The organism is Bradyrhizobium sp. AT1 (assembly GCF_001590795.1).
Lineage (GTDB): Bacteria > Pseudomonadota > Alphaproteobacteria > Rhizobiales > Xanthobacteraceae > Bradyrhizobium.
The window spans coordinates 818,063-863,075 of record NZ_JXDL01000001.1 but is presented as its reverse complement, the minus strand read 5'-3'; the positions used below and the strand labels follow the sequence as shown (position 1 = coordinate 863,075).

Below are 45,013 nucleotides of genomic sequence, written 5' to 3'. Positions count from 1 at the left end.
AGGTTATTCAGGCTGTTCGGAACCTTGTCGTCGATCTGAGGCAGGAAGCGGGTCAGGCAGCGGAACGCGGCCTGGATGTGGCCGCCGGGGCAGCCGAAGCGGTCGTACAGATCGAGGTGACGGAAGGCGGTATCGAGGTCGTCCCTGTACATCAACTGAACCGCGCGACGGCCCAGCCAGACGCATTCGGGGTTGCCGCCCGGACCATTGATGGCACGGGCAGCTTCGGCGAACTCGTCGGTCCGCTTCTGGTTCTGGTTCTGGCTCTGGTTCGCGTCCTTGGCGGCGTCGGTTGCCTGGGCCGCCGGCTGCTTGCCCTGGTCGGGGGCAGGCGTGCCGCTCTGGGCGGACACGCCGCCGAAGCTGGCTATAAGGACAAGGCAGGAGACGGCCAAGGTGGCGGCGAACTGCCGCAGGACCGCATTTCGTGACTCGAACACCCGTTGCCGCATGAATTCCCCAATGTATCCGCTGCCCGTCCGCGTCAGGATCCCGCGGACGCGCTGGTGATGGCGTCCAAATGGGTCTCCAATGCGGCGGAAAAGTCTTTCGGAGTCCATGGCCTGTATTTGGAATTTTGTCCAGCAAAGTCACGACGCTAGGTCACGGTCGAACGGCCGCAGCCCCATTCCCTCAAGACAGGAACGGATCCGTGGGAACGGATCGGCATCGGGACACCCGCTTTGACACCCCCTTGGCAGATGGCGTGCAAGCAGGTAATCGACGGACCCTTCGCGGAGGACGGAACCGATTTCTCTTCGTACGCCACTGGCGCTTCTGCTCGTTTCACTGGGTGCGATTGCTGCCGTGTGGTGGTGGTTGGCGACGCCGATCACGCTCGCGCGCGCCCCGATCGATCCCGCCGAGAAGGTCCAATGCGTCTCCTACGCGCCGTTCCGCGGCGAGCAGACGCCGCTGGAATCGTGGACCCATATCGAGGCCGAGCAGATCGAGCAGGATTTGCGCCAGCTCAAGGAGATCACCGACTGCGTCCGCACCTATTCCATGGAGAACGGGCTCGACCAGGTGCCGGCGATCGCAGCCAAGGTCGGCGGGTTGAAAGTGCTGCAGGGCATCTGGCTCTCCAGCAATCGCACCAAGAATTATGAGCAGGCCGCGCTCGCCATCCGCCTCACCAAGCAATTCCCCGAAATCATCACCACGCTCATCGTCGGCAACGAGGTGCTGCTGCGCGGAGAGATGACGACGGCGGACCTCGTCTCCATCATCCGTCTGGTGAAGACGCAGGTCAGCGTGCCCGTCACCTATGCCGATGTCTGGGAGTTCTGGCTGAAGAACCGCGAGGTCTATGACGCCGTCGACTTCGTCACCATCCACATCCTGCCCTATTGGGAGGATATCCCCGTCAAGGCGAAGTTCGCCTCCGCCCATGTCGAGGCGATCCGCGAGCGCATGGCGGTGGCGTTTCCCGGCAAGGAGATCCTGATCGGCGAGACCGGCTGGCCGAGCGAGGGACGCATGCGCGACGGCGCGTTGCCCTCGCGCACCAACCAGGCGCGCGTGGTCTCGGAAATCCTGGGGCTTGCGAAGGCGAACAAATTTCGCGTCAATTTGATCGAGGCCTACGACCAGCCGTGGAAGCGCAGGCTGGAAGGCACCGTCGGCGGCTATTGGGGCCTGTTCGATTCGGTGCGCCGGGGCCTGAAATATCCGCCGGGCCAGCCGATCAGCAATTTCCCGTACTGGAAATGGTACATGGGCGCGGGCATGGGCCTGTCCGTGCTGGTGTTCGCGGTGGCGCTGATCACGCTGCGCCGGCGGCCTTGGACGCCGCGTTTCTCGGCCTGGCTCGGTGTCGCCATCTCGGCGACGACGGCGGGAAGCCTGCTCGGGATCGGCGCCGACAAGATGTATTACGAGAGCTACGGCATCGGCGGCTGGCTGCTCTGGGGCGCGCTGCTGCTCGCCGGCATCCTGTCGCCGATCTTCTGCGCCCAGGCGATGGTGATCGGCCGCAGCCTTCCGACCTTCCTCGATCTGCTAGGTCCGCGCGAGGGCCGCAAATGGTCCAAGCTCACCGCAGTGCTCGGCCTGACGCTCGCGGTGACCGCGGTGATCGCGGCCGCGACCGCCCTCGGCTTCGTGTTCGACCCGCGCTACAAGGATTTTCCCTACGCCTCGCTGACGATGGCGGTGGTGCCTTTCGCTCTTCTGATGCTGAACCGGCCGCAGATCGGCCAGCGTCCGATCGCGGAAGCGGTGTTCGCGGGCGTGCTGGCGCTGTCGGCGGTCTTCGTGCTCTTCAACGAAGGCCGCGACAATTGGCAGTCGCTGTGGACCTGCGCGATCTATCTGTTGTTCGCGCTCACGCTGTGGCGGGCGCGGGCCGAGCAAACCCAAGAATGAACAGGCCGATCGCAAGGCCCGACAGCACGACATTGTAGAGCACGATGCCAAGCCCGGCGGCGATGATGCCGACGGTGAGCAGCACGATCGACGGCCGCATCAGGTTCAGCGTCGCAACCACCAGCGCAACGATGCCGAAAACCGAATTCTTGAACAGCACGGTCGAGACCGACCGCGCCTTGCAGGCCAGCGTCTGGAGCCCGGCGTCACAGGCGAGGGCGACCTGCGAGAACTCGATCGCGAGATAGCGCACGTAGAGCGCACAGCCGACGGTGACGAAACCGACGACGAGCAGGAACTGCACCTGATAGGGCGTGAGGCGGAAGGGCTTCTTTGTCATGGGGGCAATATGGTCGGGATGGCGGAACGGGGCAACAGGGCAGGTGCAAGTTTCTGGTCGACCCGAACCGTCAAGCCTCGGAGCGTTCTTGCGTGTGCCGGCTCTGTGCCGCGAGCCGACGTTCATATTTGTCGGCCAATGCGAGCAAGCGCTGCTTGACATAGGGGTCGGCACGGTCGGCCAGTTCGCGGATCAACACGAGTTGCTCGCGCAGAAAGGTCGCCTCCATCATCTCCGCTCCGAATCAAATTCGGCGCGGATACTGCCGTCCTAGGCGAACCCCGCTCGTATCATTTGGTACGTGCCGAGACGCTGCTGGTCATTTCAATCCGAGCCGGCGCTCGACCCAGCCGAGAACGAACAGCACGAGCAACGTGACCGCGATGGCAGCACCGACCAGCAGCCAAGCGCCCAGCGCGCAGGCAATTCCGAGCCCTGCCGCAATCCAGACCGTCGCCGCGGTCGTGAGGCCGTGAACGGTCTTCGCCTTGGCGTCGTGCAGGATGACGCCAGCGCCAATGAAACCGACGCCCGTCAGCACGCCGGCGACGACGCCCTGGATCACTCGCGAGATCGCATCGGGGTGGTCGCGCAGGTTCTGGAACTCGATCACGGAAATGGACACCAGCGCAGAGCCGAGAGCCACCAGGGAAAGGGTCCGCATTCCCACCGGCTTGTCGTTCATGTCGCGATCGATGCCGATCAGCAGGCCCGTTCCGGCCGCGACGAGCAGCCTCAGCACATCATCCAGTTCGTTCATCGAATTCCGCAGGTTCTGACAGGTGAAGCGACGCCAATAGCTCGCCGTCAATGAACGCGAACGGGCTGCGAAAGGGCAGCTCAGGTCCCAGCGTCCGATCGCCGCATGCAGGCGGCTCGCGTCGAGGATGAGCGCCCTACCGCCTGAAGAAGGACGTCAGTGTCGATGCGGCCGAGGCCGTCTCCGGCTTGGCCGGTGCCGGCTGCGCAGCGGGCGCAGGCGCGGGCTCCTCGCGCTTCGACGAGCGCTTTGAGGAATAGCTGCGGCGGCGCTTGTCCGGCTTCTCGGGCTTTGTGACGGGCGCGGTTTCGGCTTGCGGAGCCGCATCCTGGTTCTTCTCGGAATTCTTCTCCTGAACCCTGTCTTGAGACTTCTCTTGTGCCTTGTCCGACGTCTTTTCCGAACCGCGCATCGACAGCCGCTGGCCGTCGAACACGGTGGTCTCGCAGTGACGATCGTTCTCGGCGAGGCTGGCGCAGAATTTCGCGGCGGCGGCAGCATTGACGAGCGGACCGGCACCGAGGCGGAGCTGCATGCCGAGCCCGGTGGTGCCTTCCTTGATCATGATGATCGGCCGCAATGACGCGACTTCCGGATTGGATTTGGTCACGCCGCGCCAGAGTGCGCGCAGGCCGTCGACCGAATTGGCGCCGCCGAGGTCGATGGCGAAACGCGTCTGCTGAACCGCGATCGCGGGGGAGTCGTTCTCGGTTGCTTCCACCGGCTTGGCGGCTGCCGCGACGATTTCGGTCGGGGCGGGCGCCGGCTCGGTCTTCTTCTCGGCGGCCTTCTCGTTCGTCTCGGGCTGCGTCAATTTCGATGCGGCCGGATCGGGCGGTGCCATGATCGACTTGGACGGCACCAGCGGCACGGTCGGCAACGCCGAGTTCATGGCCGTGGACTGTTGCACGAGGGAGGCGGCGGCAGCGGTCTGCGACGGCGGGCTCGGCGGCTCCTTGGCTGCTTCCTTGACGGCTTCCTTGACAGCTTCCTTGGGCGTATCTTTCGCAGCCTCGGTGCGTGGCTTGTCGCCGGCGGAAGCGGGCGTCGAGGCGACTGGCGCGACACTGGGGGCGGCGGGCGCGGCATCCTGCGCCTTGCCGGCCTGCGGCGGCGAAGCGGTCTGCTTGGCGATGGCGCCGGTGACGGAATCGAGCCCTTGCTCCAGCACGGTGACGCGCGAATAGAGCCGGTCGCGATCGTTGTTCAGCGTCTCGATCGCCGCGGTGAGGCGGCGGGCCTCGTTCTGGCTCTCCCTGGTCAGCATCTGCAGCCGGTCGGCCTGGCGCGCGAGATCCGCGGAGGCCATCTGATCGCGCCGCCAGCCGAGCCCGGCCTGGTTGGCGAGTACAGCGATGGTGACGGCGCCCACGGCCGCGACGCCCCACGAGCCCAGCCGCCACATCATGCGGCGGTCGAACGCGCTTTCCTCGGCCACAAGTCCGGAGAACAGCCCGCCGGTCTCCTTGGTGCCGAAGGCATCCGCCAGTGGGTCGGAATCCTTTGCCATGAACGTTAAGTGCCCAGCCCCGAAGCTTCCCCGAATCAATCAGGGAACATTAACAGGAAAACCCCGTCGCACTTGAATTCCGGGCGTTTGCGGGGGTAGCAAGGCGAGAGCTTTTCAGGGTGACCCGCCGCCCGTCGCGCCAATTGATTCGGCCGTATCTGACAGGATTTCGATGACCGCCCGTTCCAGCCTCACGATCGTGCTCGCCGCCGGCGAAGGCACGCGCATGCGATCGAGCCTGCCGAAGGTGCTGCATCCGGTCGCTCAGCAAACGCTGCTCGCCCACGTGCTCGCCGCGGCACCCCAGGGAACCGGCACCTCGCTCGCTGTGGTGATCGGCCCCGACCACCAGGCGGTTGCGGACGAGGCGAGGCGCATCAGGCCCGACGCGCTCACCTTCGTGCAGGCCGAGCGGCTCGGCACCGCGCATGCGGTGCTGGCGGCACGCGAGGCGATCGGGCGGGGCGTCGATGATCTTCTCGTCGCCTTCGGCGACACGCCGCTGATCTCGGCCGAGACCTTTGCGCGGCTGCGCGCGCCGCTCGCAAAAGGCGCCGCCATCGCCGCGCTCGGATTTCGCGCCGCCGATCCCACCGGCTATGGCCGCTTCATCGTCGAGGGCGAACGCCTGGTCGCGATCCGCGAGCAGGCCGATGCCAGTGCTGAGGAGCGCAAGATTGATCTGTGCAATGCCGGCGTGATGGCGATCGACGGCCGCCGGGCGCTTCAGATCCTCGGGCAAATCGGCAACGCCAATTCCAAGGGCGAATATTATCTGACGGACGCGGTCGAAATCGTCCGCAAGCAGGGATGGGAGTCCGTGGTGATCGAGACCAGCGAAGACGAGGTGCGCGGCATCAACACCAAGGCGCAGCTCGCCGAGGCCGAAGCCGTGATGCAGACGCGCCTGCGCAAGGCGGCGATGGAGGCCGGCGTCACGCTGATCGCGCCGGAGACGGTTTATCTCGCCGCCGACACGGTGTTCGGCAAGGACGTTACCATCGAGCCGTTCGTGGTGATCGGCCCTGGCGTGTCGATCGCCGACGGCACCGTGATCCATTCCTTCTCGCATATCGTCGAGACCACGCTCGGCAAGAACGTCTCGATCGGTCCTTATGCGCGCCTTCGGCCCGGCACCTCGCTCGGCGACGGCGCGCGGATCGGCAATTTCGTGGAGACCAAGGCGGCGACGCTGGAAGCGGGCGTCAAGGTCAACCATCTCTCCTACATCGGCGATGCCACCGTCGGCGCCAACTCCAACATCGGTGCGGGCACCATCACCTGCAATTACGACGGTTTCAAAAAGCACAAGACGGTGATCGGGCAGGGCGCCTTCGTCGGCACCAATTCCTCGCTGGTGGCGCCGGTCAGAATCGGCAACGGAGCCTATATCGGCTCGGGCTCGGTGATCACGCGCGACGTGCCTGATGACGCCATGGCGCTGGAGCGCAACCAGCAGACCATCCGCGAAGGCGGCGCGGCGCGCTATCGCGAGATGAAGACGGGCGGCAAGAAGCCGGAGAAGTAGGCGGCCGCGTGCGCCCTGGTTCTCGGGTGGTGAGGCGTCCGCTATTCGTCGTCGGCGAATTCGGAGAAGATCGCGCGGGTCAGGCGCCAGCCGCGTGGCTTGGCGCGCTTGGCCGGCGAGCCTTCCGGATGCTTCAGGAAGACCGGCTTGCTTTCCTTGCCGCGCTGGGGCGGCGGCCAATGCGCAAGGTGCGTGCCCGTGGTCTCGCTGGCGCGCACGGACATCGATGACAGACCTTTGCGGTCGGACGAGCCTTTCATGGCTTTGCTCTCCTGCACCGGAATCGTTGGTCAAACATGTTGACAACAAGTTAATGCGCGCGGTTTAACGCCGGCCAATTCGACGCAGGCGAAGCTCAGATTGCGGTCCATGCTGTCTCAATCCGCAATAATTATTGAGTATATGGTTCCCTAGGAATTTCGCTAAAAACCGGGCGCGTCGTTTAGGCGATTTTTCGACGATTTGGGGGATAGTGATCCGCATGTGCGGGATTGTCGGCATTCTCGGGCGCGAGCCGGTTGCAGAGCAGCTGGTGGATTCGCTCAAACGTCTTGAATATCGCGGTTACGACTCGGCGGGCGTCGCCACGCTGGAAGGCAAGCACCTCGAGCGCCGGCGCGCCGAGGGCAAGCTGAAAAATCTGGAGAAGCGGCTGCAAGCCGAGCCGCTCCAGGGCACGACCGGCATCGGACACACCCGTTGGGCCACCCACGGCAAGCCGACCGTCAACAACGCCCATCCGCACGCGACCGAGCGCGTCGCCGTGGTCCACAACGGCATCATCGAGAATTTCCGCGAGCTGCGCGAGGAGCTCGAGAAGAAGGGCACGGTGTTCCACACCGAGACCGACACCGAGATCGTGCTGCATCTCGTCGACGATCTGCTCACGCGTGGCAACAAGCCGGTCGAAGCCGTCAAGCTGGCGCTGCGGCGCTTGCGCGGCGCCTTCGCGCTCGGCTTCATCTTCGCCGGCGACGACGACCTCATGATCGGCGCCCGCAACGGGCCGCCGCTGGCGATCGGCTATGGCGACGGCGAGATGTATCTCGGCTCCGACGCCATCGCGCTCGGCCCGTTCACCGACACAATCAGCTATCTCGAGGACGGCGACTGGGTGGTGCTGACCCGCAAGAGCGCCACGATCTTCGACAAGGACGGCAACGCCGTTCAGCGCGAGAAGATCAAGCACGCCGCCTCGACCTCGCTGGTCGACAAGGCCAACTATCGCCACTTCATGGCCAAGGAAATCCACGAGCAGCCGGAAGTGGTCGGCCACACGCTGGCGCGCTACGTCGACATGGCGACGGAGCGGGTCTCGCTGCCGGTCAAGCTGCCGTTCGACTTCAAGAACATCCAGCGCATCAACATCACGGCGTGCGGCACCGCGAGCTATGCCGGCTTCGTCGCAAAATACTGGTTCGAGCGCTTTGCGCGCCTGCCGGTCGAGGTCGATGTCGCCTCCGAATTCCGCTACCGCGAAGCGCCTTTGCGCAAGGGCGATCTCGCCATCTTCATCTCGCAATCGGGCGAGACCGCCGACACGCTGGCGGCACTGCGCTATGCGAAGGCCGAGGGCGTGCACACCGTCGCCGTCGTCAACGTGCCGACCTCGACGATCGCCCGCGAGAGCGAGACCGTGCTGCAGACGCTGGCCGGCCCCGAGATCGGCGTCGCATCGACCAAGGCCTTCACCTGCCAGCTCATGGTGCTGGCCAATCTTGCGATCGCGGCCGGCAAGGCGCGCGGCGAACTCTCCGACGAAGACGAGACCAAGCTGGTCCACGGTCTCGTCGAGGTCCCGCGCCTGATGGCGGACGCGCTCACCACCGAGCTCCAGATCGAGAAGCTCGCACACCGGATCGCCAAGTCGCGCGACGTGCTCTATCTCGGCCGCGGCACCAGCTTCCCGCTCGCGCTGGAAGGCGCGCTGAAGCTGAAGGAGATCTCCTACATCCACGCCGAGGGCTATGCCGCCGGTGAGCTCAAGCATGGGCCGATCGCGCTGATCGACGAGACCATGCCCGTGGTCGTCATCGCGCCCTATGACCGGGTGTTCGAAAAGACGGTCTCCAACATGCAGGAGGTCGCCGCCCGCGGCGGCAAAATCATCCTGATGACGGACGCCAAGGGCGCGGAAGAGGCGACCGTCGAGTCCCTCGTCACCATCGTCATGCCCGACATGGCGGCGGCTTTCACGCCGATGGTCTATGCCGTCCCCGTGCAGCTGCTCGCCTATCACACGGCTGTCGTGATGGGCACCGATGTCGACCAGCCGCGCAACCTCGCCAAATCGGTGACTGTGGAATAGGCAGAAGGGATATCAACCGGTCGCGGTCTTCCAAAACCTGCTAGAAGACCCTAGCTTGTGTGCTGCGACCGACTTGGAACCCGAATGAACCCCCGCGACGACGCGCCTGCGCCTCTTGATCCCCTGCCGGAACCGCATACCGGCCTGATGGGCCGCTTCCGCAATTACTTTCTGACCGGCCTCGTCGTCACAGGGCCGATCGCCATCACGCTGTATCTGGTCTGGTGGTTCGTCACCTGGGTCGACGGCGTGGTGCGGCCGTTCGTGCCGCTGGCCTACCGGCCGGAAACCTATCTGCCCTACGTCATTCCCGGCTGGGGACTGGTTGTCGCATTCTTCACGCTGACGCTGGTCGGTTTCCTCGCGGCCAATCTGATCGGCCGGACGCTGGTCGATGTCGGCGAAACCTTCCTTGGCCGGATCCCGGCCGTGCGCGCGATCTATCGCGGCCTCAAGCAGGTGTTCGAGACGCTGTTCTCGGGCAAGGGCTCGAGCTTCAGGAAAGTCGGCCTGGTCGAGTTTCCTTCGCCGGGCATGTGGTCGATCGTGCTGATCTCACAATCGCCGAATGAAGAGGTCGCGCGCAGCCTGCCGGGGCAGGAGGAGCATGTCTCCGTGTTCCTGCCGTGCTCGCCGAACCCGACCACCGGATTCTTCTTCTACGTGCCCAAGAGCAAGATCGTCGAGGTCGATATGAGCACCGAAGACGCCGCAACGCTGATCATGTCGGCCGGCGTCGTGCAGCCGGGCTCGGCGCCCGACCCGAAAAAGGCCGCGGCGCTCGCGGGCATGGCGAACGCCGCGCGCATCGCCAACGCGTCGGTACTCAAGCCCGAGCCTGCGAAGGTGGAGTAGGGCCATTCCATCGCGGGATGGCCGCCGGTCACGCGCGCGCAGGCATCCTCTGCTAGTCTCCTGTCGGGCCGAGCGCCTCGCTCGGCGTTCGACCTGGAGTGCATGATGTCCAAAACCATTGCGATTCTCGCGCCCGGCGCCATGGGCAGCGCCGTCGCCCGCCGGCTCAGCGAGCATGGCGCGCGGGTGTTGACGTCTTTGGACGGTCGGAGCGAGGCGACGCGCAAGCGTGCAGCAGACGCCGGCATGGTTGGCGCCGACGACGATGCGATTGCGGACGCCGACATCGTTCTTTCGATCGTGCCGCCTGGCGAAGCCGTCGCGCTGGCTGAACGGCTGGCCGCGCTGATCGTCAGGCGCGAGAAAAAGCCAATCGTGGTCGATTGCAACGCCGTCAACGTCGACACCGTGTTGCGGATCGAGGAGATCATCGGCTCCGCACAGGCCCCGTTCGTGGATGGCGGGATCATCGGCTTTCCGCCGCAGTCGGGCGGCAAAAGTCCGGCGTTCTATATGTCCGGCGAATACGCCAAGGACGTTGCGGTGCTGAAGGATTTCGGCCTCGACGTGCGCATTGTCGAGGGGCCGGTCGGCGCCGCCTCCGCGCTGAAAATGTCCTACGCCGGCATCGTCAAGGGCCTCGCCGGCATTGGCTCGGCCATGGTGATCGCGGCCACGAAAGCGGGCGCGGCCGATGCGCTGCGCGACGAGCTGGCGCTCAGCCAGCCCGCCATTCTGGCCCGGCTCGAAGTCGCGCTGCCGGACATGATTCCGAAGGCCTATCGCTGGGTCGCGGAGATGCGGGAGATTTCCGGATTTCTCGGTCCCGATCACCCCGCCAGCCAGATCTATGAGGGATTTGCGCGGTGGTTTGAGCATCTGGCTGAGGACGCGAACGGTGAGGCGGTGGACGCCGAGCTGCTGAAGGCGTTTGCGGCGGGGATCGCGCGGACAAAATCCTGACGCGCCCACGCTCGTCCCCGCAAGGTTGCTGTTGAGGCGCGCGGGTCTCTATCCACACCGTCATTGCGCGCGAGGAGACGCTGCGGAGCCCGTCTGCTATTGTGTTTGCAGTTCATCTGATGACCGGAGTTCGAATGAGAGTGCTGGTGATCGGCGCGGGCGCGCTCGGCGGCTATTACGGAGCTTGCCTGGTCCGGGCAGGCCGCGACGTGACCTTTCTGGTGCGCGAGAATCGGGCCGAGCTATTGCGCAGGAACGGCCTGCAGGTCGTGAGTCCGCACGGCGATTTTGCGGTGCAGCCGAAGCTCCTGCTGGCAAGCGATCTCAAGGAGCCGTTCGATGTCGTGCTCGTCGGCGTGAAAGCCTACTCGCTCGATGACGCGATGAGCCAGTTTGCGCCCGCTATCGGCACGAGCTCGATGATTCTTCCGATCCTCAACGGGCTGAAACACGTCGATGCTCTCACTGCAAGGTTCGGTGCCTCTCGCGTCCTCGGCGGTCTTGCGAACGTCAGTGCCGGACTGGATGCGGAGGGCCGGGTGGTTCAGTTCATGGCCAACCAGACCATCGTCTTCGGCGAGATCGAAGGGGCACTGAGCGAGCGCGCGCTCGCGCTGGAGACGCTGCTCGATGTTCCCGGCATCGACGTGCGCGCCAGCGAAGCGATCATGCAGGACATGTGGGAGAAGTTCGTCCAGCTCTCGACGCTCGCCGGCATCACCTGCCTGATGCGTGCCAGCATCGGCGACATCCTGGCCGTGCCGAACGGCGAGCAGTCCATTTTCCGCCTGTTCGCGGAGTGCTGCGCGGTTGCGACGGCCTCGGGATACGAACCGCGCGCCCCTTTCATCGAGTTCGACCGGAAACTATTCACCACGCTGGACTCGCCGCTCAAGGCCTCGATGCTGCGCGACATCGAGCGCGGCTCGATCACCGAGTCCGAGCATATCCTCGGCGACATGGCGAACCGCGCCCGTACGCTGGGTATCGAGACGCCGTTGCTGGACCTGGCCCGCGCGCATGTGGCGGCTTACGAGGTCGGACGAAGCAGAGCAAAGGGTTAACCCGCCCCGATCAGCGGGATCGCCTCGTCCCGTTCATACAGATAGAGCAGGCACCGCAACGCCTCGCCGCGCTCGCCCTTCAGTTTCGGATCGTCTTTCAGGATGCGCAGCGCTTCGTCTCTCGCCTGGGCGATGAGCTGGCCGTGCACCTCCGGGCGCGCGATGCGATAGCCCGGCAGGCCGCTCTGGCGGACGCCCAGCACGTCGCCTTCGCCGCGCAGCTTCAGGTCTTCCTCGGCGATGCGGAAGCCGTCGGTGGTTTCGCGGATCACCTTGAGGCGCGCCTTCGACATCTCGCCGAGCGGCTCCGAATAAAGCAGGATGCAGGTCGAGGCCTCCGAGCCGCGCCCGATGCGGCCGCGCAGCTGATGCAGCTGGGCGAGGCCAAAACGCTCGGCGTTCTCGATCACCATGATGGTCGCCGCGGGCACGTCGACGCCGACCTCGACCACGGTGGTGGCAACCAGAAGGCCGATCTCGTGGGCGGCGAACTGGCCCATCACCCGGTCTTTGTCGGCGCCCTTCATCTGGCCGTGGACGAGGCCGACACGTTGGCCGAAGCGCTTTTGCAGGCTCTCGAAACGTTTGGTCGCGTTGGTGAGGTGCTCGGTGCCCTCGGCCTCGGATTCCTCCACCAACGGGCAGATCCAGTAGACCAGCTTGCCGGCGTCGAGCGCGCGGCCGACGCCGTCCATGACCTCGCCGAGCCGGCTCATGGCGACGGCACGGGTGTCGATGGGCTGCCGGCCGGCAGGCTTCTCGCGCAGCTCGGAGATGTCCATGTCGCCGAAATAGGTCAGCACCAGCGTGCGCGGAATCGGTGTGGCGCTGAGCACCAGCACGTCGACGGCTTCCCCCTTCGACGTTAGAGCCAGGCGCTCGCGGACGCCAAAACGGTGCTGCTCATCGACGATGGCGAGCGCGAGGTCGTGGAAGATCACGTCGTCCTGGATCAGGGCATGGGTGCCGACGAGCAGGTCGATCTCGCCTGCTTCGAGCTGCGTGATGATCTCGCGCCGCTCCTTGCCTTTCTCGCGGCCGGTGAGGATCGCGACGCGCATGCCGGCCCGCTCGGCGAGCGGGGCGATGGTCTTGATGTGCTGGCGCGCCAGGATTTCGGTCGGCGCCATCAGCGCGGTCTGTTTGCCGACCTCGGCGACGGCGGCGGCGGCGAGCAGCGCGACCACGGTCTTGCCGGAGCCGACGTCGCCCTGGAGCAGGCGCAGCATGCGCACCGGCTGTTGCAAATCCTCGGCGATGGCGGCGGCGGCGCTGCGCTGTGACGGCGTCAGCGCGTAGGGCAGGGCGTCGATGATCTTGTTGCGCAGGTGTCCGTCGCCGGCATTGCGCACGCCGGCGGGGCGGCGCAGTTGCGCGCGGATCAAAGCGAGCGCGAGCTGGCCGGCCAGGAGCTCGTCGAAGGCGAGGCGCGACCAGAACGGCTGATCCGGCAGGATGTCCGTCAGCTCGACCGGCTGGTGCACCCGATTGAGCGCTTCGGCGATCGGCGGAAAGTTACAGCGTCGCATCACCTCCGGGCTGATCCACTCCGGCAGCGCCGGCAGCTTCTGCAACGCCTGCGCGATCGCGCGGCGCAGCGAGCCGAGCGCGAGGCCTTCCGTCAGCGGATAGACCGGATCGATGCCGGAGAGCTTCGAGATCGCTTCCTCGTCCAGCACGCGGTCGGGATGCACGATCTGCGGGATGCCGTCATACATCTGCAACGTGCCGGAGACGTAGCGCTTCTCGCCGACCGGCAGCAGCTTTTCGACATAGCCCGGCTTGGCGCGGAAGAAGGTCAGCACGACGTCGCCGGTGTCGTCGCTGGCGTAGACCAGATATGGGGCGCGAGCGTTGCGTGGCGGGGGCGGGCGGTGGCGGTCGACCGTGACCTCCAGCGTCACCATGGTTCCCTGCACGGCGTCACGGATTTTCGGCCGCGCCCGGCGGTCGATCACCTGGCTCGGCAGATGCAGCAGCAAGTCCACCAGCCGCGGCGTCTCGCTCCGGCTGAGCAGGTATTGCAGCAGCTTGTCCTGCTTCGGACCGACGCCGGGCAGGCTGGTCACGGCAGCAAACAGCGGATTGAGCAGGCTGGGGCGCATTCGGGCAACATTCGTCATGCGCGGGCTCGACCCGCGCATCCATCTTTTCAAGAGGATGGATTGCCGGGTCAAGCCCGGCAATGACGCGCATAAACATTTGCAACAACAAAGGGCTGACAGGGCCACCCCGAATGGCTATATCAACCCCGCCCGGCACGTCCGGGCTTTCTGCGTTTGACTGGATTTGAGACATGACGGGAACGACACGATCGAGCAGCGGGCTGGGCGATCGCCGCAAGCGGCTTCTGTTCCGCTGCTGGCACCGCGGCACGCGCGAGATGGATCTGATCCTCGGCCGCTTCGCGGACGCCGAGATCGGCAATTTGTCCGACGCCGAGCTCGATGAGCTCGAGGCGCTGCTCGAGGTCAACGATCCCGATCTCTATGCCGCCATCACCGGCGACAAGGTGCTGCCGGCTGACGTCACCGGCGCGCTGTTTGCCCGCATCAAGGCCCATCCGGTCGCGGACGGCGGCGTATGAAAGCGGCCATGAAATCTCCGGCCGAGCTGCTTGCGCCCGGCCGGGCGCTGACGCTTGCCAATGTCGCGGAAGGCGCCGAGGGGCTCGTCGTCTCGGACCTCGCGCGCGCCATCGCGGCGCGGCCGAAGAAGCCGGCGGTCAGCCTGGCGGTTGTCTGCCGCGACGGGCCGCGGATGCAGCAGCTCGAACGCGCGCTGCAGTTCTTCGCGCCCGACCTGCCGGTGCTGACCTTTCCGGCCTGGGACTGCCAGCCCTATGACCGCGTCTCGCCGCATGGCGGGATCCTGGCGCAGCGTTTGACCACGCTGGCGCGGCTCGCGTCCCTGACAGGCAGCGACAAGCCGCTGATCGTGCTGACGACGGTGAACGCCGCCGTGCAGCGCGTGCCGGCGCGCGAGCTGGTCGCGGCGCAGGCGCTGTCGGTTGCGCCCGGCAATGTGGTGCCGATGGACACCATCGTGGCCTGGCTCGAGCACAACGGCTACAACCGCTCCTCCACCGTGCGGGAGCCTGGCGAATATGCCGTGCGCGGCGGTATCCTCGACCTGTTTCCGGCCGGCCTCGACCAGCCGGTCCGCTTCGACTTCTTCGGCGACAGCCTGGAATCGATCCGCAGCTTCGATGCCGAGACCCAGCGCACGCAGCTCGACATGCGCTCGCTCGATCTGGTGCCCGTCTCCGAGTTCCAGCTCGTCACCGATACGATCCGCCGTTTCCGCATGGGCTATGTCGCCGAGTTCGGCGCGCCCGAGCGCGACGATGCGCTGTACGAGGCGGTCAGTGAGGGCCGCCGCCATCCCGGCATGGAGCATTGGCTGCCGCTGTTCCAGGACCGCATGGACACGCTGTTCGACTATCTGCAAGGCGCTCCGATCGCGATCGAGCCGCAGGGCGAGGATGCCGTCCGCGAACGCTTCAAGCAGATCCAGGACTATTACGAGGCCCGCCGCGAGGCGATGGAACATCCAGCGGGCGGCGCCATCTACAAGCCGCTGCCGCCGGATCGGCTTTATCTCACCGCCGAGGAGTGGACCAGGCGCGGGAGCGACATGCCGCTGGTGCGGCTGACGCAGTTCTCGGTTCCTGCAGACGGGACGAGTGTCGTCGACGCCGGCGCGCGCAAGGGCCGCGACTTCGCGCCGGAGCGTAACGACAGCACCGTCAACGTATTTGAATCCGTTGTCAACCACGTCATCGCCTTGCAGGCCCAGCGCAAGAAGGTGGTGATCGCGCTGTGGAGCGAAGGCTCGCGCGATCGCATGACCTCAATGCTGCGCGACCACAAGCTGACGCATACCACCAGCGTCAATGCCTGGCGGACGGTGCAAGCCACGCCACGCAACGAGACCATGCTCGCCGTGCTCGGCCTGGAGGCCGGTTTCGAGACCGACGAGATCGCACTGATCAGCGAGCAGGATATTCTGGGTGACCGCCTGGTGCGGACGCGCAAGGCCAGCCGCAAGCTCGACAATTTCATCTCGGAGATCACAAGCCTCACCGCGGGCGATATCGTCGTCCACGCCGATCATGGCATCGGTCGCTTCGTCGGCCTCCAGACCCTCGACGTCGCCGGCGCGCCGCACGACTGCCTCGAGCTGCATTATGCTGCAGACGCAAAATTGTTTCTGCCGGTCGAAAACATCGAATTGCTGTCGCGCTATGGCTCCGACCAGACGACGGTCGAGCTTGATCGTTTGGGTGGGAGCGGCTGGCAGACTCGCAAGGCGAAGCTCAAGAACCGCATCCGCGAGATCGCGGGCGAGTTGATCAAGATCGCGGCCGCGCGCCATCTGCATGAGGCGCCCAAGCTCCCGGTGCAGCCCGGCCTCTACGACGAGTTCTGCGCACGCTTCCCCTATGACGAGACCGAGGACCAGCTCGGCGCCATCGAATCCACGCTGAAGGACCTCGAACTCGGCCGCCCGATGGACCGGCTGATCTGCGGCGACGTCGGTTTTGGCAAGACCGAAGTGGCCCTGCGCGCAGCGTTTGCCGTGGCGCTCGAGGGCAAGCAGGTCGCGGTCGTGGTGCCGACCACGCTGCTCGCGCGCCAGCACGCAAAGACCTTCACTGAGCGCTTCAAGGGCTTTCCTGTGAACGTGGCGCAGGCTTCGCGCCTGATCGCGACCAAGGAGCTCAACCTCGTCAAGAAGGGCATCGCCGACGGCTCTGTCGACATCGTCGTCGGCACCCATGCGCTGCTTGGCAAGGCCATCAAATTCCGCGACCTCGGCCTCGTCATCGTCGACGAGGAGCAGCATTTTGGCGTGACTCACAAGGAGCGGCTGAAGGCGCTGCGCTCCGAGGTGCACGTGCTGACGCTGTCGGCAACCCCGATCCCGCGCACGCTGCAGCTGGCGCTCACCGGCGTGCGCGAGCTCTCGATCATCGCTTCGCCGCCCGTGGACCGCCTTGCGGTGCGCACCTTCGTCGCTCCGCACGACCCGCTGATGATCCGCGAGGCGTTGTTGCGCGAACGCTATCGCGGCGGTCAGGCATTCTATGTGGTGCCGCGCATCGACGACCTCGCCGAGGTCAAGGACTTCCTCGACAAGAACGTGCCTGAGATGAAGGTCGCGGTCGCGCACGGCCAGATGCCGCCCGCCGTGATCGAGGACATCATGACCGCGTTCTACGACGGCAAGTTCGACATCCTCTTGTCGACCACGATCGTCGAGTCCGGCCTCGACATCCCCAACGCCAACACGCTGATCGTGCATCGCGCCGACATGTTCGGCCTTGCGCAACTCTATCAGCTGCGCGGCCGCGTCGGCCGATCCAAGCTGCGGGCCTATGCGCTGTTCACGCTGCCGGCGCAGCAGAAGATCACGGCGCAAGCCGAGCGCCGGCTCACCGTGCTGCAATCGCTGGAGACGCTGGGCGCCGGCTTCCAGCTCGCCTCGCACGACCTCGACATCCGCGGCGCCGGCAATCTGCTCGGCGAGGAGCAGTCCGGCCATATCAAGGAGGTCGGCTTCGAGCTGTACCAATCGATGCTGGAGGAGGCGATCGTCAACCTCAAGGCCGGCGTGTCCGAGCCCGCCGCCGACCGCTGGTCGCCGTCGATCACCATCGGCATGCCCGTGCTTATTCCGGAGGATTACGTCGGCGATCTCTCGGTGCGGCTGTCGCTGTACCGGCGCCTTGCCGATCTCGACACCGAGGAGGAGATCGAGAACTTTGGCGCCGAGATGCGCGACCGCTTCGGCGTGCTGCCGGATGAGGTGCGCTATCTGTTCAAGGTCGCCGCGATCAAGGCGTTCTGCCGCCGGGCCAATGTCGGGAAGATCGACGCCGGCCCGAAGGGCGCCGTCATCGCCTTCCGCGACAATTCCTTCGCCCATCCCGATCGCCTGGTGAGCTTCATCCGCAGCTACGGCCAGGCTGCCAAGGTGCGGCCCGATATGAAAGTGGTGTTCCTGCAGGATTGGGAGACGCCGGAAGAGCGGCTCGCCGGCACCACGGAGATCATGCGGCAACTGGCACAACTGGCGGAGAGCAAGAAGGCGGCGTGAGGCTCTTTGTGTCCCGGACAAGCGCAGCGAAGCGGAGCGCAGAGCCGGGACCCAGTTCTTTCTTCGCCGCTTTTTTTGCCGCGACGGTGGGCCCCGGTTCTGCAGCGCACCGCGAAGGGCGCTGCGCGGCGCCCGGGGCACGAGACCTACGACGCCGCCCGCGACGCATCCGCCGACAGCCGCGCCAGCAGCGACCGTGCCGTGTCCGACGGCGACAGCGAGTCCACGCTGACGACGGGCTCGCTGCGCATCTCGTGCTTGCCGTTCGAGGTGTGCCGCATCACCGACGAGAGGCGGCGGGCGATCATATGCGCCGTGCGGAAATCGGTCTCCGCGAACACGACGATCACCGAGCCGTCCTTCTGCGCGACGCCGAAATCCATCTGCCGCATCAGGCGGCTCAAAATACGCGCGGCGTCCAACTGGGCGCGGAAATTGCCGGGCTCGAAAGCGAAGCGTGCGACCGACAGACCGCCGCCGCGGGCCAGCGTCTGCTCGACCGCCTTGGCGAAATCGCGGGCGAAGGCTTCCACCGTGAGCAGGCCGCTGCGCGGATCGAGCCAGCCGCCGGCATCGATCGAGCGCAGCGTGCGGCTCAATTGGGCTTCCATCGCGTGTTGGCGGATCAGCGGCAGCGCGTTGGCGGCGACCTTGGCCGGCTCGCCCGGGATCAGCTCGAGATTGGGCAGGTCGTAAGTCTGCGTCAGCTGGTGCGCGGTGACGACCACGGGCAGGCTGCGGAAGCGGGTGTCCTCGGCGAGCACCGTCAGAAAGGCGTCGGTGACGCGCGCGGTAAAACCTTCGGCGAGCACGACACCGTCGAGGTCGCGGGTGTTGAGATGTTTTGCAGCGGCCTCGATCGAGAGCGCGCCGACCACGCCGACGCGTTCACCGAGCGCGACGGAGAGCGCGGGATAGGCCGCGCCGCGTCCGATCAGGAGAACGGTCGCGTCGCGCGCGGGATCGCCTTGCGGCAGTGTGACCTTCACTTCAGGCAGCCGGCGCAGCACCGTGGCATGGAGCGTGCGCACCCGCAGCGCGGCGCGAAGCCGTGCGATCAGGCGGTCGGGATTGCCGCCGCGCGAGGCGAAGGGCAGGGCATTGTGGGGCAGCGCGCCCGCCGCATCCACGGCCACGAAGGGAAGGTAGGGCGATTGGTCGGCGATCTTCCTCGATAGCGCGGCCAAATGCGGCTCGTGTCCGCCATGCATCACAGCGAGAATCGCGGCGGGCTGCACCTCTTCAACCGCGCGCGCCGCGCTGGCCCAGTCGGTATCGACCACGGGAAAGAGCCGGGCCTCGTCCAGCGCCCCGACGAAGGGCGGCCGATCGGCATTGGACACAAAGAGGATCGGGCCCGCCTGGGACATTCGACAAACTCTGATCACGCGACAATTGCCGCGCAATCTAGTTTGGCCGCATTAATGCGGCGTCAACGGAGGTTGCGAAACTGCGCCTAGACCGGGCCGGAGCGATCGCGAAAAGCTTCGACCATCAGAGGGTTAAGGCCGAGTTCGCTGAGTGCCTCGCGGGCACGGGCATTGTCCTGGGCGCGTCCGGCCAGCCGGTGGCCGGACAACCGGTCGGGCAGCGCGGTGAGCAGCGCGCCCTGGCCGAGCCGGCGGGCCCATTCCTGCAAATCGTTGGAGAGGAAGCGGTAGCCGCCGACGGCCATGATGCCGGAGGGCGGCGCGGTGATGCAGATCGCCCCGCTCGTCCGGTCGAGCCGTGCGGCATAGCCGGTGTCGACATAGTCGCGCGGCGGCTGCGCCGTCAGAGTGTCGCCGACCGGCTGCGGCGGGGCATAGGCCGCGATCGGCACCATGGCGCCGCGCAGGCCGAGCGTGCCCTTCGGCGTCAGCAGGATCTCGCCGGCAATGGACGAGCCTGCCTGCTCGCGCGGGGCGCCGTGCGGCCCGGGCATCACCGCGACCGGCATGCCGTCCTCGCCGCGGCGGGCGCCGAACAGGCCGGCCTCGCCGAACAAATAGACGTCGGTCAATGGCGCATGCGGTGCGATCCAGGCCTCGCTCGCCGCCACCTGCTCGGGCGCGCGCCACAGGCCGACGACGTTGCGCAAGGACGGCATCCGCGCCGCCAGGTCGGAATCGCCAAGGCGCAAGGCGAGCTGCGCCGGAGCGATCAGCACCTCGCATTCGTGCTCGTTGATCTGCTGCTCCAGCACCTCGTTCTCGAACGGATGATGCAGCGCCAGCGCGCCGCCGGAGAGCAGCCACACCGCGAGCGAGGAAGCGAGGCCGGCGAACGACATCGGCGCAAACGCCGCCATCAAGGTCGCGCCCTGCCTGATGTCGGCTTCCAGCGACATCGCAAGCCCGCCGGCGATCAGGCTGAAATGCGGCCGCGGCACCGGGCGAAAGCCTTCCGCCGTGACGTCGAAGGAGATCATCGCCGCCTTGCGGCCGTCCTGGATCACGGCGCGCGTGGTGCCGGGCGGGCGGGCTAGCACGTCGTCGAGCGAGGCCATGCCTTCAGGCAGGTCGGTGCCGAAGCCGCAGACGTGACGGATGGAGAAGGCCTCGGCGGCCGCATGCATCGCGAGGTCGGCATAGCTGACGCCGTCGACCGTGCTCATGGTGACGATGGCGCGCGCCGCCGTGCGATTGAGCGCGGCGGTCAGTTCCGCATGCCGCCACAGTAGCGGCAGCACCGCGACGACGAGGCCGGCGCGGTGGGCGGCGAGCACGGTCAGCACGAACTCGACCGTGGCAGGCAATTGGATCGCGATGACGGAATTGGCCGGCAGGCCCGATTCGACGAAATAGGCCGACAGTGCTTCGATGGCCGTGTCAGCCTCGGCATAGCTCATCCGTCGCGGCTGGTGTCCGGTGACGCGGGCCTTGTTGAGGGGGTCGAGCAGCGCGGGCGCGTGCGGTTGCCGCATCAGCGTGCGCTGAAACAACGTGTCGAGCGTCGGCGATATGGCTGGCTGGTTCACGGTCATTTCGCTCGAGTAGCTGGAGGCTGCCCCTTCGACCACCAAGTCTCCGGCAAATAGCCCGAGAGCGAGGTGGCCTTGGGCCGTTCTATCCGATTCCAGCGCGCGATCCATTGCTCCGATACGTTAAACAGGGGGATTGTGTAGACGCCCGCGATCAAGGCGCGATCAAGGGCCCGTACCGCGGAGACGAAGTCCGTATGTTCACGGGCCTCGAGCAGGGCGGCGATCATGGCATCGACCGCGGGATCCCTGGCGCCCATGTAGTTGCGGGTCCCTTGATTGTCCGCGGCCGCGCTGCCCCAGTAGAAAGATTGCTCGTTGCCGGGCGATAGCGACTGATCCCAGCGGTTCTGGATCATGTCGAACTCGAACGCGAGTCGGCGCTGGTCGAACTGTACGGGATCGACCGACCGCACGTTCGGCTCGATGCCGGCGCGCTTGAGGTCGCGCTGGAACGCGAGCGCGATGCGCTCCTGGTCACGGGTCGTGACCAGGATCTCGAAGGTGAGGGGGGCTTTGGTCGCACGGTTGCGCAGCACGGTGCCGTCGAGTTCGTAGCCGGCTTCCGACAACAGTTTCAGCGCCGCGCGCAGCGTGGTGCGGTCGCGGCCTGAGCCGTCGGTGACCGGCAGGCGGTAGCTGCCGTCCATGATGTCGGGCGGAATTTGAGCGGCGAACGGCTTGAGCAGCTCACGCTCGCGCGGATCCGCAGCCCGGCCATAGGCCGACAGGTCGGAGCCGGCGAAATAACCGGCCACGCGCGAATAGAGCCCGAAGAAATAGTTGCGGTTGACCAGCTCGAAATCGAACAGCAGCGTCAGCGCCTGGCGCACGCGGATGTCGGCGAAGATCGGCCGGCGCGTGTTGAACACCAGGAATTCGGAGGGCTGCGGCACGCCCGGCTTGAAGGCGTCGCGGATCACCTCGCCGCTTTTCGCGGCCGGAAAATCGTAGCCGTCGTGCCAGCGTAGCGGCTCGTGCTCGACACGGAAATCGTAGAGGCCGCGCTTGAAGGCTTCGAACTGGCCGTTGGCCTCGCGAAAATAGTCGAGCCTGATCTCGTCGAAATTGTAGAGCCCGCGGTTGATGGGCAGGTCGCGGCCCCAATAGTCGGGATTGCGGGTGAGCGTCACGCTGGCTCCGGGCTTCACCGCCGTGACGCGATAGGGACCCGAGCCAACCGGGCTCGTCAGCGTCGTCTCCTCGAAGGTCGCGACGTCGACGGCATGCTTCGGCAGGATCGGCATCAGCCCGAGGATCAGCGGCAGCTCGCGGTCATTGGCGCCTGCGAGGTCGAAACGGACGGTGAGGGGATCGATCGCCTCGGCCCTGGCGACTTTGGCGTAGTACTGCCGGTGGTTCGGGCGGCCGTGGTCGCGCAGCAACTGCCAGGAGAACAGCACGTCCTCGGCAAGCACGGGCTTGCCGTCGGAAAAGCGGGCGCGGGGATCGAGACGGAACGTGACGAAGCTGCGTTCGTCGTCGGTCTCAATGCTCCTGGCGAGCAGGCCATAGAGCGTGAACGGCTCGTCATTGCCGCGCGCGAGCAGGCTCTCGACCACGTAGCCGCGCATCTGCTGTACGGCCAGTCCCCTCACGATGAAGGGGTTGAGGCTGTCGAAGGTTCCGAGAATGCCCCAGGTCAACCGACCGCCCTTGGGGGCATCGGGATTGGCATAGGGCATGTGGGTGAAATCGGCCGGCATCGCCGGCTTGCCGTGCATGGCGATGGCATGAGCCTCCTCGGCCCGTGCGTCGCCGGCGGACAGCGCAACCGCGAGCACGGAGGCGAGGACGCAAAGGCGGAGACCGGGGCCCTCGAAAAGGCGCTGGAACATGAACATCGGCACACGTTGATTCGAGGACCGGCTGGTCCTGAATCCTATCACAGGGAATTTCACCGGGGGCAGCTGGGGATGTGGCCAAAGGCGCTTGTCGGCATTGATCTTTTCGTCGGCCACGTTAAGAAGGCACCCAATCGCGCAAGAGCGTCGAGCCCGTCACTTATCCGCCTCAATTGACGGGGAGAGAGCCGCGCCCAACGCGGCCAGGTTCGTCGCTTCGGAGCGGTTCGGGCACTTCCCGTTCAGAAAGGGTTTTCCGCAATGAATTTCCGTTACTTGGCCGCGTCCGTACGGCCGCGCGGGCGACTTCTCGCCATGTTGACGGCGACGGCGTTGGCCGTTCCGTTTGCCGCCGAGGCCCAGACGCCGGCTCCGGCGCCGGGCGCTCCGAAGGCGGCTCCGGCCCCGAAAGCTGCTCCCAAGGCCGCCCCGAAGGCTCCTGCGCCCGCCGCATCTCCGCAGGCCCAACCGGCTCCCGCCCAGGGCGCTCCGGCGCAGCAGCAGGGCGCGGCCCAGCCGGCTGACCAGCAGATCCAGCTGATCTACGCCCCCTGGACCAAGTTCTGCCTCAAGGGCCAGGACGCCAACGCCAAGCAGGTCTGCTTCACCGGCAAGGACGGCCGCATCGAGTCGGGCCAGCCCGTCATCGCCGCCGTCATCATCGAACCGGAAGGCGAGCCCAAGAAGATCCTGCGCGTGACGCTGCCGCTCGGCATGCAGCTCGTGCACGGCACCCGCCTCATCGTCGACAGCAATGCGCCGCTGCAGAGCCCCTACGTGATCTGCTTCCAGAACGGCTGCATGTCGGACTACGAGGCGACGCCCGAGCTCATCAACAGCATGAAGAAGGGCCAGAATCTCGTCGTTCAGGCGATCAATGCCAACGGCGCGCCGCTGACCCTGCCGCTGCCGCTCGCCGGCGAATTCCAGAAGGCCTATGACGGTCCGCCGACCGATCCGAAGGTGTTCGAGGAAACCCAGAAGAAGCTCCAGGAAGAGCTTCAGAAGAAGGCCGACGAGCAGCGCAAGAAGCTCGAGCAGCAGGGCGCACCGCCCGCTGGTCAGAAGTAATCGGGGCGAGATCCCGGACATGAAAAAGGCGCTCGTCTCGAGCGCCTTTTTTGCTGGCCGGGTCTCGGCTTTGCCGGCCGGGTCTCGGGCGAAGCTCAGTTCAGGGACGGATTGCGCGGGCGGTAGCCGCCATCCTTGTTCTTGATGAAGATCTCGGCCACCTGGGAATGCCGGATCGGCTCACCCGACTCGTCCGGCAACAGGTTCTGCTCGGACACGTAGGCGACGTATTCGGACTCAGCGTTCTCCGCGAGCAGGTGGTAGAACGGCTGGTCCTTGTGGGGCCGCACCTCCTCGGGGATCGACAGCCACCACTCCTCGGTGTTGTTGAATTCCGGATCGATGTCGAAGATCACGCCCCGGAACGAGAAGATCCGGTGGCGCACGACCTGTCCGATCTGGAATTTGGCGGTCCGCGCTTTAATCATTCCCCGTCGATAGACCAGGATTGTGGCCGATGCTAGTGGCCTCATCTGGATTTAACGTTCACGTCAGGGGCAGATAGCCCTCAAGTCCTCAGAAAACACTTCATCAATGGTCGATATCCTCAATCTGGCGCTACCTTATTTCGGCTTGATCTTCGTCGGATTCGCGTGCGGCAAGGCCAAGTCCCTGCCGGAATCAGGCCTCGCCTGGATGAACTTCTTCCTGCTCTACGTGTCGCTGCCGGCGCTGCTGTTTGCGATCATGTCGAAGACGCCGTTCTCGGAATTGAACAACCCGCCGTTCCTGGTGGCGACCACGCTGTCGACGGTTGCAGCGTTCACCCTGGCGCTGGTGGTCGGCAAGGTTCTGGGACGGCTGACGCTGCGTGAGGCGACGCTTGCAGGTCTCTCGGGCGGCTACGGCAACATCGGCTATATGGGGCCGGGGCTGGCGCTTGCGGTGCTGGGATCGAAGGCGTCGGCGCCGACCGCGCTGATCTTCTGCTGCGACAGCATCTTCCTGTTCACGATCGTGCCGCTGTTGATCGAGCTGTCCGACCGCGATCATCCCTCCATCGTGCATGCCTTCGGCGTCGTGCTGAAGCAGATCGTGCTCAACCCGCTGATCATGTCGGCGTGTTTCGGCGCGGCCTTCGCATCGCTGCACATCGAGATGCCCGTCGCGCTCGATCGCACGATTACCTTCCTGCAAAACGCCGCCGCTCCGACCGCGCTGTTCGTGCTCGGCGTGACCGTGGCGCTGCGCCCGTTCGATCGCGTGCCCTGGGAGGTGCCGGGCGTGATCGCGATCAAGCTGCTGTTTCACCCCCTCGCGGCGTTCGGTCTGATGCTCGCGTTCGGGCCGTTCGCACAGCCCTGGGCCGCGACCGCCGTGCTGATGGCTTCGCTGCCGCCGGCGCTGAATGTGTTCGTGATCGCCCGGCAGAACGACGCCTGGATCGAATCTGCCTCCGTCGCCGTCTTGCTCGGGACGTTTGCGTCCGTGGTCACGCTCACCAGCGTGATGTGGCTGCTCCAGACCGGACGGCTGGCGTTTCCGTGAGAGGGCAGAACTGCTGATGATGCGAACGGTGCGCTCCCTCTCCCGCTTGCGGGGGAGGGTTGGGGAGGGGGCTCTCTCGGCGTTGGGATTGTCCGAGGTTTGGCGAGAAAGTCCCTAAAAGGAGAGAGCCCCCACCCGGCGCTGCGCGCCGACCTCCCCCGCAAGCGGGAGAGGTTTGCACCGAGCCCAGCAGCCAATTCCTTCAACCTAACCCCAGCTACCGGCGCCAGGTCGGCGTCAGGCCCTCGCGCATCGCAAAGCGGCGGAGCGGGCCGATGGCGCCGAGCAGGTGCATGCCCACGGCGCGGACCGGCTGCAGCGGCAGGAAATCATTGAGCAGGGAGCGGTTGGCCATGTCGATCGCAAATGTCCGGCTCAGAATGTCCGGACGCCGCGCCCGGTCGTAGCGCCTGAGCACCTCGTCCGCCCCGGGATCCTGGCCCGCCGCGATGGCCTCGCCGGCGAGCCGTGCGATGTCGGCGGCATCGCGCAGGCCAAGGTTGAGGCCCTGGGCGCCGATCGGCGGAACCACATGGGCGGCTTCGCCGACCAGCGCGATGCGATTGCTGCCGAAGGATTTTGGACGTTCGATCGCCAGCGGGAACAGGTTGCGGCCGGGCTCCGCCGTCATCCGTCCGAGGATCGAGTGCGACTGCTTCTCGATCGCGGCAGACAGCTCCTCGTCGCTGAGGTCGCGCAGGCGTTCGGCGTCCGCGGGGGCCGAGACCCAGACGACGCTGGAGCGGTCGCCGGGCAGGGGCACGAACACGCAAGGGCCGTGCGGCGTGTGGAACTCGGTCGAGACATTGCGATGCGGCCGCGCATGGCCGACGTTGAAAGTCAGCGCGGTCTGATTCAGCTCGCGTCGCGTCACCGCAATGCCGGCGGCCTCGCGGCACAGCGAATGCCGGCCGTCCGCGCCGACCACGAGCCGGGCGATGAGAAACTGTCCGGAAGCCGTGCGGATCGCGACGTCGTCGGCCTCGATGACGATGCTCTCGGCCTCGTCGTCGAAACGGACGAGATTGGATAGCTCCGCCGCACGTTGTTCCAGCGCCAGCATCAGCGAGCGGTTGTCGATGTTGTAGCCGAAGGCGTCGCGGGCGATTTCGTGACAGGAGAACCGGACCTCCGGCGCGCGGAACAGCCGGCCGGTGTCGTCGACGAGGCGCATGACCTCGAGCGCAGCTGCCTCGTCCTTGCAGCGTGGCCAGACGTCGAGCGTCTCCAGCAGATCGACGGAGGCCCCTAACAGCGCGGTGGTGCGATTGTCGGCATAGGGCACGCGCCGCGCCACCAGCGCGGTCCGCGCACCCGCCTGCGCCAGTGCGATGGCCGCCGCAAGCCCGGCCGGTCCACCGCCGATCACGGCGACGTCATGGAGTGTCGATGCGTCTGTCATGGAACGACACATGACACGCCCGGCGGCAAATTCAAGCCCGCTGATTTGGCCTGATTTTTCGACGGATTGTGCGACGGCGCGCCGCAATGGCGGATGTGCAAACCGGCCCCATTCTGATAGCAGGAGCCATGGACAGCCAAGAGGATTCCCTGAAGCCCACGCCCGCGATCCGCGCCGCGGCCTTCTCGGTGCATATCTTCACCGCATTCGGTGCGGCGATCGCGCTATTGGCGATGCTGGAGGCCGTGCGCGAGCATTGGGCGGCGATGTTTCAATGGCTGGGCGTCGCCCTCATCATCGACGCAATCGACGGTCCGATCGCGCGCCGGCTCAACGTCAAGAACGTGCAGCCGAACTGGTCGGGCGACGTGCTCGATCTCGTGGTCGACTTCGTCACCTACGTCTTCGTGCCGGCCTATGCGATCGTGGCGAGCGGCTTGCTGCTGCCGGTCGCGGCACCCTTGCTCGGCATCGCCATCATCGTCACCAGCGCGCTCTATTTCGCCGATCTGCGCATGAAGGCGGACGACAATCATTTCCGAGGCTTTCCGGCGCTATGGAATGCGGCGGCGTTCTATCTGTTCCTGCTGCACTGGCCGCCGCTGTGGTCGACGCTGCTCGTGACCGCGCTCGTCGTGCTGACCTTCGTGCCGTTCCACGTGCTGCATCCGGTCCGTGTCGTGCGGCTGCGCTGGCTGACGATGTCGCTGATCGCGATCTGGGCGGTGCTCGGCCTCTACGTGCTGGAGATGGATTTCCGCGTCGGCGCCGGCGTCACCATCGTGCTCTGCGCCATCGCGCTCTGGATCAGCTTCAGCGACGCCTTGATCCGCCTGGCGAGATCCTTCGCGTGATGCACCTGTTGACCAGCCCCGAAGCCTGGGCGGCGCTGCTGACCTTGACGGCGCTCGAGATCGTGCTCGGTATCGACAACGTCATCTTCATCTCGGTTCTCGTGTCGCGCCTTCCCGAGAAGCAGGCGCAACGCGCCAGGCAGATCGGACTCGCGCTGGCGCTGATCTTCCGCCTCATTCTGCTCAGCCTGCTGGTCTGGCTGATCGGCCTCACCGCGCCGGTGTTCTCGGTTGCGGGTCAGGACCTTTCATGGCGCGACCTCATCCTGATCGGCGGCGGCCTGTTCCTGATCGCCAAGGCGACGCATGAGATCCACGGCGAGGTCGAATCCGATCACGGCCGAAGCGATGAAAAATCAACGGGCAACGCCTTCGTCTGGGTGATCGTCCAGATCATCGTCGTCGATCTGGTATTTTCCCTGGATTCGATCATCACCGCGATCGGCATGGCGGAGGACATCAAGATCATGATCGCGGCGGTCGTGATCGCTTGCGGGGTCATGTACGTCTCGGCCGGGCCGGTCTCGCGGTTCGTCGCGGAACATCCGACCACGAAGATGCTGGCGCTTGCCTTCCTGGTGCTGATCGGCGTCGCGCTGGTCGCGGATGGATTCCAGTTCCACATCCCCCGTGGCTATATCTACTTCGCGATTGCGTTCTCGGCGGCGGTCGAGTTTTTCAACGTGCTCGCCAGGCGCAATCGCGGCAAAGCCCGCAGGCCAGGTGGTTGATCCCTTCAGCGGCGTCGAGTTGACAAGGCGGGCGTGATCGCTTTCGCTGCGGTTTGAGAAGAGGAGCCGAATGATGACCAAAGCCGTCCGTGTGCACAAGGTCGGAGGCCCCGAAGCCCTGGTCTATGAGAGCGTCGACGTGCCGGCGCCCGGGCCCGGCGAGGTGCGCATCCGCCAGCATGCGGTCGGCCTGAACTTCATCGACGTCTATTACCGAACGGGCCTCTACAAGGCGCCGGGACTGCCTTTCATCGCCGGCAACGAGGCCTCCGGCGAGGTGGTCGCGGTCGGGCCCGGCGTGACGCATTTCCATCCCGGCGACCGCGTCGCCTATTACCACAATCTCGGCGCCTATACCGGCGAGCGCAACATCCCCTGGGAGAAGCTGGTCAAGCTGCCCGACCACATCACCCACGAGCAGGGTGCCGTGCTAATGCTGAAGGGGCTGACCGTCTGGTATCTGCTGCACAAGACCTTCAAGGTCGAGCCGCATCACCGCGTGCTGATCCACGCTGCTGCCGGCGGCATCGGCTTGCTCGCCTGCCAATGGGCGAGGGCGCTCGGGGCCCACGTCATCGGCACGGTCGGCTCGCGCGAGAAGGCCGAGCTCGCCGAGGCCAATGGCTGCGACCACGTCATCCTCTACAACGAGGAGGATTTCGTCGCGCGCGTCAAGCAGATCAGCCGCAACGAGGGCTGCGACGTCGTCTATGACGGCGTCGGCAAGGCGACTTTCCCGGGCTCGCTGTCGTGCCTGAAGCCGCGCGGCATGTTCGTCTCCTTCGGTAACGCTTCAGGTCCGGTGCCGCCGTTCTCGATCGCCGAGCTCAACAATCACGGCTCACTGTTTGCGACGCGGCCGAAGCTCAACGACTATGTCGGCACGCGCAAGGAGCTGCTCGAAGGCGCCGACACGCTGTTCGCCGCCGTCATCAACGGCAAGCTGCACGTCCCGATCAACCACGCCTACGCGCTCAAGGACGCAGCGAAAGCTCATACTGATCTCGAGAGCCGCAAGACGACGGGGGCTTCGATCTTGAAGCCGTAGTGTCGGGCCCCGGCTCAGCAGCGTACCGCCGAAGAGGGCGCTGCGCTGCGTCCGGGGCGCGGGACCGGTTCTTACGCCACGCGCCGTGCCGCGCCGGCCTTGGTCAAAATCCCGTCGAGACAATCGATCATCTCGGCGATCTCTGCCTTCGCCACGTTCAGCGCCGGCATGAAGCGCAGGGTGTCGACTTGCGGGGCGTTGAGCAGCACGCCCTGCTCGAATGCCTGCGCGACGATGCCGGGCGCCATCGGCAGCTTGAGGTCGAGCGCGAGCAACAGGCCGCGCCCCCGCACGCCGCCGAGCCCATGCCGGGCCGAGACCTTCTGCAACTCGCTTTCGAGCAGGAGGCCGGTCTCTGCGACCTGCTTCAGGAAGTCCGGCTTGGCGACCTCCTCGAGCACCGCCAGCCCCGCCGCGCACATGATCGGGTTGCCGTTGAACGTGCCGCCCTGGTCGCCGTGCTCGAAGCAGGAGGCGCGTTCGGTCGCGAGCAGGGCGGCGAGCGGCACCCCGCCGCCGATGCCTTTGCCGAGCGTCATGATGTCGGGCGCGATGCCGGTGTGCTCGTAGTGGAAGAGCTTTCCGGTGCGGCCCATGCCGGTCTGGATCTCGTCGAAGATCAGCAAGAGGCCGTGCGCCTCAGTGAGTGCGCGCAGCTCCTGCAGGAACTGATCGCTCGCAGGCCACACGCCGGACTCGCCTTGGATCGGTTCGAGCATCACGGCAACCGTGTTGTCGTTGATCAGATTCTTCATCGAGGCGATGTCGTTGAGCTTCGCCTTCTTGAAGCCCGCGACCTTCGGCTCGAACAGCGGCTCGAACGCCTTCTTGCCCGAGGCCGACATCGTCGCCAGCGTCCGGCCGTGGAAGCCGCCTTCGAAACTGATGATCTCGAACGCGCCGCCCTTGTGCAGGCTGCCATATTTGCGCGCGAGCTTGATCGCGCCCTCGTTGGCTTCCGCGCCGGAATTGGCGAAGAACACCTGGTCGAAAGCGCTGTTGTCGACCAGCGTCTGCGCGAGCTTGAGGCTCGGCTCGTTGTAGAAGGCCGGGCTCGGCGTCAGCAGCCGCTTGGCCTGCGCGGCGAGCGCGTCGGCAACTGCCGGCGGCGAGTGGCCGAGGCAGTTAACGGCCCAGCCCTGCACGAAGTCGAGGTAGCGCTTACGACCGTCGTCCCAGAGGTAGGAGCCGGCACCGCGGACGAACACGGTCTTGGGCCGTGCGGTGATGTCCATCAGCGCGTCATACGGATGGGTGGCGGTGGTCATGTCGAACTCCTCTGGAGGCGGGTGGAAAACGGGCGCAGAAAGCAGAAAGGCCGCACCTTGCGGGTGCGGCCTTCTCGAAAACCTCGGCTGAATTTTAGTGGTTCAGCGGCGTCGTCGGACATGGCGCACCCTCTCGTCGTCGCGGGAGCGACGGCGGAGCATTTCGGTGCGCTGGTTGGTCCGGGCGTTGATCATGGGGCGCGGCAATACATGCGAAGGGCAGGACTTGTCAAGCGGTCGTTTTGCAAGACACAGCCCTGGCGTGCATCGGTCAGGTCAGGTGCGGCGCTTCCTCGACCTCGTCGGCACCCCAATCGGCGTCCGCAATCGAGCTGTCGATCAGCTCGCCACGCAGCAGCTTGAGCGGCGATTTCCAGTACAGGGCGATGTTGTGAAAGGGATCGGTCAGCACCTTGAACGCCCAGACGAGGCCGGTCGTGAGGTCGCGCGTGGCGAAGAGCTGGAGCATGCGGGCAAGGCCGCCGCCGATGCCGATCGCGAGCCAGAGCGTGCCGACATGGCGGACGAAGTCGAAGCGATCGGTGGGCGGATCGAACAGGCCGAACAGCGTCGGATACACGTACAGCGCGACTGGTGCGCTGCCCCAGACCAGCAGCAGGATGATCTTGCGGGTCTGGTTGTAGCCGACCTTCACCGCCTCCTTGTAATCGTTGCTGACGTCGTTGACGGCGTCATAGCCGTTCGGCTCGAAGAAGAAGTGCCCGGTTTGTCGCGTCAACATCGCCAGCCAGCCGACGATGCCCGCGATCGCTGCGTCCGTGAACAGCAGCGCGTAGCAGCCGAGGAAGATGATGGCGCTGATCAGGTGCAGCGTCTGGTTGATGGTGCTCTGGTGGTAGAAGCGGTAATCGTCGAAGCGCTGCGTGCGCAGCATGTCCGAGAGACGGCTCATCAAAATCCTCGCTCGCGTTGAAAACGTGGGGGAGAGTTAGGACGAGTCCGTGACCTCTGAGTGAATGCACTATAGTGTCACACGGCGCACGCAGCCCGTTCCGATACCGGCCGGGTCGTTGCCTTTTCATCGCTCGCCCGGCAGAACCATTGCGCCGCTGGCGCGTTTGTGATCGAGGTGCGCGAATTGGTTCGAACCGGACGCAACTCCGCTCAGACCAAGATGGGCGGGACCAACCAGATTGTCTTCAGCCTTGTCCGATACGCCTTACCCGATCGACCTCGACAGCATTCGCGGCGCGTTTCCGCCGGGGATCGAGGCGCCCCCGCTGCTGGTCGACTTTGCCGACTGGCTCAACGGGCGCCCGTGGGGCAGCGTCGGCTGCTTTTCTCTGCAGGGGCAATTCTCCGATCGTGCGCCGATCATCGACGGCAGTTCCTTGCGGGACAGGTTTTCGCTGTTCATGCGTCTGCCGGATGGTTCGGCCGTCGGCGGCTGGTATGGCGCGGGTCTCGACCGCGACAATCCCCCGATTGTCGGGCTGGGGTCGGAGGGCGATTACGAATTGCTGGCGCCAAGCCTCGACGGTCTGCTCGCCAAACTGACCTCGCAACAATTCGACGATGCCTGGAGCGATCTCAAGCCGCATGACGAGGTCGAGCCCCAGACAGTCGAGCTCGCGCAGTGGCTCGCCGGGCGGCCGCATGGCGAGGCGACCACGCCTGAGGAGATTTCGTCGGAGCTGCCCGACTTCCGCGGCTTCGTGGAAAAATGGAGCCGGGATCGCGAAGACTATTGGGCCAATCACCGGCTGATGGCTGAGCTCGGCTGGCGGCTGGCCGCCCATTTGCCGAAGGGCAAGAACCCCTGGGACAAGACCCGTTTCTCGGTCGCGATCGTCGGCAAGCAGTACCAGGCGCGCGTGCTGTCGCGCGGGCCGCAACCGTTCGAGGAAGCGGCCTCGATCGAATCCCTGCTGCGCGATCTGCGCGAGGAGATGCGCCGTGCGCAGCCCGAGCTTGGGCTGTGGTACGCGATGAATTTCGGGCTCTATGCCGATGGCCGCGTCATGCCGAATTTCGACTATGATTTGCGTCCGACCATCGAGGGTGAGCCGGCGCTGCTGACCGAGGCCAAGGCCGATCTCGCCCGTGCACCGCGCCCTGAGCGCTGGGTGCCGAAATGGCTAGTGTGAAGATCTAGCCCGAGCAGTGGCCTGCTCCCCCTCCGCAAGCGGGAGAAGTTGCAGCGAGCTCGCGGCGAGACCGATCGCAACAACGAAGTGCCCGTCAAAACCCAGCGACGCTGCCGTGCAGATCGTATTGGTCGGCGCGCTCGATCTTGGCGGTGACGATCTCGCCGACCCGCAACGAGCGGCGGCTGGTAAGGTAGACCGCGCCGTCGATCTCCGGCGCGTCGGCCTTGGAGCGGCCCTTGGCGACGGTCGGGCCGACCTCGTCGATGATGATCTGCTGGCGCGTGCCGACCTTGCGCTTCAGCCGGCGTGCCGAGATCTTCTGCTGGCGGGCCATCAGCGCGTTGTAGCGCTCCTGCTTGACCTCTTCCGGCACCGGGTTCTCGATCGCGTTCGAGGTTGCGCCGGCCACCGGCTCGTATTTGAAGCAGCCGAGGCGGTCGATCTCGGCTTCGTCCAGCCAGTCGAGCAGATAGGCGAAGTCGGCATCGGTCTCGCCGGGGAAGCCGACGATGAAGGTCGAGCGCAAGGCGAGATCAGGACATTCCTCGCGCCAGCGCTTGATCCGCGCCAGCGTCTTGTCCTGCGCGGCGGGGCGCTTCATCGCCTTCAGCACCTCGGGGCTCGCGTGCTGGAACGGGATGTCGAGATAGGGCAGCACCTTGCCCTCGTTCATCAGCGCGATGACCTCGTCGACATGCGGGTAGGGGTAGACATATTGCAGCCGCACCCAGGCTCCGAGTTCGCCCAGCTCACGGGCGAGGTCGAGGAATCTGGCGCGGACCTGGCGGTCCTTCCACGGGCTCTCGGCGTATTTGAGATCGACGCCGTAGGCCGAAGTGTCCTGCGAGATGACCAGCAGTTCCTTGACGCCGGCGCCGACCAGGCGCTCGGCCTCGCGCAGCACGTCATTGGCCGGACGCGAGACCAGATCGCCGCGCAGCTTCGGAATGATGCAGAAGGTGCAGCGGTTGTTGCAGCCCTCGGAGATCTTCAAGTACGCGTAGTGCCGCGGCGTCAGCTTGATGCCTTGCGGCGGCACCAGGTCCACGTGCGGGTTGTGGGCGGGCGGCAGCGCGCGGTGGACGGCGTCGAGCACGCTCTCATATTGCTGCGGGCCGGTGATGGAGAGCACGCCGGGATAGGCCTGCTCGATCTGCTCGGGCTCGGCGCCCATGCAGCCGGTCACGATCACCTTGCCGTTCTCGGCCATGGCCTCGCCGATCGCCGACAGCGATTCCTGTTTGGCGCTGTCGAGGAAGCCGCAGGTGTTGACGATGACGATGTCCGCGCCGTCATGCTTGCGGGCGAGCTCGTAGCCCTCGGCGCGGAGGCGCGTGATGATGCGCTCGGAATCCACCAATGCCTTGGGACACCCGAGCGACACGAAGCTGACCTTGGGCGCAGCCGTCTGATCCATATCCAAATCTGCCTGATTGACCGGCCTGAGCTAGTCCCAATTGCCCACAATTACAACCCTTTGCAGGGCGTTCCGGCGTGCTATGGATGAAACACCTGCCGTGAGTGAGCAATGAGCGCCGACCAGTCGCCCAAAATCGTGATTGTCGACGAAAGCCCGATCCGGGCTGCGATCCTGCAGGAGGGATTGCGGGAGGCCGGATTCACGCAGGTCGTCCATATCAGCGAGATGCACAGCCTGCTTGCCCGTATTTATGCGGTGGACCCCGACATCATCCTGATCGATCTGGAGAACCCCAGTCGCGACGTGCTGGAGGCGATGTTCCAGGTCAGCCGCGCCGTGAAACGGCCGATCGCGATGTTCGTCGACCAGAGCGATTCCGCCTCGATCCAGGCCTCGGTCGAGGCGGGGGTGTCCGCCTACATCGTCGACGGGCTGAAGAAGGAGCGCATCAAGCCGATCCTCGACCTCTGCGTGTCCCGCTTCAACGCCTTCGCCAAGCTCCAGGAGGAGCTGGAGCGCACCAAGTCGCAGCTCGAGGACCGCAAGGTCATCGAGCGCGCCAAGGGCATCCTGATGAAGGTGAAGGGCCTCACCGAGGACGAGGCCTATGTGCTGCTGCGCTCCACCGCGATGCGCGAGAAGAAGAAAATCGGTGAGATCGCGCAGTCGATCATCACCGCCTCGGAGATGCTGAAATGACTGCTCCCCTCCGCATCGGATTCATTCCGCTGGTCGATGCCGCAGCGCTCATCGTCGCCGTCGACAAGGGGTTCACCGCCGCCGAGGGGCTCGAGGTCGAGCTGGTGCGCGAGGTCTCCTGGTCCAACGTCCGCGACAAGCTCAATATCGGTCTGTTCGACGCTGCGCATCTCTTGGCGCCCGTGGCGATCGCGTCCTCGCTCGGGCTCGGCCACGTCAAGGTGCCGATCGCCGCGCCCTTCAACCTCGGCATCAACGGCAATGCCATCACGGTCTCGCCCGCGCTCCACGCCGCGCTGATGGAGGAGATCGACGGCGACCGCTTCGATCCCTTGGCCACGGCGAAAGCGCTGGCGAAGGTCGTGGCCAAGCGCCGCAAGGAGGGGGCCGAGCCGCTGACCTTCGGCATGACCTTTCCGTTCTCGACCCACAATTACCAGTTGCGGTTCTGGATGGCCGCGGCCGGCGTCGATCCCGACGAGGACGTGCGTCTCGTGGTGCTGCCGCCGCCCTATATGGTCGACAGCCTCAAGAGCGGCCATGTCGATGCGTTCTGCGTCGGTGCGCCCTGGAACTCGATTGCCGTCGATCTCGGCATCGGGCATATCCTGCATTTCGTCTCCGACATCCTCGACCGCGCGGCGGAGAAGGTGTTGGCGGTCCGTCAGGTCTGGGCCGACAAGAATCCGGATGTGGTCGCGAGCCTGGTGCGCGCGGCGGTGAAGGGGGCCGAGTTCATCGAGAGTCCTGCGAACCTCGATGAGACGACGCAGATCCTGGCGCAGCCCGAGCGGATCGGCGTCGATGCCGAGGTCATCCAGCGCACCCTGACCGGACGCCTGAAGATTTCCCCTGACGGCACCTTCCGCGAAAGCCGCCGCTATCTCCTCGTGGGCCGGGAAGAGGCAGGGCGCCCCGATCCAGTCCAGGCCGCCTGGCTCTATGCGCAGATGGTGCGATGGGGGCAGACCGCGCTCACGCCCGAGGGCGTGAGAACTGCGATGGCCGTGTTCAGGCCTGACCTGTACGATGCGGCGCTCGGCCGCCGGCCACCCGAGCACGCCCCCGCAGCGTTCGGAGCTTTCGCCGGCCCGGTGTTTGATCCCGACAACATCCGCGGGCACCTAGAGGCCTTCGAGGTTGGGCGCTGGAGGGTCTGATTCGGGTCTGCATCCTTTTTGATCACGCAGAATCGTCGCCCAAATATTGATCAAAGTGCACGAATTTCGTGAGATTACGCAGCCCGGGATATCCCGGGTTCACGCCTAACCATCAGAAAATACAACGCTTTCTATTTCTCGCAAGCTGGCACGCAACTTGAATGTTGCAGTGCGGCCAGCTTGTCACAGATGCCTGCTGAGCCGAGTCCCGCAGCAACGAAGCTGATCGGACCGTGGGGTAGACAAGCCGGCTCTTGGAGCCAGCCTCGTCCTCGCGGGTCGTGCCATGTCCGCCGATGCCACCCTGGTGGCCGCAGGAGCTTCGTTACCGACCATGAAAATCGATACGCTCGCAGTCGACTTTACCGACGAGCAGAAACGCTATCTCGAAGGCTTCACGACCGGTCTGCAGATCAGCCGCGTCGGTCGCGGTCTGGGGGGCGGCGCCGGCAAGGCGAACGCCGAACCCACTGGTCCCGATGCCGTGCACATCAAGGCGCAGGACAAGGTGATCGCGTCGGGCAAGAAGCTCGCCGACCAGGAGAAGTTCAAGCGCGACGAGCATCCCTTCGATGCTTATCCGCGGCTGCGCCAGCAGGCAGCTGACAACACCCCGCCGAGCCCGGCGGACAATTTCCGCTGGCGTTATTACGGCATCTTCTACGTCGCGCCGACGCAGGACTCCTATATGAGCCGCCTGCGCATTCCGAACGGCATCATGAAGCACTGGCAGATGTCGGGCCTTGCCGATCTGGCCGACGAGCTCTGCGGTCCCTACAGCCACGTTACAACGCGCGCCAACTTGCAACTGCGCGAGATCCCGCCGAAGCACGCGATCAAGCTGCTCGAGGGCATTCAGGAACTCGGCCTGTGCTCGCGCGGCTCCGGCGCCGACAACATTCGCAACGTGACGGGAACGCCGACGGCCGGCATCGATCCGCAGGAAATCATCGACACGCGGCCCTATGCGCGCGAGTGGCACTACCACATCCTCAACGACCGCTCACTCTATGGCTTGCCGCGCAAGTTCAACGTCGCCTTCGACGGCGCCGGCAGGATTGCGGTGCTGGAGGAGACCAACGACATCGCCTTCACTGCCTATGAGGTGAAGGACGGCTTCGGCGTCGAGCCGGGCGTCTGGTTTCGCCTCGGTCTCGGCGGCATCACCGGCCACAAGGACTTTGCGAAATATTCCGGCATCATCGTCAAGCCGGAGCAGGCGACGGCCGTTGCCGACGCCATCGTGCGCGTGTTCATCGACCATGGCGACCGCACCAACCGCAACAAGGCGCGGCTGAAATATGTGCTGGATGCTATGGGCCATGACGGCTTCCTTGGGCTGGTCGAGGAGCGGCTGAAGAGCCCGTTCACGCGCGTGCCGGAAGAGGCGTTCGCTCCGCGCCCCGTCGCGGACCGCATGGCCCATGTCGGCGTGCACAAGCAGAAGCAGGACGGCCTCAACTGGATCGGCGTCTCGCTGACGCTCGGCAAGCTCAGCTCCGACCAGATGCGGGGCCTTGCCAAGATTTCGCGCGATCTCGGCGACGGCGAGATCCGGCTGACGGTCTGGCAGAACCTGCTGATCTCAGGCGTGCGCGACGAGAATGTCGATCTCGCCATTGCCGCCATCAAGCAGATCGGGCTCGCGGTCGAAGCCTCGCACATCCGTGCCGGCCTGATCGCCTGCACCGGCAATGCCGGCTGCCGCTTCGCCGCCGCCAACACCAAGCGCAATGCCGAGGAGATCGGCGACTGGTGCGAGCCGCGCGTCGCCATGGACAAGCCGGTCAACATTCACGTCACCGGCTGCCACCATTCCTGCGCGCAGCACTACATCAGCGACATCGGCCTGATCGGTGCGCGCGTGCCCGTGAACGAGGAGGACACGGTGGAGGGCTATCACCTCTTCACCGGCGGCGGGTTCGGCCCCGATGCCGACGTCGGGCAGGAGGTCTATCACGACCTCAAGGCCGAGGACGCGCCGAAGACGGTGGAGGGGCTGCTCAAGGCCTATCTCGCCCATCGCGCGTCTGCCGACGAAACCTTCCTCTCCTTTGCGCGCCGCCATGACGGCGAAACGCTGCGCAAGCTTGCCGATGCACAGGTGTCCGCATGAACCAGATCACCCCTCCGCCGAAGCTCGACATCATTCCCGCCAGCGCACCGTTCTCGGAGGCGCAACGTTCCTGGCTCAACGGCTTCTTCGCCGGGCTGCTGTCGCCTGACGTCGCAACGCCGCTGTCGGCGGAGCAGGGCGCTGCGGTCATGCAGGCCGGGGACGGCGACGACGGCGAAGCGCCGTGGCACGACCAGACCATGCCGATTGCGGACCGCATGAAGCTTGCGGAAGGGCGCCCCGTCCGCCGCAAGATGATGGCGGCGATGGCGCAGCAGGATTGCGGCCAGTGCGGCTACAATTGCCACGACTATTCGGAAGCGATCGCGAGCAAGAGCGAAGCGCGGCTCAATCTCTGCGTCCCCGGCGGCAAGGAAACCGCGCGGATGCTGAAGTCGCTCTACGAGGAGCTCGACAAGGCCCCGGCGGCCAAGGCGGCAGACAAGCCGGACGCTCCGGCGCCGGCCGTGACGGTGACGATCGCAGAGCCGGGCCGCTCGCGCGACAATCCTGTTGCCGCGACCTTCCTGTCGCGCCGCCTGCTCAACAAGGGCAAGTCGGAGAAGGAAACCTATCACGTCGAGTTCGATCTCTCCGAAAGCAAGCTGGATTACGTCGTCGGCGACAGTTTTGGTGTGTTCGCGCGCAACGATGTCGGGCTCGTCGACCAGATCATCGCGCTGCTCGGCGCCTCCCACACCACTAAGGTCAACGGCAAGACGCTGCGCGAGGTGCTGATCGACGACGTCTCGCTGTCGCCGGCACCCGACACGCTGTTCGAGCTGATCTCCTTCATCACCGGCGGCGCGGCGCGCGAGAAGGCGCGCGCGCTGGCGCAGGGGGAGGATCCCGATGGCGATGCCGCAACCCTCGACGTGATGGCGGCGCTGCAGAAATTCTCCGGCACGCGCCCGCATCCGGAGGCCTTCGTCGAGGCGCTCGAGCCGCTGCAGCCGCGGCTCTATTCGATCTCGTCCTCGCACAATGCAACGCCCGGAAAGCTGTCGCTGACGGTCGATTCCGTTCGCTACATCATCGGCAAGCGCAAGCGCATCGGCGTCGCCTCGACCTTCCTGGGTGAGCGCATCAACGAAGGCGACAAGCTCAAGGTCTATGTACAGAAGGCGCATAATTTCGGTCTGCCGCAGGACGCGAAGACACCCATCATCATGATCGGCCCCGGCACCGGGATTGCGCCATTCCGCGCCTTCCTGCTCGACCGCAAGGCGACAGGCGCGCCCGGCAAGAACTGGCTGTTCTTCGGCCATCAGCGCAGCGACTGCGACTTCTTCTACCAGGAGGAGCTCAACGCAATGAAGACCTCGGGACTTCTCACGCGCCTGTCGCTGGCCTGGTCGCGCGACGGCGAGAAGAAGTTCTACGTGCAGGACCGCATGCGCGAGGTCGGCCGCGAGGTCTGGACCTGGCTCGCCGAAGGCGCGCATCTCTACATCTGCGGCGATGCCAAGCGCATGGCCAAGGACGTCGAGCGTGCGCTGGTCGACATCGTCGCCCAGTTCGGCGCGCGTTCGACGGACGAAGCCGTCAGCTTCGTTGCCGAGCTCAAGAAGACCGGGCGTTTCCAGGCGGACGTGTACTGAGTGCTGTCACCGACGCGTCATCCGGGCCGGTTCCAACTGGCTCGGATTTGAACGAATAAGAATCTCGGAACCCGCCTCTGGAAAGAATTTACGTCTGCGATGCCGCCGCTTCGCAGCACGCGCATCGCTATTTGCACCACCGTCTTGCCTCCCGCACCGGTTGATCCCTCATAATCCCCCGAATGGGGCGTTGGAGATCGACTATGCGCGAACTATCGGCGGAAGCTAGACTGCACTTCTACGCGCGCTCGCTCTCGCGGCAGACCAGGGCGAACGCCCATCATCTGGCGCTTTACAGCGCGTTTGCGGTGATCGCGGCCATTGTGCTCGGCTCGTTGTCGGTGCATCCGTTTTGAAGGTCTCGTCGCCGTGATCGCGGGCACGGCGCCGTGCGCCTTTGCCGCCCGACACCTGATGTGTTTTACGCCCCGCGCTTGAACGGCGCGACCTCGATCCCCGCAACCTTCAGCGCCTGACGCAAGCCGCGCGCGATGTCGACCGCGCCGGGCGTGTCGCCGTGGATGCACACCGTGTCCGTGCGCATCTTGATGACCTTCCCGGTCACCGAGACCACCGCGCCGTCTTGCACCATGCGAACCACGCGGTCGGCGATTGCCTTGGCATCGTGCAGCACCGCGCCGGGCTTCTTGCGCGAGACGAGATTGCCGTCGTCCTCATAGGCGCGATCGGCGAACACCTCGTGCACCATCGGCAGGTTCGCGTCTTCACCCGCCTTCACCAGCTTCGAATTGGCGAGCACGACGAAGATCAGGCTGGGGTCGACCGCCTTGATGCCGGCCGCGATCGCCTTCGCCGTCATGTCGTCCTCGCAGGCGACGTTGGAGAGCGCGCCATGCGCCTTCACATGCGTGACCTTGTGGCCGGCCGCGGTGGCGATCGCCTGCAGCGCGCCGATCTGGTAGGCGACGAGGTTCTCGATCTCGGAGGCCTTGAGGCCCGCGATCGGATGCCGGCCGAAGCCGTGCAGGTCGCGATATCCAGGGTGGGCGCCGACCGAGACGCCGCGCGCCTTCGCCAGCTCCACCGTCCGGCGCATGATGTCGGGGTCGCCGGCATGGAAGCCGCAGGCGACGTTGACCGAGCTTGCGAGCTCAATCATCGCGGCGTCGTTGCCCATCTCCCACGCGCCAAAACCTTCGCCAAGGTCGCAATTGAGGTCGACTGTCTTCATGGGTGCTCTCCGCCTTCCGGTCTTGTTGTTGCGCTTAAGGCTCCGCGGTGACCTGCCAGGTGCCGGCATCGACGGCGTTCACCGCGTGGCCCGCAACGTTGGCATCGCTGAGCGCCTCGATGTTGAGTGCGACGGTGTCGGCAGAACGCAGGCGATCGGGCAGGGCCCGGATCGCTTGCGCAAATTTGCGCGCCTCGTCCTGCGCCTCGGCCATGCTGACGGCCTTGAAGCGGAACGCCGTTCCCGCCGAGGTCTGGGCGAGGCGGCCGACATCGGCCGTGATCACGGTCGCGATCTTGGGATAGCCGCCGGAGGTGCCGCGGTCCATCATCAGCGCGATCGGCGCGCCGTTGCCGGGCACCTGGATGCTGCCGTTGACGGTGCCGTCGGAGACGATGTTATGGCCGTGCAGATGCTTGATCGCGGGGCCCTCGAGCCGATAGCCCATGCGATCGGACGTCGCCGAGATCTTCCAGTCGCTGTTCAGGAACAGCGCCTTGTTGGCGTCGTCGAACTCGTCGTCCTGCGGACCCAGCACGACGCGGATCGGACCGCTCACTGGCTTCGGCAGATCGATCCGCAGCTCGCTCGCGCCGCTCGCGGCATCGACGCTCAATTCGTCGCCGGCCTGGAGCGGCCGCGGGTAGGGGCTGCCGAGGCCGGCGCGGGCATTCACCGCGAGGCTGCCGAACACCAGTTCGCCCTTGATGGCGCCTTCGATCGCCAGATAGGTGAAGGCGCCGCCGCGGGCAAAGCCCAGCGTCAGCGTCTCGCCGTCCTTCAGCGTCACCGATGTGTCCATGGCGAGGGGGCTTCCGGCGACGTCCGCATTGCGCGGCGCGCCTGAGATCGCGACGCGCACGGCGCCGTCACGCGCGGTGAAGGCGGCGCCGAAAGGCCCGATCTCGACGGCGGCCGCGAAAGGGTCGTTGCCGACCAGCGTATTCGCCGCGGCCAGCGACAGCCGGTCCATCGCCCCGCTCACCGTCAGGCCATAGCGCTGTGCGCCAAGGCGCCCGCCGTCCTGGACGGAGCTTGCGGGGCCGATGCTGGCGACGACCAGGCGGCTCATGCGACCACCTGCTCGGCGACGAGCTCGCCGGCTTCCGCGGCGCGGTCCAATTCGTCGAACGTCTTGTGGTCGATGGCGAAGAACGTCACGCGATCACCGGGTTCGGTGAGGAAGGTCGGATTGCGGTGGAGCTGATAGGTTCTGACCGGCGTGCGGCCGAGCAGGTGCCAGCCGCTGGGGGCGGCCAGGCACTGGATGCCGGCCTGGATGCCGCCGATCGAGATCGTGCCGGCAGGCGTCAGCAGCCGCGGGTTTTGCCGCCGCGACATATGCAGGGACTTGTCGAGGCCGCTGAGATAGGACCAGCCCGGCGTGAAGCCGATCATGGCGACCTTGTAGTCGCCGCCAACGTGACGGGCGACGATGTCGTCGGGCGTGGTGTTCAGCGTCTTGGCGACGTCCTTGAGATCGATGCCGTGCTCGCCGCCATAGGCGACGGGAATGCGCCAGCGGCGCGCCTTGGTCGCCGGCGGTAGCGGCCGGGTGGCGATCGGAAGGATCTTTTCGCCGAGCGCATCGAAACCGATCTTGCCGGGGTCGTAATGCACCAGCAGCGAGCGATAGGTCGGCACGGTCTCGGTGATGCCGTCGATGGGGCTGGCCGCGAGCGCCTTGTCCAGCGCCAGCACGCGCTGGTTGGCGTCATCGTCGATGGTGCGGCTGAACTCGACCGTGACGGCACTGTCGCCACTGGGCAGAAGGCGGGGCGGGGGAAGCGTCGCGGCCATGAGCTGTCGAAGAGCTGTCGAAATCGGGCTTCGGAGGATGCGGCCCCCAGCGTGAGAGTTCCGCTTCGTCCTGCTTCGCGTAAATGCGCCCGCAAGTCCAATAAATTAATGCAGGGGGACGCGATAAGACCTTGTTATCGCGTCGCATAACGGCTCAGCCGCCCTGCGTTATTGGCGGTCTCTTGGCCCTTGACGCAACGCTTGCGGCTCGCAAGATGCGCGCGTTCTTTCCCGCACCCCGGAGCTCGTTGCCGTCCATGTCGCTGTCCCCCGAAGCCCGCAAGACCCTCGCCGGCATCACCACCGCCACCATCACCACGGTCCTGCTGAAAAAGGGCCTGCGCAATGTGTGGATGCGGGGCGCGCGGCCGCTGCGTCCGGGCCTGCCGCGCCTGGTGGGACCGGCCTTCACGCTGCGCTTCGTGCCGGCACGCGAGGATCTGGCGACGCCGGAATCCTGGTCGTCGCCGATCTCGACCCGCACCGCGATCGAGGCGATGCCGGAGGGCTGCATCGCCGTGGTCGACGCCATGGGCATCACCGATGCCGGCATCTTCGGCGACATTCTCTGCGCCCGCATGATTAAGCGCGGCGTCACCGCGCTGGTCACCGACGGCGTCGTGCGCGACGTCGAAGGCGTGCTCGGCACCAATCTGCCGGTGTGGTGCGACGGCTATGCCGCGCCGCCGTCTGTTGCGGGCCTGACCTTCGTCGGCTGGGGCGAACCGATCGGTTGCGGCGGCGTTGCCGTTTTCCCGAATGACATCGTGGTCGCCGACCAGGACGGCTGCGTGCTGATCCCGCAGGCGATGCTCGATCACGTGCTCAACGAGGGCGTCGAGCAGGAGCGCATGGAAGCCTGGATCGTCAACGAGGTGAACAACGGCGCGGTGCTGCCGGGCCTCTATCCCATGAACGCCGAGACCAAGGCGCGCTACGCCGCCAGCAAGAAGTAACAGAAGAGAGGACCCCATGGAGATCACTGTCGCAGGCACGCGGCCGACACGCCGCGCGCCCAAGGAAAACTTCACCGGCACCGTATGGCAGGACCCCGTGATCATGGCGCCCGCGCCGGCGCGGCTGAACTGCTCGCGCGTGGCGTTCGAGCCGGGCGCCCGCACCAACTGGCATCACCATCCGCTCGGGCAGACGCTCTACGTCATCTCCGGCGTCGGACGCGTGCAGACCAAGGGCGGCCCCGTCAGGGAAATTCGTCCCGGCGACACCGTGTGGATTCCGCCGGGTGAATTGCACTGGCATGGCGCATCGCCGACCAACGGCATGTGCCACATCGCCATGCAGGAAGCGCTCGACGGCGTCTACTCGACCTGGCTGGAGCCGGTGACGGACGCGGAGTACGGTGCGCCGCTGGGCTAGCTTCTCGTGTCCCGGACAAGACGCATCGCCTGAAGGCGATGCGTCGCCGATCCGGGACCCAGAATCTTTTCCGTGATCAAAATGCTGGGTCCCGGCTCTGCAGCAACGCTTCGCGTCGCTGCTTGTCCGGGACACCACACCTACATCTTCTCCGCCGTCCACGTCCCAGTGCACAGCGCGCCTCGCCAGGTGCCGGAGCCGGAGCTTCCGCTGAGCCGTCCGAAGCCGACGGCGCGCTTGATGCCGGTGCTGAGGGTGACGTTGATGCTGCCGGCGTCCGCCACGCGGCCTGACGCCGACACTGCGGTGCTGCTCGAGGCGATCTGCCCGTTGTTGATGCCGATCGCGACGGTCGCGCCGTTGCCGCAGGTCTCGCTCGATGAGGCGATGCGGACATTCCATGTACCGTCGAAAGTGCTGGTCGCGGCACCAGCCTGCGTGAGCGGGAAGGCGATGGCGACGATGGTGACGAAGAGACCTTTGCGGAAGCCGTTCATGACACGCCCCTGTGGGTGACCATGCGGGGACCATGGCACGGGGCGCGGAACCCGCGATGTGAGGGGGCTCACGCGCGCAATGGGCTCTGTGAGGTGGCGCACGTCTCGATGACGCCGACACCAAAAGCAAAGAGGCCCGGATCACGGGCCCCTTTTCTCCGTCAAGACGTCCGGCGTGGCTTCAGTTCACCCGCGTCCAGGTCTGGCCGCCGCAGAACATGCCGCCGAAGGCGCAGCCCTGCACGCGCAGGCGATCGGTGCCCTTCATCGCGATCGTCGAATCGTAGGTCGAGCCGGAGTTCGGATCGAGGATCCGGCCGGACCATTTTTGATCCTTGCTCGGCTTCATGTTGATCAGGACCTGCTCGCCGTTCTGATTCGATTTGCTGTCGACCGAATAGCCGCACAGATTGCTGCCGCACTGCTCGATGCGGACCTTGCCTTCCTTCTCCTCGGTGAGCCAGACGCCGAGCGGTGAATTGAGATCGCGCGTCGGCGCGGCTGCGGGAGCTGGCGTCGCTGCGGCCGCCTTGACGGGGCCGGGGCGGCGGGCGCCGGGGCCGATGGTGGAGGCG

Annotated in this window: 41 protein-coding genes; 21 read left to right on the top strand and 20 right to left on the bottom strand. The window is 65.8% G+C overall.

What is annotated here, in order from left to right; all coding sequences use genetic code 11:
• On the bottom strand, window positions 1-452 hold a 452-nt coding region (locus SE92_RS04040), incomplete at its 3' end, for a hypothetical protein (protein ID WP_063194573.1).
• Between the two features lie 355 nt (window positions 453-807).
• On the opposite strand from SE92_RS04040, the gene SE92_RS04035 reads away from it, so the two are divergent.
• The gene (locus tag SE92_RS04035; RefSeq protein WP_063194572.1) at window positions 808-2,367 is read left to right on the top strand and encodes a glycoside hydrolase family 17 protein; all 1,560 of its coding nucleotides are present in this window, start codon (window positions 808-810) and stop codon (window positions 2,365-2,367) included.
• Here the strand turns inward: SE92_RS04035 and SE92_RS04030 are convergent.
• From SE92_RS04030 to SE92_RS04020, 4 genes are all read right to left on the bottom strand, one after another.
• Window positions 2,327-2,707 (bottom strand): hypothetical protein, encoded by a 381-nt coding sequence (locus tag SE92_RS04030; protein WP_063194571.1) that lies wholly within the window; start codon window positions 2,705-2,707, stop codon window positions 2,327-2,329. The genes SE92_RS04035 and SE92_RS04030 overlap by 41 nt on opposite strands.
• Window positions 2,708-2,777: 70 nt before the next feature.
• Complete coding sequence (locus SE92_RS35595; RefSeq protein WP_157095088.1) at window positions 2,778-2,939, bottom strand: hypothetical protein; 162 nt, start codon at window positions 2,937-2,939, stop codon at window positions 2,778-2,780.
• 87 nt (window positions 2,940-3,026) lie between these two features.
• Window positions 3,027-3,467 (bottom strand): MgtC/SapB family protein, encoded by a 441-nt coding sequence (locus SE92_RS04025; protein ID WP_063203336.1) that lies wholly within the window; start codon window positions 3,465-3,467, stop codon window positions 3,027-3,029.
• A gap of 136 nt (window positions 3,468-3,603) precedes the next feature.
• The gene (locus tag SE92_RS04020; protein WP_063194570.1) at window positions 3,604-4,977 is read right to left on the bottom strand and encodes a hypothetical protein; all 1,374 of its coding nucleotides are present in this window, start codon (window positions 4,975-4,977) and stop codon (window positions 3,604-3,606) included.
• Between the two features lie 172 nt (window positions 4,978-5,149).
• Between SE92_RS04020 and glmU the strand changes: the two genes are divergently transcribed.
• Window positions 5,150-6,505, top strand: coding sequence for a bifunctional UDP-N-acetylglucosamine diphosphorylase/glucosamine-1-phosphate N-acetyltransferase GlmU (glmU, locus tag SE92_RS04015; RefSeq protein ID WP_063194569.1), 1,356 nt, complete (start codon window positions 5,150-5,152; stop codon window positions 6,503-6,505).
• 41 nt (window positions 6,506-6,546) lie between these two features.
• Here glmU and SE92_RS04010 read toward each other — a convergent pair whose 3' ends face one another.
• Window positions 6,547-6,765, bottom strand: coding sequence for a hypothetical protein (locus SE92_RS04010; RefSeq protein ID WP_063203335.1), 219 nt, complete (start codon window positions 6,763-6,765; stop codon window positions 6,547-6,549).
• Window positions 6,766-6,986: 221 nt separating this feature from the next.
• Here SE92_RS04010 and glmS point away from each other — a divergent pair, with 221 nt between their 5' ends.
• From glmS to panE, 4 genes are all read left to right on the top strand, one after another.
• Window positions 6,987-8,813, top strand: coding sequence for a glutamine--fructose-6-phosphate transaminase (isomerizing) (glmS, locus tag SE92_RS04005; protein WP_063194568.1), 1,827 nt, complete (start codon window positions 6,987-6,989; stop codon window positions 8,811-8,813).
• An 84-nt stretch (window positions 8,814-8,897) separates the two neighbouring features.
• Complete coding sequence (locus SE92_RS04000; RefSeq protein ID WP_063194567.1) at window positions 8,898-9,668, top strand: DUF502 domain-containing protein; 771 nt, start codon at window positions 8,898-8,900, stop codon at window positions 9,666-9,668.
• A 105-nt stretch (window positions 9,669-9,773) separates the two neighbouring features.
• On the top strand, window positions 9,774-10,631 hold the full coding sequence (locus SE92_RS03995) for an NAD(P)-dependent oxidoreductase (RefSeq protein ID WP_063203334.1): 858 nt from the start codon (window positions 9,774-9,776) through the stop codon (window positions 10,629-10,631).
• A gap of 134 nt (window positions 10,632-10,765) precedes the next feature.
• A complete protein-coding gene (gene panE / locus SE92_RS03990) occupies window positions 10,766-11,695 on the top strand; it encodes a 2-dehydropantoate 2-reductase (protein WP_063194566.1) in 930 nt (309 codons plus the stop codon).
• Here panE and recG read toward each other — a convergent pair.
• Window positions 11,692-13,800 (bottom strand): ATP-dependent DNA helicase RecG, encoded by a 2,109-nt coding sequence (gene recG / locus SE92_RS03985; protein WP_063203333.1) that lies wholly within the window; start codon window positions 13,798-13,800, stop codon window positions 11,692-11,694. The genes panE and recG overlap by 4 nt on opposite strands.
• 191 nt (window positions 13,801-13,991) lie before the next feature.
• On the opposite strand from recG, the gene SE92_RS03980 reads away from it, so the two are divergent.
• Both SE92_RS03980 and mfd read left to right on the top strand, forming a co-directional pair.
• Entirely contained in the window at window positions 13,992-14,282 is a 291-nt protein-coding gene (locus SE92_RS03980) for a succinate dehydrogenase assembly factor 2 (protein ID WP_063194565.1), read from the top strand.
• Window positions 14,279-17,797: a transcription-repair coupling factor gene (gene mfd / locus SE92_RS03975; protein ID WP_063194564.1), complete on the top strand. Its 3,519-nt coding sequence runs from the start codon at window positions 14,279-14,281 to the stop codon at window positions 17,795-17,797. The genes SE92_RS03980 and mfd overlap by 4 nt, the downstream gene beginning before the upstream one ends.
• 146 nt (window positions 17,798-17,943) lie before the next feature.
• On the opposite strand, the gene SE92_RS03970 is transcribed toward mfd, so the two are convergent.
• The 3 genes from SE92_RS03970 to SE92_RS03960 form a co-directional block, all read right to left on the bottom strand.
• Window positions 17,944-19,167 (bottom strand): hypothetical protein, encoded by a 1,224-nt coding sequence (locus SE92_RS03970; RefSeq protein WP_063194563.1) that lies wholly within the window; start codon window positions 19,165-19,167, stop codon window positions 17,944-17,946.
• A gap of 86 nt (window positions 19,168-19,253) precedes the next feature.
• Entirely contained in the window at window positions 19,254-20,756 is a 1,503-nt protein-coding gene (locus tag SE92_RS03965; RefSeq protein ID WP_063194562.1) for a class I adenylate-forming enzyme family protein, read from the bottom strand.
• A gap of 2 nt (window positions 20,757-20,758) precedes the next feature.
• Window positions 20,759-22,603: an extracellular solute-binding protein gene (locus tag SE92_RS03960; RefSeq protein ID WP_063194561.1), complete on the bottom strand. Its 1,845-nt coding sequence runs from the start codon at window positions 22,601-22,603 to the stop codon at window positions 20,759-20,761.
• Between the two features lie 261 nt (window positions 22,604-22,864).
• Between SE92_RS03960 and SE92_RS03955 the strand changes: the two genes are divergently transcribed.
• Entirely contained in the window at window positions 22,865-23,674 is an 810-nt protein-coding gene (locus tag SE92_RS03955; RefSeq protein ID WP_063194560.1) for an invasion associated locus B family protein, read from the top strand.
• A gap of 95 nt (window positions 23,675-23,769) precedes the next feature.
• Here the strand turns inward: SE92_RS03955 and hspQ are convergent, their stop codons facing one another.
• On the bottom strand, window positions 23,770-24,102 hold the full coding sequence (gene hspQ / locus SE92_RS03950; protein WP_018317973.1) for a heat shock protein HspQ: 333 nt from the start codon (window positions 24,100-24,102) through the stop codon (window positions 23,770-23,772).
• Window positions 24,103-24,208: 106 nt separating this feature from the next.
• On the opposite strand from hspQ, the gene SE92_RS03945 reads away from it, so the two are divergent.
• Window positions 24,209-25,162, top strand: coding sequence for an AEC family transporter (locus tag SE92_RS03945; protein WP_063194559.1), 954 nt, complete (start codon window positions 24,209-24,211; stop codon window positions 25,160-25,162).
• Window positions 25,163-25,379: 217 nt separating this feature from the next.
• On the opposite strand, the gene SE92_RS03940 is transcribed toward SE92_RS03945, so the two are convergent.
• Entirely contained in the window at window positions 25,380-26,564 is a 1,185-nt protein-coding gene (locus SE92_RS03940; protein ID WP_063194558.1) for a UbiH/UbiF family hydroxylase, read from the bottom strand.
• An 86-nt stretch (window positions 26,565-26,650) separates the two neighbouring features.
• On the opposite strand from SE92_RS03940, the gene pcsA reads away from it, so the two are divergent.
• From pcsA to SE92_RS03925, 3 genes are all read left to right on the top strand, one after another.
• On the top strand, window positions 26,651-27,418 hold the full coding sequence (pcsA, locus tag SE92_RS03935) for a phosphatidylcholine synthase (protein ID WP_063194557.1): 768 nt from the start codon (window positions 26,651-26,653) through the stop codon (window positions 27,416-27,418).
• The gene (locus tag SE92_RS03930) at window positions 27,415-28,149 is read left to right on the top strand and encodes a TerC family protein (protein ID WP_063194556.1); all 735 of its coding nucleotides are present in this window, start codon (window positions 27,415-27,417) and stop codon (window positions 28,147-28,149) included. The genes pcsA and SE92_RS03930 overlap by 4 nt, the downstream gene beginning before the upstream one ends.
• Window positions 28,150-28,222: 73 nt before the next feature.
• Window positions 28,223-29,197 (top strand): quinone oxidoreductase family protein, encoded by a 975-nt coding sequence (locus SE92_RS03925; protein WP_063203332.1) that lies wholly within the window; start codon window positions 28,223-28,225, stop codon window positions 29,195-29,197.
• Window positions 29,198-29,268: 71 nt separating this feature from the next.
• Here SE92_RS03925 and SE92_RS03920 read toward each other — a convergent pair whose 3' ends face one another.
• Both SE92_RS03920 and SE92_RS03915 read right to left on the bottom strand, forming a co-directional pair.
• Window positions 29,269-30,465, bottom strand: a complete 1,197-nt coding sequence (locus tag SE92_RS03920; RefSeq protein WP_063194555.1) for an acetylornithine transaminase — start codon at window positions 30,463-30,465, stop codon at window positions 29,269-29,271.
• Between the two features lie 271 nt (window positions 30,466-30,736).
• On the bottom strand, window positions 30,737-31,378 hold the full coding sequence (locus SE92_RS03915) for a hypothetical protein (RefSeq protein ID WP_063194554.1): 642 nt from the start codon (window positions 31,376-31,378) through the stop codon (window positions 30,737-30,739).
• A 241-nt stretch (window positions 31,379-31,619) separates the two neighbouring features.
• Between SE92_RS03915 and SE92_RS03910 the strand changes: the two genes are divergently transcribed.
• The gene (locus SE92_RS03910; RefSeq protein ID WP_245324440.1) at window positions 31,620-32,573 is read left to right on the top strand and encodes a hypothetical protein; all 954 of its coding nucleotides are present in this window, start codon (window positions 31,620-31,622) and stop codon (window positions 32,571-32,573) included.
• Between the two features lie 94 nt (window positions 32,574-32,667).
• Here SE92_RS03910 and rimO read toward each other — a convergent pair whose 3' ends face one another.
• A complete protein-coding gene (gene rimO, locus SE92_RS03905) occupies window positions 32,668-33,993 on the bottom strand; it encodes a 30S ribosomal protein S12 methylthiotransferase RimO (protein WP_063194552.1) in 1,326 nt (441 codons plus the stop codon).
• A gap of 111 nt (window positions 33,994-34,104) precedes the next feature.
• Between rimO and SE92_RS03900 the strand changes: the two genes are divergently transcribed.
• The 5 genes from SE92_RS03900 (at window position 34,105) to SE92_RS35590 (ending at window position 39,928) form a co-directional block, all read left to right on the top strand.
• Entirely contained in the window at window positions 34,105-34,695 is a 591-nt protein-coding gene (locus tag SE92_RS03900; RefSeq protein WP_063194551.1) for an ANTAR domain-containing response regulator, read from the top strand.
• Complete coding sequence (locus tag SE92_RS03895) at window positions 34,692-35,855, top strand: CmpA/NrtA family ABC transporter substrate-binding protein (protein WP_063194550.1); 1,164 nt, start codon at window positions 34,692-34,694, stop codon at window positions 35,853-35,855. The genes SE92_RS03900 and SE92_RS03895 overlap by 4 nt, the downstream gene beginning before the upstream one ends.
• 334 nt (window positions 35,856-36,189) lie before the next feature.
• A complete protein-coding gene (locus tag SE92_RS03890) occupies window positions 36,190-37,971 on the top strand; it encodes a NirA family protein (RefSeq protein WP_063194549.1) in 1,782 nt (593 codons plus the stop codon).
• On the top strand, window positions 37,968-39,572 hold the full coding sequence (locus tag SE92_RS03885; protein ID WP_063194548.1) for a sulfite reductase subunit alpha: 1,605 nt from the start codon (window positions 37,968-37,970) through the stop codon (window positions 39,570-39,572). Before SE92_RS03890 ends, SE92_RS03885 begins: the two co-directional genes overlap by 4 nt.
• Before the next feature lie 203 nt (window positions 39,573-39,775).
• Complete coding sequence (locus tag SE92_RS35590) at window positions 39,776-39,928, top strand: hypothetical protein (RefSeq protein WP_198172553.1); 153 nt, start codon at window positions 39,776-39,778, stop codon at window positions 39,926-39,928.
• A gap of 65 nt (window positions 39,929-39,993) precedes the next feature.
• On the opposite strand, the gene SE92_RS03880 is transcribed toward SE92_RS35590, so the two are convergent.
• Genes SE92_RS03880 through pxpB form a run of 3 tightly spaced genes read right to left on the bottom strand, consistent with a single transcriptional unit; the run spans window position 39,994 to window position 42,564 of the window.
• The gene (locus tag SE92_RS03880; RefSeq protein WP_063194547.1) at window positions 39,994-40,764 is read right to left on the bottom strand and encodes a LamB/YcsF family protein; all 771 of its coding nucleotides are present in this window, start codon (window positions 40,762-40,764) and stop codon (window positions 39,994-39,996) included.
• A 34-nt stretch (window positions 40,765-40,798) separates the two neighbouring features.
• A complete protein-coding gene (locus tag SE92_RS03875) occupies window positions 40,799-41,836 on the bottom strand; it encodes a 5-oxoprolinase subunit C family protein (RefSeq protein WP_063194546.1) in 1,038 nt (345 codons plus the stop codon).
• Window positions 41,833-42,564: a 5-oxoprolinase subunit PxpB gene (gene pxpB / locus SE92_RS03870; RefSeq protein ID WP_063194545.1), complete on the bottom strand. Its 732-nt coding sequence runs from the start codon at window positions 42,562-42,564 to the stop codon at window positions 41,833-41,835. The genes SE92_RS03875 and pxpB overlap by 4 nt, the downstream gene beginning before the upstream one ends.
• Window positions 42,565-42,821: 257 nt before the next feature.
• Between pxpB and SE92_RS03865 the strand changes: the two genes are divergently transcribed.
• Both SE92_RS03865 and SE92_RS03860 read left to right on the top strand, forming a co-directional pair.
• Window positions 42,822-43,520, top strand: a complete 699-nt coding sequence (locus SE92_RS03865; protein ID WP_063194544.1) for a ribonuclease activity regulator RraA — start codon at window positions 42,822-42,824, stop codon at window positions 43,518-43,520.
• A 16-nt stretch (window positions 43,521-43,536) separates the two neighbouring features.
• A complete protein-coding gene (locus tag SE92_RS03860) occupies window positions 43,537-43,941 on the top strand; it encodes a (R)-mandelonitrile lyase (RefSeq protein WP_063194543.1) in 405 nt (134 codons plus the stop codon).
• A 140-nt stretch (window positions 43,942-44,081) separates the two neighbouring features.
• Here the strand turns inward: SE92_RS03860 and SE92_RS03855 are convergent, their stop codons facing one another.
• Complete coding sequence (locus SE92_RS03855; RefSeq protein ID WP_063194542.1) at window positions 44,082-44,438, bottom strand: hypothetical protein; 357 nt, start codon at window positions 44,436-44,438, stop codon at window positions 44,082-44,084.
• A 181-nt stretch (window positions 44,439-44,619) separates the two neighbouring features.
• A partial coding sequence (locus SE92_RS03850) for a DUF2147 domain-containing protein (protein WP_198172551.1) occupies window positions 44,620-45,013 on the bottom strand: 394 nt, incomplete at its 5' end.

Coding starts and splice junctions, on each gene's coding strand:
- SE92_RS03875 (WP_063194546.1), bottom strand. CDS start 41,836: ATGAGCCGCCTGGTCGTCGCCAGCATCGGCCCCGCAAGCTCCGTCCAG.
- SE92_RS04000 (WP_063194567.1), top strand. CDS start 8,898: ATGAACCCCCGCGACGACGCGCCTGCGCCTCTTGATCCCCTGCCGGAA.
- SE92_RS03940 (WP_063194558.1), bottom strand. CDS start 26,564: ATGACAGACGCATCGACACTCCATGACGTCGCCGTGATCGGCGGTGGA.
- SE92_RS35595 (WP_157095088.1), bottom strand. CDS start 2,939: ATGATGGAGGCGACCTTTCTGCGCGAGCAACTCGTGTTGATCCGCGAA.
- rimO (WP_063194552.1), bottom strand. CDS start 33,993: ATGGATCAGACGGCTGCGCCCAAGGTCAGCTTCGTGTCGCTCGGGTGT.
- SE92_RS04025 (WP_063203336.1), bottom strand. CDS start 3,467: ATGAACGAACTGGATGATGTGCTGAGGCTGCTCGTCGCGGCCGGAACG.
- recG (WP_063203333.1), bottom strand. CDS start 13,800: ATGCGCCCCAGCCTGCTCAATCCGCTGTTTGCTGCCGTGACCAGCCTG.
- SE92_RS03865 (WP_063194544.1), top strand. CDS start 42,822: ATGTCGCTGTCCCCCGAAGCCCGCAAGACCCTCGCCGGCATCACCACC.
- SE92_RS03980 (WP_063194565.1), top strand. CDS start 13,992: ATGACGGGAACGACACGATCGAGCAGCGGGCTGGGCGATCGCCGCAAG.
- SE92_RS03945 (WP_063194559.1), top strand. CDS start 24,209: ATGGTCGATATCCTCAATCTGGCGCTACCTTATTTCGGCTTGATCTTC.
- SE92_RS03995 (WP_063203334.1), top strand. CDS start 9,774: ATGTCCAAAACCATTGCGATTCTCGCGCCCGGCGCCATGGGCAGCGCC.
- SE92_RS03925 (WP_063203332.1), top strand. CDS start 28,223: ATGACCAAAGCCGTCCGTGTGCACAAGGTCGGAGGCCCCGAAGCCCTG.
- SE92_RS04020 (WP_063194570.1), bottom strand. CDS start 4,977: ATGGCAAAGGATTCCGACCCACTGGCGGATGCCTTCGGCACCAAGGAG.
- SE92_RS03915 (WP_063194554.1), bottom strand. CDS start 31,378: ATGAGCCGTCTCTCGGACATGCTGCGCACGCAGCGCTTCGACGATTAC.
- SE92_RS03970 (WP_063194563.1), bottom strand. CDS start 19,167: ATGTCCCAGGCGGGCCCGATCCTCTTTGTGTCCAATGCCGATCGGCCG.
- SE92_RS03960 (WP_063194561.1), bottom strand. CDS start 22,603: ATGTTCATGTTCCAGCGCCTTTTCGAGGGCCCCGGTCTCCGCCTTTGC.
- mfd (WP_063194564.1), top strand. CDS start 14,279: ATGAAAGCGGCCATGAAATCTCCGGCCGAGCTGCTTGCGCCCGGCCGG.
- SE92_RS03955 (WP_063194560.1), top strand. CDS start 22,865: ATGAATTTCCGTTACTTGGCCGCGTCCGTACGGCCGCGCGGGCGACTT.
- SE92_RS03890 (WP_063194549.1), top strand. CDS start 36,190: ATGAAAATCGATACGCTCGCAGTCGACTTTACCGACGAGCAGAAACGC.
- SE92_RS04030 (WP_063194571.1), bottom strand. CDS start 2,707: ATGACAAAGAAGCCCTTCCGCCTCACGCCCTATCAGGTGCAGTTCCTG.
- SE92_RS03885 (WP_063194548.1), top strand. CDS start 37,968: ATGAACCAGATCACCCCTCCGCCGAAGCTCGACATCATTCCCGCCAGC.
- SE92_RS04010 (WP_063203335.1), bottom strand. CDS start 6,765: ATGAAAGGCTCGTCCGACCGCAAAGGTCTGTCATCGATGTCCGTGCGC.
- SE92_RS03900 (WP_063194551.1), top strand. CDS start 34,105: ATGAGCGCCGACCAGTCGCCCAAAATCGTGATTGTCGACGAAAGCCCG.
- panE (WP_063194566.1), top strand. CDS start 10,766: ATGAGAGTGCTGGTGATCGGCGCGGGCGCGCTCGGCGGCTATTACGGA.
- glmS (WP_063194568.1), top strand. CDS start 6,987: ATGTGCGGGATTGTCGGCATTCTCGGGCGCGAGCCGGTTGCAGAGCAG.
- pcsA (WP_063194557.1), top strand. CDS start 26,651: ATGGCGGATGTGCAAACCGGCCCCATTCTGATAGCAGGAGCCATGGAC.
- SE92_RS03920 (WP_063194555.1), bottom strand. CDS start 30,465: ATGACCACCGCCACCCATCCGTATGACGCGCTGATGGACATCACCGCA.
- hspQ (WP_018317973.1), bottom strand. CDS start 24,102: ATGATTAAAGCGCGGACCGCCAAATTCCAGATCGGACAGGTCGTGCGC.
- SE92_RS03855 (WP_063194542.1), bottom strand. CDS start 44,438: ATGAACGGCTTCCGCAAAGGTCTCTTCGTCACCATCGTCGCCATCGCC.
- glmU (WP_063194569.1), top strand. CDS start 5,150: ATGACCGCCCGTTCCAGCCTCACGATCGTGCTCGCCGCCGGCGAAGGC.
- SE92_RS35590 (WP_198172553.1), top strand. CDS start 39,776: ATGCGCGAACTATCGGCGGAAGCTAGACTGCACTTCTACGCGCGCTCG.
- SE92_RS03880 (WP_063194547.1), bottom strand. CDS start 40,764: ATGAAGACAGTCGACCTCAATTGCGACCTTGGCGAAGGTTTTGGCGCG.
- pxpB (WP_063194545.1), bottom strand. CDS start 42,564: ATGGCCGCGACGCTTCCCCCGCCCCGCCTTCTGCCCAGTGGCGACAGT.
- SE92_RS03895 (WP_063194550.1), top strand. CDS start 34,692: ATGACTGCTCCCCTCCGCATCGGATTCATTCCGCTGGTCGATGCCGCA.
- SE92_RS03860 (WP_063194543.1), top strand. CDS start 43,537: ATGGAGATCACTGTCGCAGGCACGCGGCCGACACGCCGCGCGCCCAAG.